The 41,735-nt window shown below is 74.5% G+C and carries 24 protein-coding genes and 1 pseudogene (1 of these 25 only partly in view); 17 read left to right on the forward strand and 8 right to left on the reverse strand.

Annotation, left to right across the window (positions count from 1 at the left end):
• The 8 genes from ACH4LD_RS12095 to rfbB all read left to right on the forward strand — a co-directional run.
• Positions 1-14,732, forward strand: partial view of a non-ribosomal peptide synthase/polyketide synthase gene (locus ACH4LD_RS12095; RefSeq protein WP_398054088.1) — the 3' portion only. Its footprint begins 5,209 nt before the window's first position; only the last 14,732 of its 19,941 coding nucleotides appear in the window; the start codon falls outside the window, past its left edge; the stop codon is at positions 14,730-14,732.
• Positions 14,733-14,860: 128 nt separating this feature from the next.
• Positions 14,861-15,064 carry an MbtH family NRPS accessory protein gene (locus ACH4LD_RS12100; protein ID WP_014676677.1) on the forward strand — a complete coding sequence of 68 codons (204 nt, stop codon included), beginning with the start codon at positions 14,861-14,863 and terminating at the stop codon, positions 15,062-15,064.
• Positions 15,065-15,181: 117 nt separating this feature from the next.
• Positions 15,182-15,760 carry a GNAT family N-acetyltransferase gene (locus ACH4LD_RS12105; protein ID WP_398054089.1) on the forward strand — a complete coding sequence of 193 codons (579 nt, stop codon included), beginning with the start codon at positions 15,182-15,184 and terminating at the stop codon, positions 15,758-15,760.
• A gap of 495 nt (positions 15,761-16,255) precedes the next feature.
• Positions 16,256-18,703, forward strand: a complete 2,448-nt coding sequence (locus ACH4LD_RS12110; RefSeq protein WP_398054091.1) for a SpoIIE family protein phosphatase — start codon at positions 16,256-16,258, stop codon at positions 18,701-18,703.
• Between the two features lie 81 nt (positions 18,704-18,784).
• The gene (locus tag ACH4LD_RS12115; RefSeq protein WP_030639470.1) at positions 18,785-19,057 is read left to right on the forward strand and encodes a hypothetical protein; all 273 of its coding nucleotides are present in this window, start codon (positions 18,785-18,787) and stop codon (positions 19,055-19,057) included.
• 191 nt (positions 19,058-19,248) lie between these two features.
• Entirely contained in the window at positions 19,249-19,617 is a 369-nt protein-coding gene (locus tag ACH4LD_RS12120) for a DUF6479 family protein (RefSeq protein WP_398054092.1), read from the forward strand.
• A gap of 146 nt (positions 19,618-19,763) precedes the next feature.
• Positions 19,764-19,949, forward strand: a complete 186-nt coding sequence (locus ACH4LD_RS12125; protein WP_398054093.1) for a hypothetical protein — start codon at positions 19,764-19,766, stop codon at positions 19,947-19,949.
• 452 nt (positions 19,950-20,401) lie between these two features.
• Complete coding sequence (rfbB, locus tag ACH4LD_RS12130; RefSeq protein WP_398054094.1) at positions 20,402-21,373, forward strand: dTDP-glucose 4,6-dehydratase; 972 nt, start codon at positions 20,402-20,404, stop codon at positions 21,371-21,373.
• 78 nt (positions 21,374-21,451) lie between these two features.
• Here the strand turns inward: rfbB and ACH4LD_RS12135 are convergent, their stop codons facing one another.
• From ACH4LD_RS12135 to ACH4LD_RS12145, 3 genes are read right to left on the reverse strand one after another with little or no spacing between them, the layout of a single operon-like run.
• Complete coding sequence (locus ACH4LD_RS12135) at positions 21,452-22,036, reverse strand: isochorismatase family protein (RefSeq protein WP_398054095.1); 585 nt, start codon at positions 22,034-22,036, stop codon at positions 21,452-21,454.
• Between the two features lie 7 nt (positions 22,037-22,043).
• Positions 22,044-23,438, reverse strand: a complete 1,395-nt coding sequence (locus ACH4LD_RS12140; protein ID WP_398054096.1) for an MFS transporter — start codon at positions 23,436-23,438, stop codon at positions 22,044-22,046.
• On the reverse strand, positions 23,435-23,872 hold the full coding sequence (locus ACH4LD_RS12145; RefSeq protein WP_398054097.1) for a MarR family winged helix-turn-helix transcriptional regulator: 438 nt from the start codon (positions 23,870-23,872) through the stop codon (positions 23,435-23,437). The genes ACH4LD_RS12140 and ACH4LD_RS12145 overlap by 4 nt, the downstream gene beginning before the upstream one ends.
• A 148-nt stretch (positions 23,873-24,020) precedes the next feature.
• Between ACH4LD_RS12145 and ACH4LD_RS12150 the strand changes: the two genes are divergently transcribed.
• The 5 genes from ACH4LD_RS12150 (at position 24,021) to ACH4LD_RS12170 (ending at position 30,587) form a co-directional block, all read left to right on the forward strand.
• Positions 24,021-27,056, forward strand: coding sequence for an FAD-binding and (Fe-S)-binding domain-containing protein (locus tag ACH4LD_RS12150; RefSeq protein WP_398054098.1), 3,036 nt, complete (start codon positions 24,021-24,023; stop codon positions 27,054-27,056).
• 2 nt (positions 27,057-27,058) lie between these two features.
• The gene (locus ACH4LD_RS12155) at positions 27,059-28,168 is read left to right on the forward strand and encodes an enolase C-terminal domain-like protein (RefSeq protein WP_398054099.1); all 1,110 of its coding nucleotides are present in this window, start codon (positions 27,059-27,061) and stop codon (positions 28,166-28,168) included.
• A gap of 30 nt (positions 28,169-28,198) precedes the next feature.
• Positions 28,199-29,209: an SDR family oxidoreductase gene (locus ACH4LD_RS12160; protein WP_398054101.1), complete on the forward strand. Its 1,011-nt coding sequence runs from the start codon at positions 28,199-28,201 to the stop codon at positions 29,207-29,209.
• 9 nt (positions 29,210-29,218) lie between these two features.
• Positions 29,219-29,719, forward strand: coding sequence for a metallophosphoesterase family protein (locus tag ACH4LD_RS12165; RefSeq protein ID WP_398054102.1), 501 nt, complete (start codon positions 29,219-29,221; stop codon positions 29,717-29,719).
• 271 nt (positions 29,720-29,990) lie between these two features.
• Positions 29,991-30,587, forward strand: coding sequence for a GNAT family N-acetyltransferase (locus ACH4LD_RS12170; RefSeq protein WP_398054104.1), 597 nt, complete (start codon positions 29,991-29,993; stop codon positions 30,585-30,587).
• Positions 30,588-30,782: 195 nt separating this feature from the next.
• Here the strand turns inward: ACH4LD_RS12170 and ACH4LD_RS12175 are convergent, their stop codons facing one another.
• Complete coding sequence (locus ACH4LD_RS12175; RefSeq protein ID WP_398054105.1) at positions 30,783-31,889, reverse strand: XdhC family protein; 1,107 nt, start codon at positions 31,887-31,889, stop codon at positions 30,783-30,785.
• A 182-nt stretch (positions 31,890-32,071) separates the two neighbouring features.
• Between ACH4LD_RS12175 and ACH4LD_RS12180 the strand changes: the two genes are divergently transcribed.
• Entirely contained in the window at positions 32,072-34,156 is a 2,085-nt protein-coding gene (locus ACH4LD_RS12180; RefSeq protein WP_398054106.1) for a GTP-binding protein, read from the forward strand.
• Positions 34,157-34,245: 89 nt separating this feature from the next.
• Complete coding sequence (locus ACH4LD_RS12185; RefSeq protein ID WP_398054107.1) at positions 34,246-36,102, forward strand: endoglycosylceramidase; 1,857 nt, start codon at positions 34,246-34,248, stop codon at positions 36,100-36,102.
• Between the two features lie 62 nt (positions 36,103-36,164).
• Here the strand turns inward: ACH4LD_RS12185 and ACH4LD_RS12190 are convergent, their stop codons facing one another.
• Positions 36,165-37,418 (reverse strand): YncE family protein, encoded by a 1,254-nt coding sequence (locus ACH4LD_RS12190; RefSeq protein WP_398054108.1) that lies wholly within the window; start codon positions 37,416-37,418, stop codon positions 36,165-36,167.
• 140 nt (positions 37,419-37,558) lie between these two features.
• Here ACH4LD_RS12190 and ACH4LD_RS12195 point away from each other — a divergent pair, with 140 nt between their 5' ends.
• Together ACH4LD_RS12195 and ACH4LD_RS12200 are read left to right on the forward strand one after the other, a co-directional pair.
• Complete coding sequence (locus ACH4LD_RS12195) at positions 37,559-38,221, forward strand: TetR family transcriptional regulator (protein ID WP_132785715.1); 663 nt, start codon at positions 37,559-37,561, stop codon at positions 38,219-38,221.
• 124 nt (positions 38,222-38,345) lie between these two features.
• Positions 38,346-39,368 (forward strand): alcohol dehydrogenase, encoded by a 1,023-nt coding sequence (locus tag ACH4LD_RS12200; protein WP_398054109.1) that lies wholly within the window; start codon positions 38,346-38,348, stop codon positions 39,366-39,368.
• A gap of 29 nt (positions 39,369-39,397) precedes the next feature.
• Here ACH4LD_RS12200 and ACH4LD_RS12205 read toward each other — a convergent pair.
• The 3 genes and pseudogenes from ACH4LD_RS12205 to ACH4LD_RS12215 form a co-directional block, all read right to left on the reverse strand.
• Positions 39,398-40,619, reverse strand: a pseudogene (locus ACH4LD_RS12205) (glycosyltransferase); the annotation flags it as partial.
• Between the two features lie 87 nt (positions 40,620-40,706).
• Positions 40,707-41,045 carry a hypothetical protein gene (locus ACH4LD_RS12210; protein WP_398054110.1) on the reverse strand — a complete coding sequence of 113 codons (339 nt, stop codon included), beginning with the start codon at positions 41,043-41,045 and terminating at the stop codon, positions 40,707-40,709.
• The coding region (locus ACH4LD_RS12215; RefSeq protein ID WP_398106173.1) for a cbb3-type cytochrome c oxidase subunit I at positions 41,042-41,735 on the reverse strand (694 nt) is incomplete at its 5' end. The genes ACH4LD_RS12215 and ACH4LD_RS12210, both read right to left, overlap by 4 nt.

Below are 41,735 nucleotides of genomic sequence, written 5' to 3' on the forward strand. Positions count from 1 at the left end.
ACGCCCACTGGCGGACCGTCCTCACCGGGTTCGCCACCCCCACCCCGCTGCCCGTCGACCGCGTCCGCCGCCCCGGCCACGAGACCCGTTCCGCCGGTGTGCACATGGCCGGGCTCCCCGAGGAGGTCTCGGCCCGGCTGGCACGCACCGCCCGCGCGGCCGGTCTCACCCTCGGCACGGTGGTGCAGGGCGCCTGGGCGCTGCTGCTGTCCCGCCACAGCGCCGAGCGGGACGTGCTGTTCGGGACCACCGTCTCCGGACGCCCCGACGACCTGCCCGGCGTCGAGTCGATGGTCGGCATGTTCATCAACACCCTGCCCACCCGCGTCCGCGTGGACGGCGGCCGGACCGCCGCCGCCTGGCTGCGGGAGCTGCAGGAGGCGCAGGCCGAGGCACGGCGGTACGCGGCGGTGTCCCTCGCCGAGCTGACCTCGCTGAGCGACGTGCCCGCCGGCAGCCCGCTGTTCGACAGCATGGTGGCGTTCGAGAACTACCCCTTCGACCAGGCCCGTTCGGCCGGCTCCGGGATACGCCTGGCGGACGTCTCCGCCCGCGACGCCACCAACTACGCCCTCGTGCTGCGCGCCTACCAGGGCGAGCGGTTCGGCTTCGACCTCGCCTACGACCCCGAGCTGTTCGACGCCACGACCGTGCGCGCCCTCGCCGACCGGCTGTGCCTGCTGCTCACCGAGCTGGCCGACGACCCGGACCGGCCCGTGCGCGCGCTCGTCTGGACGACCGCCGAGGAGCGGCGCCGGATGCTGGTCGAGTGGAACGGCACCGAGGAGGGCCGGCCCACCGACACCCTGGACGCCCTCTTCGCCGCCCAGGCCGCCCGCACCCCCCACGCCGAGGCCGTCGCCTGCGGTGACGACCGGCTCGACTACGCCACCCTGGACGACCGCTCCGGCCGGCTCGCCCACCGGCTCGCCGGACTCGGCGCCGGACCGGAGACGTTCGTGGCGCTCGCGCTGCCCCGCTCCACCGACCTCGTCGTGGCCGTCCTCGCCGTCCTCAAGACCGGCGCCGCCTACCTGCCCATCGATCCCGCGCTGCCCGCCGAACGCGTCCGGGACCTGCTCGCCGACGCCGACCCGGTGACGCTGGTGACCACCACCGGGGCCGCCGTCGACACGGCCGTGCCGGTCCTGCGGCTGGACGACCCCGGCGTCCGGGCCGACCTGGCCCGCCGCCCGGCCACCGGCCCGGTCCGCCGCGCGCTGCCCGAGAGCCCCGCGTACGCCATCTACACCTCCGGCTCCACCGGCCGGCCCAAGGGCGTCGTCGTCCCGCACGCCAACGTGGTCCGGCTGTTCACCCGCACCCGCCCCTGGTTCGGCTTCGGCCCCGACGACGTGTGGACCCTGTTCCACTCCTACGCCTTCGACTTCTCGGTGTGGGAGCTGTGGGGCCCGCTGCTGCACGGCGGACGGCTCGTCATCGTCCCCGAGGACACCGCCCGCTCCCCGGAGGACTTCCTGCGCCTGCTCGCCGACGAACAGGTCACCGTGCTCAACCAGACCCCGTCCGCCTTCTACCCGCTGATCCGCGCCGACGCCGAACTGCCCGACGTCGGCGCCCGGCTGGCGCTGCGCACGGTGGTCTTCGGCGGCGAGGCCCTGGACGTGGCCCGGCTCGCCGACTGGTACGCCCGCCACCCGGACACCGCGCCCCGGCTGGTGAACATGTACGGCATCACCGAGACCACCGTGCACGTCACCCACGCCGCGCTGGACCACCGGGCGGCCCAAGCCGGCACCGCGAGCCCCATCGGCACCGGCATCCCCGACCTGCGGCTGTACGTCCTCGACGACGCGCTGCGGCCGGTGCCGCCCGGCGCCGTCGGTGAGCTGTTCGTCGCCGGCGAGGGTCTGGCCCGCGGCTACCTCAACCGGCCCGGCCTCACCGCGACCCGCTTCCCCGCCGACCCGTTCGGCCGGCCCGGCACCCGCATGTACCGCACCGGCGACCGGGCCCGCTGGCGGGCCGACGGCACCCTGGAGTACCTGGGCCGCGCCGACCAGCAGGTGAAGATCCGCGGCTACCGCATCGAGCCCGGGGAGATCGAGGCCGCCCTGCACCGCCATCCCGGCGTGGGCGCGGCCACCGTAGGCGTGTACGAGGACTCCGCCGGGACCCGCCGGCTCGTCGCCCACGTCGTCGGCACCGGCAGCGGCGACCGCGCCGTACCGCCGCCGCCCGCCGCCGAACTCCGCGCACATCTGGAGGCGTTGCTGCCGGCCCACATGGTTCCGGCCGCGTACGTGCCGATGGCCGCGCTCCCGCTCACCGTCAACGGCAAGCTCGACCGGCGCGCCCTGCCCGCGCCCGGCCCCGACGGCTTCGCCGCCGACGGCACCCGGACCCCGCCGCGCACCCCGGCCGAGCGGCTGGTCGCCGCCGCGTGGGCGGACGTCCTGGACGCCGGGGAGGTCGGCGCCGACGACGACTTCTTCGCCCTCGGCGGCGACTCCATCCTGGCCGTCCGCGTGACCTCCCGGCTGCGCGCGGCCTTCGGCACGGACGTCTCGCCCCGGCTGCTGTTCAGCCACTCCACGCTGTCCGCCCTCGCGGCGGCGCTGGGCGAGCCCCGCCACGGCAGCACCGCGGACACCATCCCGGCCACCGACCCGGACACCCCGGCTCCCCTGTCGTACGCCCAGCAACGCCTGTGGTTCCTCGACCGGTTCGAGCCGGGCAGCACCGAGTACACGACCCTGTCCGTGCTGCGGCTGCGCGGCACGCTCGACAGCGCCGCGCTGCGCACCGCCCTGGACGGGCTGGTCGCCCGGCACGAGTCGCTGCGCACCACGTTCACCGAACAGGACGGCCAAGCCCGGCAGTCGGTCCGCCCGGCGCACCCCGTGGACCTGCGGGTCGACGACCTCGCGGAGACCGCCGGCGCGGACAGCGCCCTGGACGCCCTCCTGGAGCGCGAGGCCGCCACCCCCTTCGACCTGGCCACCGGGCCGCTGTTCCGGGCCCGCCTGGTCCGGTGCGCCGCCGACGAGCACGTCCTCGTCCTCGCCCTGCACCACATTGTCACGGACGGCTGGTCCGCCGGTGTGCTGGCCCGGGACCTGGGCGAACTGTACGCGGCGGCCCTGGAGGACCGCCGTCCCGGCCTGCCGGCCCTGCCGGTCCGCTACGCCGACTACGCCTCCTGGCAGCGCGCCCGCGCCGAGCGGACCGAGGCCGAACTGGACTTCTGGCGCACCGCACTGGACGGTGTGACCCCGCTGGAACTGCCCACGGACCGGCCGCGCCCGGCCGTCCGCACCCGCGACGGCGCCCTGGTGACCTTCACCCTGCCCGCCGCGCTGACCGAGCGGCTGCGCGAGCGGGGCCGGGAGGCCGACGCCACCCTCTACATGACACTCGTGGCCGCCTGCCAGGTCCTGCTCGCCCGCTGGGCCGGCCAGGAGGACGTCACCGTCGGCACGGTCACCGCCGGCCGGGAACGGCCCGAACTGCACGACGTGGTCGGCATGTTCGTCAACACGCTCGTGCTGCGCGCCCGGGTCCGCCCCGACCTGCCCTTCCGGCAGCTGCTGACCGAGGTCCGCGACACCGTCCTGGAGGCGTTCGCCCACCAGGAGGTGCCCTTCGAACGCGTGGTGGACGCCCTCCAGCCCGAGCGGGACACCAGCCGCACCCCGCTGTTCCAGGTCATGGTCGCCCTGCACAACCTCGGCGCCGAGCCGCCCCGGCTGCCCGGCCTGGCGGTGGAGCCGGTGCTGCCGCCGGTCCGCAACGCCACCTTCGACCTCGCCTTCGACTTCACGGAGACCGACGGCGGACTCACCGGCTACCTGGAGTACAACACCGGGCTCTTCGACGCCGACACCGCCGAACGCCTGGCCGCCCGGCTGCGCGTCCTGCTGGAGGCCGCCGCCGGGGACCCCGAGCCGGCCGTGGGCCGGCTGCCGCTGATGACCGACGACGAACGGCACCAGGTGCTGCGGTACGGGCAGGGCGCCCGGCTGCCCGAGCCGGACACCACCTTCCCCGCCCTCTTCGAGGACCGGGCCGCCCGCACCCCGCACCACACCGCCCTGGTGGCCCGCGACACCACACTGGACTTCGCCGCGCTGAACGAGCGCGCCAACCGGCTGGCCCACCACCTCATCGCCCGGGGCGCGGGCCCCGAAGACGTCGTCGCCGTACGGCTCCCGCGCACCTCCGACCTGGTGGTGGCGGTGCTCGCGGTCCTCAAGGCGGGCGCGACCCTGCTCTGCCTGGACCCCCGACTCCCCGGGGAACGAGTGGACTTCCTCCTCTCCGACGCCCGGCCGCACACCCTGCTGAGCGACCTCGGCGAGGTGCCCTGGGACCGGCTCCCCGCCCATGACCCGGCCGACGCCGAACGTGTCAGGCCCCTGCTGCCCGGGCACACCGCGTACATCGTCTACACCTCCGGCTCCACCGGCCGCCCCAAGGGCGTCGCCGTCGAGCACCGGCAGCTCGTCAACCTGTGCCACGACCACCGGGCCGGCCTGCTCGCCCCGCACACCGACGGCGGGCGGCGGCTGCGGGCCGCGCTCAGCGCCTCCTTCTCCTTCGACACCTCCTGGGAAGGACCGCTGCTCCTCGCCCTCGGCCACGAGGTCCACCTCGTCGACGAGGACGTACGTCTGGACCCGCAGGCCTTCTGCGCCCATGTCGCCGGACACCGCCTCGACCTGGTGAACGTCACCCCGTCCTTCCTGCGCGAACTGACCGCCGCCGGCCTGCTCGCCCCCGGCCGCCACCACCCCCGCCTGCTGCTCATCGGCGGCGAGGCCGTCACCCCGGCCGACTGGCGCGAACTCGTCCGGGCCGAACGACGGTCGGGCGTGACCGTGTACAACATGTACGGCCCCACCGAGTGCACCGTCGACGCCGTCTACGGCCGTATCGCCGACCGGCCCGACCGCCCGGTCATCGGACGCCCCGGCGGCAACCTGCGCGCCCACGTCCTCGACGGCGCCCTGCGCCCGGTGCCGCCCGGAGTGCCCGGCGAGCTGTACCTGGCCGGGGCCCAGATCGCCCGCGGCTATCTGAACCGGCCCGGCCTCACCGCCGCCCGCTTCCTCGCCGACCCTTTCGGGGCGCCGGGGGAGCGGATGTACCGCACCGGGGACCGGGTCCGCTGGGACCGGGACGGGCTGCTGGAGTTCCTGGGCCGGGTGGACGAACAGGTCAAGATCCGCGGGTTCCGCATCGAGCCCGGCGAGGTGGAGGCCGCCCTCCTGGACCACCCGGACATCGCCGACGCCGCCGTCGCCGCGCGCGAACACGCCGGCCGCACCGTGCTCGTCGGCTATGTGGTGCCCTCCGCCGGCCGGGTGCCGTCCGCCGACGACCTGCGCCTCGCCCTGCGCCGTACCCTGCCCGACCACATGGTGCCCGCCGCGTTCGTCCCGCTGGCCCGCATCCCCCGCACCACCAGCGGCAAGACCGACCGGCGCGCCCTGCCCGCCCCGCCCGCTCAGCCCGACAGCACCACCCCGTACGTCACGCCCCGGCCCGGCACGGAGGAGCGCCTGGCCGCGATCTGGGCGGACGTGCTCGGCGTCGAACGGGTCGGCGCCCGCGACAACTTCTTCACGCTCGGCGGTGACTCCATCCTGAGCATCCAGATCGTCTCCCGCGCCCGGCAGGCCGGCCTCGCCCTCACCACCAAGGACGTCTTCCGTCATCAGACGGTCGCCGAACTCGCCCTGCGCGTCAGGGAGTCGGTGCCGAGCCATGGGGTCGCCGAGGAGACGGGCGAGGCACCGCTGACCCCGATCCAGCACTGGTACCTCGACGGACGCGACCCCGGGCAGCGGCTCCGGTTCACCATGACCCAGCGCCTGGAACTCGCCGCCGGCGCGGACGGGCAAGCGCTGCGCACCGCTGCCGACGCCCTCGTCCGCCACCACGCCGCCCTGCGTACCCGCTTCCGCCGCACGGCCGACGGCTGGCGCCAGGAGGTGCTGCCCGAGGCCCCGGACGCCGTCTTCACCCGGCACGACGTCGCCGGGCTGGACGACACGGCACTGGAGAGCGAGGTCCAGCGGCTCACGGAGGAGGCGCAGGCCGCGCTCGACCCCGTCGAGGGCCGGGTCGTCCGCGTCCTCTTCTTCGACCGGGGTCCCCGGCGGCAGGGCCAACTCGTGATCACCGCACACCACTTGGTGATCGACGGGGTGTCCTGGCGCATCCTGCTCGCCGACCTGGAGACGGCCCACGCTGCGGCCGCGGCCGGCCGGCCCTTCGAACTGCCCGCCACGGGCACCTCCTACGGCGCCTGGGCCGCCCGGCTCGACCGGCACACCCGCTCCGGCGCCCTGGACGCGGACCTGCCGTACTGGACGGGCACCGCCGCGGCACCGGCCGAACTGCCCGCCGGACGGCCCGGCCGCAACACCCACCGCACCGCCGGCACCCTCACCGTCACGCTGGACGCGGAGACGACCGACGCCCTGCTGCGGCAGGTCCCGGAGGTCTACCGCACCCAGGTCAACGACGTCCTGCTCAGCGCCCTGGGCCGCACCCTGGCCCGCTGGTGCGGGCGCGACACCGTCCTGCTCGGCGTGGAGGGACACGGCCGGGAGGACCTGTTCGCGGACGTCGACCTGGCGCGGACCGTCGGCTGGTTCACCGCCGAGTTCCCGCTCGCCCTGCGCGTCGACCCGGACGCCGGCTGGCACGACACCCTCCGCTCGGTCAAGGAACAGCTCCGCGCGGTGCCGCTGCACGGCCTGAGCCACGGCGCCCTGCGCCACCTGCTGCCCGACAGCCCGCTCACCGGCACCCCCACCCCGCGCATCGGCTTCAACTACCACGGCCAGTGGGACGCGGACGGCACGGACGGGCTGCTGCGCGGCTCCCTGCCCCCGGCCGGCCGGGACACCGACCCGGACGAACCCCGCCCCTACCTGCTGGACGTCACCGGAGTGGTCCAGCGGGGCCGCCTCGAACTCGGCTGGACCTACCCGGCGGAGATCTACGACGAGACCACGGTCCGCCGGCTCGCCGACGAGACGCTCGGAGCCCTGCGGGACATCGCGGCGCACTGCGCCCGTCCCGGAGCGGGCGGCCGTACCCCCTCCGACTTCCCGCTCGCCGGGCTCCGCCAGGACCAGCTGGACCGGCTCGTCGGCACCGGCCGGCAGGTCGAGGACGTCCTGCCGCTCACCCCGCTCCAGTCCGGCATGCTCTTCCACGGCCTCGTGGACACCGAGCACGCCTACTTCGACCGTACGGCCGTACGCCTGTCCGGGGTGGCCGACCCGCGCGCGTTCGCCGCCGCCTGGCAGCAGGTCGCCGACCGCACCCCGGCCCTGCGCAGCAGCGTGCACTGGCAGGGACTGCCCCACCCGGTCCAGGTGGTCCACCGGAGCGCCGAGCTGCCGGTCACCCACCTCGACTGGCGGGCGCTGACACCCGAGCGGCGCGCGGAGGCCACCGAGCGGCTGCTCACCGAGGACCGCGCGGCGGGCATGGACCTCACCACCGCACCGCTGACCCGCCTCACCCTGGCCGCCCTGCCCGGCGACGAGGTGCTGCTGCTCTGGTCGACCCACCACATCGTCCTGGACGGCTGGAGCACCGGGCAGCTCCTCACCGAGGTGTGCGAACGCTACGCCGCCCTCACCGGCGGCCCGGACCAGGCACCCCCGGTGCGGCGGCCCTTCGCGGACTTCCTGCACTGGCTGCGTGAGCAGGACGAGCAGGCGGCCGAGCGGTACTGGGCCGACGCCCTGGCCGGGTTCACCGCCCGCACCCCGCTGCCGTACGACCGCACGCCCGCCGAGGCCCACCGCGCCCGCTCCGCCGCCGCCGTCCACCAGGAACTGGACGCCCGGGTGTCGCGCCGGCTGCGGGAGACCGCCGCCCGCGCCGGGCTCACCGTCAACACCGTCGTGGAGGGCGCCTGGGCGCTGCTGCTGGCCCGCTCCAGCGGCCGGGACGACGTGGTGTTCGGCACCACGGTGTCCGGCCGCCCGGCCGAACTGCCCGGCGTCGAAGGCATGATCGGCATGTTCATCAACACCGTGCCCACCCGTGTCCGCGTCCCGGCCGGACCGGTCCTGCCGTGGCTGCGCGGGCTCCAGGACCAGCAGAGCGACGCCCGCCGTTTCGACTTCCTCGCCCTGCCCCGCATCCACGCCGTCAGTGAAGTCCCCTCCGGTGAGCCGCTGTTCGACAGCATGGTGGTGTTCGAGAACTACCCCGTGGACGAGTCGGCCACGGCCCGCACCGGCGTCCGTGTCGAGGAGGTGCGCGCCGACGACGCCACCACCTTCCCCTGGTGTCTCCGTGCCCACCTGGCCGAACGGCTCGCCTTCGACCTGGCCTACGACCCGGCCCTGTTCGACCCCGCGACCGCCGAGCGCGCCGCCGACCGGCTGGCCGCCCTGCTCACCGCCCTCGCCGACGGCTTCGACACCGACCTGGCCGGCCTGGACCTGCTCACCCCGGCCGACCGCGACCTGCTGGCCGCCTGGAACGCCACCGCCCGCCCGGCCGCCCCGCGCAGCCCCGTCGACCTGTTCGCCGAACAGGCCCGCCGCACCCCGGACGCGCTCGCGGTCCGCGACGGCGAGCGCGAGCTCACCTACCGGCAACTGGCCGGCTGGGCCGACGCGTTGGCGGCCCGGCTGGTGGCCGGCGGGCTGGCGGCCGAGGACCGGGTGGCGCTGCTGATGGACCGCTCCGCCGAACTCGTCGTCGCCCAGCTCGCCGTGCTCATGGCCGGCGGCGCCTACGTCCCCGTCGACACCCGGGCGCCCGAGGAGCGCCGCCGCACCCTGCTCGCCCAGGCGGGCGCGACCGTCCGGCTCACCGCGGCCGAGGTGACCGCCGCCTGCGCCGGCGCCGGGCACGGTGCCGCCGAGGTGACCGCCGCCCGCACCGGGCACGGGCGCACACCGGCCGCCGACCCCGACCGGCTGGCGTACGTGATGTTCACCTCCGGCTCCACCGGCCTGCCCAAGGCGGTCGCCGTACGGCACCGGGACGTGGCGGCGCTCGCCACCGACAGCCGGTTCGCCGACGGGGTGTGCGCGCGCGTGCTGCTGCACTCCCCGGTGGCGTTCGACGCCGCCACCTTCGAGGTGTGGGCGCCGCTGCTGAACGGCGGCTGCGTGGTCGTGGCCCCGGGCGCCGGCGTGGACGCGGCCCTGGTGCGCCGGCTGGCCGGCGACGGCGAGCTGACGGCGCTGTGGCTGACCGCCGGACTGTTCCGGCTGCTGGCACAGGACGCCCCCGACTGCTTCCGGGGCCTGGCGCAGGTGTGGACCGGGGGCGACGTCGTCCCCGCCCAGGCCGTGCGCCGGGTGCTGGCCGCCTGCCCCGGCCTGACCGTCGTGGACGGCTACGGCCCCACCGAGACGACCACCTTCGCGACCTCCTGCGCCCTCACCGACCCGGCGGCCGTGCCCGGCACCGTCCCCATCGGGCACCCGCTCGACGACATGCGGGTGCACGTCCTCGACGCCCGGCTGCGCCCCGTACCGCCCGGCTGCCCCGGCGAGCTGTACGTGGCCGGCGAGGGTGTCGCCCGCGGCTACCTGGGCCGCCCCGGCGACACCGCCGCCCGCTTCCTCGCCGACCCCTCCGGCCCGCCCGGCGCCCGGATGTACCGCACCGGCGACCTGGCCCGGCGGCGCCCGGACGGCACCGTCGAGTTCCTGGGCCGCGCCGACGACCAGGTGAAGATCCGGGGCTTCCGGGTGGAGCCCGGCGAGGTCGAGGCCGCCCTCGCCGCCCACCCGGGTGTCGTGGACGTGGCCGTCGTGGCCCGCGAGGACCGGCCCGGCGCCAAACGGCTCGTCGCGTACGTCGTCGGACCGGCCGGCCAGGACGCCGAGGACCTGCGGGACTTCGCCGCCCGCACCCTGCCCGACTACCTCGTCCCCGGTGCCGTCGTCCCGCTGGCCGCCCTCCCGCTCAGCCGCAACGGCAAGGTCGACCGGGCGGCCCTGCCCGCGCCGGAAGCCCTGCCGGGGCGCGCCCGGGTCGAGCCCCGCACCGAGGCCGAGCGCCGCACGGCGGCCGTCTTCGGCGAGGTGCTGGGCAGTGAACCGCCCGGCGTGGAGGACGACTTCTTCCAGCTCGGCGGCGACTCGATCCTCAGCATCCGGCTCGCCTCCCGCCTCGCCGAGACCTTCGACACCGACGTCACCCCGCGCGCGGTGTTCACCCACCCCACCCCGGCGGGACTGGCCCGGCTGCTCGACGCCCGGCAGGGCACCGGCCGGTCGGCGATCGTCCCGGCCGGCCGGGACGGGGCCGCTCCGATGTCGTACGCCCAGCAACGCCTGTGGTTCCTGGAGGAGTTCGCGCCGGGTGGCGCCGAGTACGTGACCGCGCTCGCCCTCCGGCTGCGCGGCGATCTGGACACCGGCGCCCTCCGCGCGGCCCTGACCGCCCTGGTGGCCCGGCACGAGTCGCTGCGCACCACCTTCGACAGCGTCGACGGGCACGGCGTCCAGCGCGTCCACCCGCCCCACGACGTGCCGCTGCCCGTGCGCGACCTGTCCCGGGCCGCCGACCCGGAGTCCGCCCTGCGCGGGCTGCTCGCCGAGGAGCGCTCCCGCCCCTTCGACCTGCGGGAGGGCCCGCTGCTGCGCACCGGCCTGATCCGGCTGGCCGCGCACGACCACGTCCTCACGATCACCCTGCACCACATCGTCACCGACGGCTGGTCCTCCTCCGTCCTGCTCGGCGACCTCGCCCACCTCTACCGCGCCGAACTCGGCGCTGCTCAAGGCGAGTTGCCGCCCCTTCCCGTGCAGTACGCCGACTACGCCCGCTGGCAGCGCGGCACCGGGGACACCGGCGCTGACGAGCACCTCGCCTACTGGAAACGGCAACTGGCCGGCACGGCACCGCTGGAACTGCCCACCGACCGGCCCCGGCCGCCGGTGCGGACCAGCGCCGGTGCGACCACCCGGCTGGTGGTGCCCGCCCGGACCGTCCGGCGGCTGACCCGGCTCGCCCGGGACCACGGCACCACCCTGTTCACCACGCTCGTCGCCGCCGCCCAGGCCTACCTCGCCCGGCTCTCCGGCGCCGAGGACATCGCCGTCGGCACCGTCACCTCCGGCCGCGACCGGCCCGAGACGCAAGGCCTCGTCGGATTCTTCGTGAACACCCTGGTGCTGCGCTCGCGGGCCGGGGGCGAGGAGCCCTTCACCGGGTTCCTCACCGCCGTACGGCAGACCGTCCTCGACGCCTTCGCCCACCAGGACGTGCCGTTCGAACGGGTCGTGGACGAGGTGGACCCGGTCCGCGACACCAGCCGCAGTCCCCTCTTCCAGGTCATGGTCGTCCTCCAGAACACCCCGGCCGCCGGTCTCGACCTGCCCGGCCTGGACGTCACCGACGTCGAACCGGAGTCCGAGCAGGCCGCGTTCGACCTCACCCTGGAGTTCGCCGAGACCGGCGACGGAGCCCTGCACGGCCTGCTCACCTACAACACCGACCTGTTCGACCCGGCCACCGCCGACCGGATGGCCGGACAGCTCGGCACCCTGTTGCACGCCGTCGCCGAGGACCCCGACCGTCCGCTCGGTGCCCTGCCGCTGACCTCCGACGACGAGCTGAAGACCCTGCTGGACCAGGGCCGCGGCACCTTCCGCCCGGTGCCCGAGGCGACCCTGCCCGCCCTGTTCGAGCGGCAGGCGGCCCGTACCCCGGACGCGGTCGCGCTGATCGACGGCGACCGCGAGCTGACCTACGCGCAGGTGGACCGGGCGGCCAACCGGCTGGCCCACCGGCTCGTGCGGGACGGCGTCGGACCGGAAAGCGTGGTCGCCCTGGCGCTGCCCCGCTCGGCGGCGACGGTCGTGGCCCAGCTCGCCGTCGCCAAGGCCGGCGGCGCCTTCCTGCCCGTGGACCCCGACTACCCGCCGCGGCGCCGGGAGTTCATGATCAGGGACGCCGGCGCCCACCTGCTCCTCGGCGACCCGGACGAGGTGTGGGCCGCCGACGGGCCGGACACGGCACCCACGGACACCGACCGCACCGCGCCCCTCGCCCCCGCCCACCCCGCCTACGTCATCTACACCTCCGGTTCCACCGGCACCCCCAAGGGCGTCGTGGTTACCCACCGCGGCCTCGCCTCCTTCGCCGCGGCGGCCGCCGAACAGTACGCGGCGGGCCCCGGCGACCGGATCCTGCAGTTCGCCTCGCCCAGCTTCGACGCCTCCGTGCTGGAGCTGTGCGTCTCCCTGCTCAGCGGGGCCGCGCTGGTCACCGGCGAGGAGGGGCCACTGGTCGGCGAGCGGCTGGCGGAGGTGCTCGCCGAACGGCGCGTCAGCCACACCCTGATCCCCCCGGCCGCGCTGGCCACCCTCCCGCCGGAGACCGCCGCCGCCCTGCCCCACCTGCGCACGCTCATCGTGGGCGCCGAGGCCTGCCCGGCCGACCTGGTCGACACCTGGGCCCCCGGCCGCCGGATGATCAACTCCTACGGGCCGACCGAGGCCACCGTCGTCGCCACCTGGACCGGCCCGCTCACCCCCGGCGCCGGCGCCCCGCCCATCGGCCGCCCCGCCGGCGGCATCCGCGTCCGCGTGCTGGACGCCGCCCTGCGTCCCGTACCGCCCGGCGTGACCGGGGAGCTGTACCTCGCCGGGCCCGGACTCGCCCGCGGCTACCTGGGCCGGCCGGGACTCACCGCCCAGCGGTTCGTCGCCGACCCGTTCGGCGCGCCGGGGGAGCGGATGTACCGCACCGGAGACCTGGTCCGCTGGACCGCCGACGGCCGGCTCCGGTTCGCCGGACGCGCCGACGACCAGGTCAAGCTGCGCGGCTTCCGCATCGAACCCGGCGAGATAGAGAGCGCGCTGCGGCGCAGCCCGCTGGTGCGGGACGCGGTCGTGGCCGTACGCGCGGGGGAGACACCGGACGCGCCGGCCCGGCTGGTCGCCTACGTGGTTCCGGCGGAGGGGGCTGCCACGGATCCGTCGGCCGCCGGTGCGCCAGTCGCTGAAGTACGGCTGCCCGTCGGTGAGTTGCGGCTGCACCTGGCCGGATCGCTGCCCCCGCACATGGTGCCGTCCGTCTTCGTACCGCTCGACCGGCTGCCGCTCACCCCGAACGGCAAGACGGACCGGCGTGCCCTGCCCGAACCCGGGCCCGCGCAGGCCGCGGACGGCCCACGGACCGCGCCACGCACCGACACCGAACGGCGGATCGCCCGCATCTGGGCCGATGTGCTGGGCATCGCGGAGGTCGGCGCCGACGACAACTTCTTCGCGCTCGGCGGCGACTCCATCCTGAGCATGCAGGTCGTCTCCCGGCTGCGCCGCGACGGCCTGCACGTGGCCACGCGCGACCTGTTCACGCACCAGACCGTGGCCGAACTCGCCACCGTGGTCCGCGCCGCGCCCCGGCGGTCCGGGGACGGCCCGGTCACCGGCGAGGTGCCGCTCACCCCGATCCAGGAGTGGTTCCTGACCACCCCGCGCGCCGCCCACCACCACTTCAACCAGTCGACGCTGCTGGAACTCGACGGCACCCCCGACCCGCGGGCGCTGCATGCCGCCCTGGACGCGCTGCTGGAGCACCACGACGCGCTGCGCATGCGGTTCACCCGGGACACGGACGGCTGGCACCAGTTCAACCCGCCGCCCGCCGCCGGCCCCGGCATCCTCGTCCGGTACGACCTGACCGGGCTGCCCGCCGAGGAGGCCGACGCGGCCATGGCGAAGGCCGCCGACGAACTGCACGCGAGCTTCGACCTCGCCCGGGGCCCGCAACTGCGCGCGGCCCTGTTCACCGGGGAGCCGGACCGGTCCGCCTTCCTCCTCCTCGTCGCCCACCACCTGGTCGTGGACGCCGTCTCCTGGCGCATCCTGCGCGACGACCTGGAGACCGCCTACCGGCAGGCGCTTGAGGGGGGACCGGTCACGCCGGGGGAGCGCGGCACCAGCTTCCGCGCGTGGTCGCGCGGACTCGCCGCGTACGTCGCCGAGGGCGGCCTCGACCACGAACTGCCGTACTGGGAACGGGCGGTGGACACCGAACCCGCGCCACCCGCGCCCCGCGTCGCCGGACCGGCCGCCACGGTGAGCGTGGAACTGGGCGAGGAGGACACCACGGCCCTGCTGCGCTCGGCACCCACCGCCTACCGCACCCGGGTCAACGACGTGCTGCTCGCCGCCCTCACCCTGGCGCTGGCCCGCTGGACCGGACGCGACCGGGTCCGCCTGGACCTGGAGGGCCACGGCCGCGAGGACCTGCTCGACGGCGTCGACCTGTCCCGCACCGTCGGCTGGTTCACCACCGTCTACCCGGTCGCCGTCCAGGTGCCCGACCCCGGCGACCTCGGGCCCGACCGCGACTGGCGGTCCCTGGTGAAGTCGGTGCGCCGCCAGCTGCGCGCCGTACCCGGCAACGGCATCGGCTTCGGCGCGCTGCGCACCTTCGGCCCGCCCGAGGTCCGCGAACGCCTCGGCGGCAGTGCGCACAGCCAGGTGGTGTTCAACTACCTCGGCCAGTGGGACGCCCGCCCCGAGACCGCGTCGGGCGGCCTGGTCCGCGCCGAACACGGCTCCCTCGGGCAGGACCACGACCCCCGGGACCCCGGCTCGCACCTGCTGGAGGTGGTGGGCGCGGTGCAGCACGGCCGGCTCGCCTTCACCTGGCACCACCGGCCCGGCGTCCACGACACCGCGACCGTGCGCCGGGTGGCCGAGGAGTTCGCCGAGGCCCTGCGCCAGCTCGCCCGGCACGCCAGGGGAGGCCGGTGACGAACGTCCGGCCCCGCGGGGCCCCGCGCCGGCGCGCCACCCGGTACGGGCCACGCGCACCCCGCGCCCCGACCGCCCGCCCCCGTCCCACCACAGCTCACCCGAACCGAACCCGCGAGGAGACCGACATGGACGAGAACACCCGCTACCAGGTGCTGCGCAACGACGAGGAGCAGTACTCCCTCTGGCCCGTCGACATCGAGGTGCCCGCCGGCTGGCAGCCCGTCGGCAAGGAGGGCACCGAGGCCGAGTGCTCCGCGTACGTCGACGAGGTCTGGACCGACATGCGGCCCAAGAGCCTCCGCGAGCGCATGGAGAACGCCGGCGCCTGACGCCCCGCGCGTCCACCGCGACCGACACGCCGGGCCGCCCCTAGCGGGCCGGCCCGGCGCCTCCCCCCACTCCTCCCCCCCACGCGCCACCGCCGTATCACTCCCGAGGAGTCCGCCATGACGTCCGTCCCGACCCCCGTCCTGCGCACCGAACGCCTGGAGTTCCTCCCCTACCGGCCCGAACACGAGGACGCCTTCGTCGCCCTGCTGCGCGACGAGGAGGTGTGCCGCTGGATGGGCCAGGAACGCGTGCCCGAACCGCAGATCCGTGAGCTGTTCCGGGCCATCCTCACCGACGTCTACCCTCAGTGCCGCTTCGACGTGTGGGGCCTGTGGCACGAGGGCGTCCACGTCGGCCACGCGGAGGTGAAGCCGACCGGCAACGTCGACGGGCACGAACTCGTCACCGCGCTCGCCCCCGCCCACTGGGGGCGCGGACTGGGCGGCGAGGCGGTACGCGGCCTGCTCCGCCACGCGGCCGACAACCTCGGACTCACGGAGGCGTACGGCATGGTCGGCGCCGACAACACCGCCAGCCTGGCCATGTGCCGACGCCTGGGGTTCCGCCACGTCCGGGACGTCGTGGCGGACGACGGCTCGGTGACCAAGCTGCTGGTCATCCCGACCAGGGAGCCGGGGAGGCCGGCAGCCGCCGAGGACACGGGCGCGGCGACGCCCGCCCAGGATCCGGTGTGAGCCGCGCAGCCACCTGACACAGCCGACGCCGCTCCACCTGACCGCCGCGGGCGCCGGCGCAGGCGGCTCGACGGCGAGGAGGTGGCGCGGCGTGGCGCGGCGTGGTGGTACGCCGCAGCCGGCGCCCGTCCGACATGCCGGCGTGGGGAGGCGATCCGCCTGGTCACCTGCCGTCACCGGTGCCACCTCCACCGGGCCGCCGGCGGGAGCGTTCCCTCATGGCTGTCTGCCCGAGTCGGCCATCCTTCCCGCGAACCGCCCGTGGGCGCCGGCGCCCCCAGCAGGCCGGCCGCAGGCGCCCCCGCCCGGCCCGTCGCGGCGCCCCCTCGCCCCGCCCGCCCCGCCCGTCGTGACGCCCGCCCCACCCCCGCGTCTCCGTTCCGCTCACCTCGGCACGTCGGTGGCCACCCGTGGTCAGGGCATCCGGACGGCGTCCGTTCGGCGGGCTGCACAGGGGCTGCGCAGGCGGCTCATACGCGCTGTAATGGCGACGTGGTGAGTGAGGGCGCTGCGATCAGCGGGACGCGAACGGCGCCGGAGCGTGCCGAAGCCGCCCTCGCGTCGCTGATGGCGTCCCCGGCCACCCCCGACCGGCTCCGCCGGGTGCTCGAACAGGCGCTCGTGTTCGCCGGCGCGTCCTTCGCCGGGGTGTACACGCCCGGCCACGACGCCACGGAGCTCTGCCTCGCCGAGTCGGCCGGTCTGCCCCGCACGCTGTACGGCCTGCGGGACTGCTACCCGGCCGCCGGCACCTCCCCGGTCGCCGAGGCGCACCGCACCGGACGCCCGCGCTGGCTCGGCCCCGCCGAACTGGCCGCCGGCCCGGACTCCCGCCGTACCCCGTCCCCGGACTTCTCCATGGCCGTCCTACCGCTCGGCCCCGCGGGCGGCGGCTGTCTGCTGGCCGTGGGCGAGCACCCGGGCGGCTTCGGGACCGACGACCGGACCAGCCTGGAGCTGATCGCCCGTGCCGTGGTGGTACCCGCCCCGGCCGTCACGGGAGACACCGGCGAGCTGCCCGAGGACGCCTTCAGCCTGACCATGGACACCGGCCGGGTGGAGGTCGGCGGGGCGATCCTGCGACTGTTCGGGATCGACCGGGCGAGCTTCGACGGTCGCGTGGAGACCCTGCTCGGCCGCGCGGTGCCGGAGGACCTGCCCGCGCTGATGTCCGTGGTCGAGGCCGACCACATGTCGATCGGCGACCGCGAGCTGGAGTTCCGCATCCTGCAGCCCGCCGGCCCGCCCAAGTGGCTGCGGCTGCGCGGCCGGCTGCTGCCCGGCGGCGAGGGCCGCTCCGCCCGGCTCGTCGGCACCGTCGCCGACGCCTCCTCGCTGCGCTCCGACGTCACGGACGTCGCCCGCGTGCAACGCCTGGCCGCCGCCCTCGCCACCGCCGGCACCGTCAAGGACGTCGGCCAGGCAGTCGTGGCCGCCCTGCGCAAGCCGCTGCGGGCCGACCGGATCGCCCTCGCCGAACTCGAAAACGACCGACTGGTCGTCACCGTCCTGGACCCGCCCGAACCCGAGGCCTGGCCCGAGGTGTGGCGCAGCGAGTGGCGTACCGAATGGCCCGACGCGCCGGTGCGCGCCATGCCCACCCTGGCCGCCGCGCTGCGCGAGGGCCGGGCCAAGATCTGGCCCGCCGGCTCGGCGCTGGAGCCCGCCCTCGCCGAGGTCGGCCCGGGCGGCCTCGCCGTGCTGCCGCTGCCCGCCGGCAGCCGTATGGCCGGTGCCTGCCTGGTCGGCTGGGACCGCCCGCACGACTTCGCCCCCGACGAGCGCGCCCTGCTCACCGCCTGCGCCGGCCTGACCGGCCAGGCCCTGCTGCGCGCCCACGCCTTCGATGCCGAGCACGAACTCGTCGGCATGCTCCAGCGCACCCTTCTGCCCCGCCGGCTGCCCCGGCTGCCCGGCGCGGTCGCCGTCGCCCGCTACCTGCCCACCACGGCCGGTCTGGAGGTCGGCGGCGACTGGTACGACGTGATACCGCTGGCCGACAACCACGTCGCCCTGGTGATCGGCGACGTCCAGGGCCACAACGCGGGCGCCGCCACCCTGATGGGCCAGATGCGCACCGCGCTGCGCGCCTACGCGGTCGAGGGCCACGCCCCGGACGTGGTCGTCGCGCACGCCAACCGGCTGCTGCTGGACATGGAGACCGACCTCTTCGCCACCTGCGCCTACGTCGACGTCGACGTGGAGCAGGGCACCGCCTGGTGCGTCCGCGCGGGGCACGTGCAACCGGTGCTGCGCCACCCGGACGGCACCGCCGAGATCGTGCGGGCGGAGGGCGGCCCACCGCTCGGCGTTCTCGCCCAGGCCGAGTTCCCCATGACCCCGCTCCGGCTCCAGGCCGGTACCGTGATCGCGCTGACCACCGACGGCCTGGTGGAGTCCCCGGACACCGACCTCGACGCCGGCATGGACCGGCTGGCCCGCGAACTGTCCGCCGCCGACCCCGCGCACCTCGGCCTGGTCGCCGACGCCCTGCTCACCGGCGCCCACCGCGGCGACGACGTGGCGCTGCTGCTGATGCGCTACGACGGACTGGCCGTACGCCCGCTCCGGGAGAGCTGGACGGTGTGGCGGGTGCCGGAGGCGGTCCGGCACGCCCGCCGCTTCACCCGGCGCACGCTGCGCGCCTGGGGCCTGTCCCGCGACACGATCGACGTGGCCCTGCTGGTCGTCTCCGAACTCGTCACCAACGCCCTGGTGCACACCGGCGGCCAGGTCCGGCTCGACCTCAGCCTGGTCAACCACCGGCTGCGGCTCGCCGTCGCCGACTCCTCCCCGCGCAGCCCCGTGAAGCCCACCAGCATCGGCTGGGAGGCCACCGGCGGCCGGGGCATCCTGCTGGTGGAGGCGGTGTCGGCGGCCTGGGGCACGGTTCCGGTCAGCGGCGGCAAACAGGTCTGGGCGGACGTCGTACCCGACCGCTGACCCGCCACTCGGGTACGGGTGGCGGCGGTCCCGGCAGGTCGCGGCGGGGCCGCGTCCCGGAGCTGCCTAGGGTCGGTTGGCGTGTCGCACACCTTCGAAGAACTGGTCGCCAAGCAGCGCGCGGCCGCCGCCGCCCACGCCCAGGTACAGGAACTGCGGGACGCCTACGGCCCGCCGGCCGAGCGGCGGATGACCGGAGCCCAGTCGGGCACCTACGAGACCGCCCTGCGCGCCTGGCGGGACCTCGCCCGCGATGTGCAGACGGCGGTGAGCGAGTACGCCCGGCAGACCGGCCGGCCCCGGGCCGAGGTCGAGGCGGAGGTGGAACGCGCGGCGGCGGAGGAGACGGACTGATCCACGGCCGGGCCCAGATCCACCGCCGCACCTGCCGAAGGCCTCACCGGCGGCACCGGGAGCACCGGCTGCATCGGCGGCACCCGGCGCACCGGCGGACCGGCCTCCTGCCGGACGGGGCCGTAGGGCCGCGGCCTGCCCGTTCGCGCTCGCCCACGCATCCGTCGCGCCGCGCCGGGTACCCGGCGGTCATGAACACTGCCATGTACGAAGCGGCCACGGGCGCCCAGGTCTTCGGCTACGCCCTGATCCTGATCGCCGGTGTGGCCTGCGTCGCGGGACTCATCTGGGCCTTCCGGCTGGGCTTCAAGGTGCGCGAGCGGGAACCGGCACCGCCGCGGCCCGACGAACAGCCGAAGATGCCGCCGTCGGGGCCGGTGCACGAGACCCGCGAGGTCCGCGAGCCCGACGAGGTGCCCCGGGCCACCGACGAGAGCGAGCGCCTCACCCCCCACCAGCTCGGCAACGTCGGCACCAAGCGCGCCGACGACCAGCGCCGCCCCCGTTGGTCGCCGGGCTCCAGTGGGTCCTTCGGCGGTGGCGGCGGCGGTCGTACCTGACCCGGTGGGGCGGACGTACCTGCCCCGGCGGCGCACCGCCGCGTTTGCGGGCCGCCCGGCCCGGGGACCCGGTCACGCACACAGCGCACCCCGGGCCCGGGTGGCCCGGCGAACGGAGCCCGCGGCGAGCGGGACGCAGAAGGAAGATGAACGACGTGACCGCGCATGCGAGCGAGAAACCGGCCATACCGGACGCGGAGACGGGCTGGGCCCAGGCCCACCGTCGGCGGAACCGGGGAGTGCGCACCTGCGTGCCCGCCGTCCTGGACCGCACCTCCGCGAAGAGGCAGGGCCCGGACCTTGAGGACAACATCGTGCGCGGCGAGGACTGAACGCCCGGGGTGAGCCGGACGGCGTCACGCCCCGCAGGATCGAACGCCCCGGGCGGGCCGGACGCCGTCCCCACAGGACCGAACACCCGGGGCGAGCCCCGCGGCGACGCCCCGCAGGACTGAACACCCGGGGTGAGCCCGGGTCGGCGTCGCGCCCCGCAGGACTGAACGCCCGGGGCGAGCCCCGCGGCGACGCCCCACAGGACTGAACGCCCGGGGTGAGCCGGACGGCGTCACGCCCCGCAGGATCGAACGCCCCGGGCGGGCCGGACGCCGTCCCCACAGGACCGAACACCCGGGGCGAGCCCCGCGGCGACGCCCCGCAGGACTGAACGCCCGGGGTGAGCCGGACGGCGTCACGCCCCGCAGGACTGAACAGGGTGGGCCCGGACGCCGTCATACCCCGTCGGGCCGAGCTCGTACGCCGTCACGCCCCCGGTCATACTCCGGTCATGAACCTGCTCGTCACCGGCGCCGCCGGCTTCATCGGCTCCCACTACGTCCGCGGGCTCCTCGCCGGCGACGCGCCGGACGCACCCCACGTGACCGTGCTGGACAAGCTGACCTACGCCGGCACGCTCACCAACCTCCCCGTCGGCCATCCCCGGCTGGACTTCGTGCACGGGGACGTCTGTGACGCCGGTCTGGTCGACGAACTGATGGCGGACGCCGACCAGGTGGTGCACTTCGCCGCCGAGTCGCACGTCGACCGGTCGATCGAGGGGGCCGGGGAGTTCGTCCGCACCAACGTGCTGGGCACCCAGACCCTGCTGGACGCGGCCCTCCGGCACGGCACCGGCCCGTTCGTGCACGTCTCCACCGACGAGGTCTACGGCTCCGTCCGGACCGGCTCCTGGTCCGAGACGCATCCGCTCGCGCCCAACTCGCCGTACGCCGCGTCGAAGGCAGCCGCCGACCTCATGGCCCTCGCCCACCACCGCACCCACGGCCTGGACGTCCGGATCACCCGCTGCTCCAACAACTACGGCCCGCGCCAGTTCCCCGAGAAGGTGATCCCGCTCTTCGTGACCAACCTCCTCGACGGTCTGCCCGTCCCGCTGTACGGCGACGGGCGCCACGTCCGCGACTGGCTGCACGTCGACGACCACTGCCACGGCATCGACCTGGTCCGCACCCGGGGCCGCCCCGGCGAGGTGTACCACCTCGGCGGCGGCACGGAGCTGACCAACAAGGAGCTGACCGGGCTGCTGCTGGAGGCGTGCGGCGCGGGCTGGGAGCACGTGGTGCACGTGCCCGACCGCAAGGGCCACGACCTGCGCTACTCGCTCGACTGGAGCAAGGCCCGCGACGAACTCGGCTACCGGCCGCGCCGCGACTTCACCACCGGTCTCGCCGAGACGGTCGACTGGTACCGCGCCCACCGGTCCTGGTGGGAGCCGCTCAAGCCGCACACCGCACGCTGAGCCGGCAGCCCGCCGCGGCCCTCACCCCCGGTTCCGTCCTGGCCCGGCGGGCGGTCAGGCGTGGCCGGCAGGTCCCGGTCAGGCGTGGGTCTTGGCCAGCAGCTCCAGGACCTCGGCCGTCGTGCCGGTCTCACCGAGCCGCGGGAAGATGCGCTCGACGCTGTTCGCGTGCGCCTCTGCGTCGGCGTCGGCCATGGCGTCCGTGGCGAGGGTGACGTGGTAGCCGTGCGCGTAGGCGTCGCGGGCGGTGGACTCGACGCCGATGCTGGTGGCGATGCCGGTCAGCACGATCTGCGTGATGCCGCGGCGGCGCAGCTGGACGTCCAGGTCGGTGCCGTGGAAGGCGCTCCAGTTGTGCTTGGTGACGCGGATGTCGCCGGGGTGTCCGGACAGGTCGTCGACGACGACGTCCCAGCCCTCCGGGAAGGTGAGCCCGCGCGGCTGGCGCTCGGTGCGGCCGGGGACGGCGTCCGCCCCGTCCGGCGCGAAGGAGACGCGGACCAGGACCACGGGCAGCCCGTGGGAGCGGAAGGCGTCGGCGAGCGCGGCCGTGCGGGAGACGACCTCGGTGCCCGGGCAGGGCTGGGTGGGCATGGCCACGATGCCGTTCTGCAGGTCGATCGCGACGAGGGCGGTTCGGGGGTCGAGCGTGGTGAGCGACATGGGTCGGTCAGGCCTTTCGGGCGTCTCGGGGGGTCAGCCGGCCGAGGGATCGGTCGGGCAGGATCGTCGCCAGCAGCAGTGCGGAGCCGGCGAGCATGAACAGGGCCAGGCCGTGCAGCCCGGCCGTGTCGGCGCGGTGCGGGTAGAACGCCGCGGTGGCGGCGGAGGCGCCCAGCGCGCCGAGGTACATGAAGGTCCGCAGCAGCCCGGCCGCGGAGGCGATCCGCTCCGGGTCGGCCTGCCGGTACAGCGCGGTCTGCGTGGCCAGGCCGATCAGCCCCTGCGGGACGCCGAGCAGCACTCCGACCCCGAGCAGCAGCCAGAACGGGCTGCGGTCGCCGATCAGGAGCAGCACCGCGCCGCCCGCGAGCTGGAGGACGGAACCGGTGATCAGCTTGGCGCGCACCGCCTCGCGGCGCCCGGTCAGCGCGGAGGCGGTGAGCGCCGCCGCCGACAGCGGCAGCAGCGCCAGCCCGGCCGTGGACGCGCCGAGCCCGCGGCCCTGCTCCAGCCACTGTGTGTAGCCGTACATGAAGGCGTAGGCGGTGGTGTAGCCGAGCAACTGGCGCAGGTAGGTGGCGAGCAGTGGGCCGTTGCCGCCGAGGACGCGCAGGTCGACGAACGGGTCCGGCACCCTCAGCTCGCGCAGTGCGAAGCCGGCGGCGGCCGCGGCGGACAGCACGGGCAGGTACCAGCGGCCGGCCCGCGGATCCATCAGGAACAGCATCAGCGCGACCAGCAGCACGGCGAACAGCGCCATGCCGGGCACGTCGAGGCGGCGCCGCCGGGTCCCGGACCGGGGCAGCCGCAGCGCGCCGAGCACCAGACAGGCCGCCGACAGGGGGACGTTGACGGTGAACACGGCCCGCCAGCCGCCCAGTTGGATCAGCAGCCCGCCGAGCGCGGGCCCGACGACGGCCACCGTCTGGTTGGCGACGGCGAGCGCGGTCAGGACACCCGCCGGGCTGTCCTGCCCGGTGCGTTCGGCCTCGGCGCGGGTCAGCCGCATCGCCGCCGGGTACGCCGCCGACGTGCCGAGGCCCAGCAGCACCCGGGCCGCGATCAGCGCGCCGAGCGAGGGGGCGAGCGCGCCGAGCAGACCGGCGAGGCCGACCAGGGCCGTGCCGGAGAGGTAGAGCCGGCGCGGGCCGTACATGTCGACCAGGCGGCCGATGACGGGCTGGCCGACGGCGGTGGCCACGTAGAGCGCCGAGACCAGCCAGACCGTCTCGGCGGGCGGAGCGCCGAACGCCACGCCGATCGGCACGAGCGCCACGGCGATCATCGAGGAGTTGACCGGGTTCAGCACGGACCCGAGGACCATCGGCGGGATGAGCCGGCGGTCGAATCCGGCGGGGGAGGGGCCGGCGGGCCGGGCGCGCGCGGTGAGCCTCGGTGTCACGGCCGGGACAGCCGTTCCATCAGCTCCAGTGCCGCGAGGACGGTCTGCCGCTCCTCCTCGGTGTAGCGGTCCTGGAAGGCGCGGGCCAGCCATTCCTCGCGCGCCTGCCTGTTCCCCTCGACACGGGCCCGGCCGCCGTCGGTCAGGGTGACCAGCTGGCGGCGGCCGTCGTCGGGGTCCGGGGCGCGGCGGATCAGCCCGTGCTGCTCCAGGGCGGCCAGCGTGGTGGCCATGGACTGCGGGCGTACCCCCTCCGCGGCGGCGAGCGCGCTGGCCGTGGCCGCGCCGTGCTTGCCGACCAGGGTGAGCGCCGACTCCTGCGAGGGGCTGAGGTCGGCGTCCTGCGCGACTTCGCGGATGCGGCGCCGCAGCCTGCTGAACACCACGCGCAGATCGCGTGCGGCGCGGGCGGCGGAGTCGGAGATGTCGGCCATGCGGTCCAGGCTAGGACCGACAGCACAGACTGTCCAGTTGAGACTGCTCAGTTTTGACTGTCTATTTGCCGGGGTACTCGCCGGACCTCGGACAGCGCGGCACGCGCAGTACGTCGGTGCACCCACGGAGCGAGATCGAGGAGCGCAGATGACCCCTCCGGACAGGTCCGGCCTGGAGGCAGCCCTGAGCGCCGAGGTGGACGGCGAAGTCCGCTTCGACGCGGGCAGCCGCGGTGCCTACGCCACGGACGGTTCGAACTACCGGCAGGTCCCGCTGGGCGTCGTCGTACCCCGCACCGTCGAGGCGGGCGCCCGGGCGGTCTCGGTGTGCGCACGCTTCGGCGCCCCCGTCCTCTCCCGGGGCGGCGGCACCAGCCTGGCCGGACAGACCACCAACGCCGCCGTGGTGATCGACTGGAGCAAGTACTGCACCGGGGTGCTCTCCGTCGACCCGGAACGGCGCACCTGCGTGGTGGAGCCCGGCATCGTCCTGGACCAGCTCAACCGGCACCTGGCCCGCCACGAGCTCCAGTTCGGCCCCAAACCGTCGACCCACAGCCACTGCGCGCTCGGCGGCATGATCGGCAACAACTCCTGCGGCGCCTCCGCCCAGGCCTACGGCAAGACCGTCGACAACGTCCGGCGCCTGGAGATCCTCACCTACGACGGACAGCGCGCCTGGGTCGGCCCCACCCCGCCCGACGAGCGCGCCCGGATCATCGCCGGCGGCGGCCGGCTCGCCGAGATCTACGCCGGCCTCGACCGCATCGCCACCGAGTACCTGGCCGACATCCGCCGCGGCTACCCCAAGATCCCCCGCCGCGTCTCCGGCTACAACCTGGACTCCCTGCTGCCCGAGAACGGCTTCGACGTCGCCAAGGCGCTCGTCGGCAGCGAGGGCACCCTGGTGACCGTCCTGCGCGCCGAACTCGACCTCGTGCCCGTGCCGCCGTACCAGTCGCTGCTCGTCCTCGGCTACGACGACATCTGCGCCGCCGCCGACGACGTCCCCCACCTGCTGGAGCACTGCTCGCCCAGCCAGCTGGAGGCCCTGGACGGGCGCATGGCCCAGCTGATGCGCGAGGAGGGCGCCTACCTGGACTCCCTCGACAACCTGCCCGAGGGCGACAGCTGGCTGATGGTGCTGTACAGCGGCGACAGCCAGGAGGACGTCGACGCACAGGCGCACGCGCTGCTGCGGGCCGTCGGCCGCGGCGAGAAGGACGCGAACGTCGCCTTCTCCGACGACCCCGACCGCGAGCAGAAGATGCTCAGGGCCCGCGAGGCCGGCCTCGGGGTGACCGCCCGCCCGCCGGACGACCGGGAGACCTGGGAGGGCTGGGAGGACTCCGCCGTACCCCCCGAGCGGCTCGGCGACTACCTGCGCGACCTGAAGGACCTGTTCGCCGAGTTCGACTACGACCACCCGTCCCTGTACGGGCACTTCGGGCAGGGCTGCGTGCACACCCGCATCCCCTTCGGGCTGAAGACCGCCGAGGGGGTGGCCGGCTTCCGGCGGTTCGTGGAGCGGGCCGCCGACCTCGTCGCCTCCTACGGCGGCTCCCTCTCCGGCGAGCACGGCGACGGCCAGTCCCGGGGCGAACTGCTCACCCGGATGTTCGGGGAACGGCTCGTCACCGCGTTCGGTGAACTCAAGGCCCTCTTCGACCCCGGCAACCGGATGAACCCCGGCAAGGTCGTCCACCCCAACCCCGTCGACGGACAGCTGCGGCTCGGCCCGACCTGGCGGCCCGCCACCCCGGAGACCCACTTCGGCTATCCCGAGGACGACCACTCCTTCAATCGCGCGGTGATGCGCTGCGTCGGCATCGGCAACTGCCGCGGCCACTCCGGTGGCGTCATGTGCCCCTCCTACCGGGCCACCATGGAGGAGGAGCACTCCACCCGCGGCCGTGCCCGGCTGCTGTTCGAGATGCTCGACGGGCACGCCGACTCCGCCGTGAAGGACGGCTGGCGCTCCACCGCCGTACGCGACGCCCTCGACCTCTGCCTGGCCTGCAAGGGCTGCAAGTCCGACTGCCCGACCGGTGTCGACATGGCCACCCTCAAGGCCGAGTTCATGTCCCACCACTACGAGGGACGGCTGCGTCCCATGGCCCACTACTCCATGGGCTGGCTACCGGTCTGGGCCCGGCTGTCCCGGACCGCTCCGTCCCTGGTCAACTCGGCGCTGCACGCGCCCGGCCTCGCGTCCCTGGGCAAACGGCTCGCCGGGATCGACGAGGCCCGCCCGGCCCCGGTGTTCGCCGCGCAGTCCTTCCTCCAGTGGTGGCGGGCCCGCGACGGGGAGGAGCCCGACCCGGCCGACCCGCGCACCGTCGTGCTGTGGCCCGACACCTTCAGCACCTACTTCCACCCCTCCATCGCGATCTCGGCCGTACGGGTCCTGGAGGACGCCGGCTTCCGGATCGCCGTACCGTCCAGGCCGGTGTGCTGCGGCCTCACCTGGATCTCCACCGGACAGCTGCCCACCGCCAAGCGGGTGCTGCGCCACACCCTCGACGTGCTGCGCCCCCACCTGGAGGCCGGCACACCGGTGATCGGCCTGGAACCCTCCTGCACGGCCGTCTTCCGCGCCGACGCCCCCGAGCTGATGCCCGGCGACCAGGACGTGGCACGACTCGCCGCCCAGACACGCACCTTCGCCGAACAACTCGTCCACCACGCCCCCGACGGCTGGCGGCCCCCGCAACTCGCCCGGCAGGCGACCGTGCAGACCCACTGCCACCAGCACGCCATCATGAAGTTCGACGCCGACCGGGAACTGATGCGCCGCGCCCACCTCGACGCCGAGGTGCTCGACGAGGGCTGCTGCGGCCTGGCCGGCAACTTCGGCTTCGAACGCGGCCACCACGAGGTGTCCATGGCCGTCGCGGAACTGGGCGTCCTGCCCGCCGTGCGCGGGGCCGCCCCGGACAGCCTGGTCCTCGCCGACGGCTTCAGCTGCCGCACCCAGATCGAGCAGGGCGGCACCGGCCGTCGCGCCCTGCACCTCGCCGAGGTCCTGGCGCTCGCCCTCGACGGCAACCTGCCCAGTGACCACCCCGAGCGGCTCGCCGTCCGCCCCGCCGAACCGTCCCGCACGGCCCGCTGGGCGACGACCGCCTCCCTGGCCGCCCTCTCCCTGGGCGCCGTGGCCGGACTGCGCAAGCTCAGGAGGTGACCATGAGCGACCAGCCGGCCGTCGAGGCCGTGGACACCGCCGTCTACACCGTGCCCACCGACACCCCCGAGGCCGACGGCACCCTGGCCTGGGACAAGACCACCCTCGTCCTGGTCACCGCCCGATCGGGCGGCACCACCGGGCTCGGCTACACCTACGCGCCCGCCGCCACCGCCCACGTCGTCCGCGAACTCCTCGCCGGCACCGTCACCGGCCTGTCCGCGTACGACGTGCCGCGCGCCAACGAGCAGATGTGCCGGGCCGTCCGCAACGCCGGACTGCCCGGCGTGGCCGCCCAGGCCGTCGCCGCCGTCGACATCGCCCTGTGGGACCTCAAGGCACGCCTGCTCGGCCTGCCCCTCGTCCACCTCCTCGGTGCCGCCCACGACGACGTGCCCGTCTACGGCAGCGGCGGCTTCACCACCTACGACGCCGACCGGCTGGAGCGCCAGCTGCGCGGCTGGACCGAGGAACAGGGCATCCCCCGCGTCAAGATCAAGATCGGCGAGTCGTGGGGCACCCGGGAGCACCGCGACCTGGCACGCGTCGCCCGCGCGCGGGCCGTCATCGGTGACACGGCCGAGCTGTACGTCGACGCCAACGGCGGCTACCGCGCCGGCCAGGCCGTACGCCTCGCGGGCCCCCTCGCCGACGAGGGCGTCACCTGGTTCGAGGAACCCGTCTCCTCCGACCACCTCACCACCCTCGCCGACATCCGCGGCCGGACCCCGATCGACGTCACCGCCGGCGAGTACGGATACGCCCTCCCGTACTTCCAGCACATGCTGGACGCCGGAGCCGTCGACTGCCTCCAGGCCGACATCACCCGGTGCGGCGGCATCACCGTCTGGCTGCGCGCCGCCGCGCTCGCCCACGCGCGCGGGCTCGACATCTCCGGGCACTGCGCGCCCCACGCCCACGCCCACGCGGCCGCCGCCGTGCCCAACCTGCGCCACCTGGAGTGGTTCCACGACCACGTCCGCATCGAACGGCTGCTGTTCGACGGCGTCCTCGACCCGGGCGGCGGCAGCGTCACCCCGGGCGCCGACGGGACACCCGGCCTCGGCCTGACCCTCGTGGAGGAGCGGGCGGCGCCCTACCGGGTGGAGTGACACAGACCGCGTACGCAGGAGGAGAGGAACATGCCCCCCACCGTCGTCATCACCGGCGCCAGCGCCGGCATCGGCCGCGCCACCGCCCGCCTGTACGGCCGGCGCGGCGCCGACGTCGTCCTGGTCGCGCGCGGCGAGGGCGGCCTGGAGGCGGCGGCCGACGAGGTCGCCGCGCTCGGCGGACGGCCCCTGGTACGGCCCGCCGACGTCGCCGACCCCGCCCAGACGGAGGCCGTCGCCGAGGCCGCGGAGAAGGAGTTCGGCCCCATCGACACCTGGATCAACTGCGCCTTCGCCAGCGTGTTCGCGCCGTTCGAGGAGATCACCCCCGAGGAGTACCGGCGGATCACCGAGGTGACCTACCTCGGCTTCGTCAACGGCACCCGATCCGCCCTGAAGCGCATGCTCCCGCGCGACCGGGGCACGATCGTGCAGGTCGGCTCCGCGCTCGGGGAACGGTCGATCCCCCTCCAGTCGGCCTACTGCGGAGCCAAGCACGCCATCAACGGATTCACCTCCTCCCTGCGCACGGAACTGCTCCACCGGGGCAGCAGCGTCCGCGTCACCGTCGCCCAGATGCCCGCCGTCAACACCCCCCAGTTCGAATGGGTCCGCTCCCGCCTCGCCAAGCACCCCATGCCGGTCCCGCCGATCTACCAGCCCGAGGTGGCCGCGCGGGGCGTGCTGTACGCCGCCGACCATCCCGGCCGCAAGCAGTACTACGTCGGCGCGTCCACCGTCGCCACCATCTGGGCCAACCGGTTCGTCCCGGCGCTGCTCGACCGCTACCTGGCCCGCACCGGCTTCGACGCCCAGCAGACCGACCGCATCCCGCCCGCCGGCCTGGACAACCTCTTCGAACCGGTGGACCGCGACCCCGCCGACGACCAGGGCGCCCACGGCTCCTTCGACGACACGGCCCACGCCCGCTCCTGGCAGGAGACCCTGGTCCGGCACCCCGCCGCCACCGCCCTCGGCGCGGGCGCCGCGCTGCTGGGCACCGTACGCGGCATCCGCCGCCTGACCTCCTCCACCGCATAGGCTGGCGAGGTGCGCCTCCTGCTCATGTCCGACACGCACCTGCCCAAGCGCGCCAAGGCGCTCCCGGAGCAGCTGCTCGCCGAACTCCCGCGCGCGGACGTCGTGTTCCACGCCGGGGACTGGGTCGACACCGCCACCCTCGACCTGCTGGAGAACCGCAGCCGCCGGCTGATCGGCGTGTACGGCAACAACGACGGCCCCGAGCTGCGCGCCCGGCTCCCCGAGGTGGCCCACGCCGAACTGGGCGGCCTGCGCTTCGGGGTCGTCCACGAGACCGGCCCCGCCCAGGGCCGCGAGGCCCGCTGCGCCGCCCGCTTCCCCGACCTGGACGTCCTGGTCTTCGGGCACAGCCACATCCCCTGGGACACCATCGCCCCCGGCGGTCTGCGCCTGCTCAACCCCGGCTCCCCGACGGACCGCCGCCGCCAGCCCCACTGCACGTACCTCACGGCCACGCTCGCCGACGGAGCCCTCACCGAGGTGACCCTGCACCGACTCCCGCGCCGGTAACCACCGGGGGCCGGTGTGCCGGTGGTCTGCGCGGGTGGCCTGCGGGGGTGGTGCAGACGGGTCAGTGGTTCGTGCGGGTGGTGCAGGTGCGCCGGTGGTCTGCGCGAGTGGCAGGCGCGCCCATGGTCGGCTGTCGTGGCAGTGCGCCGGCGTGCCCCTATGGCCGGCCGCTGTGGCGGTACGCCGGTGGTCTCCCGCTGTGGCCCGTGCGCCGGTGATCACCAGCTGTGGCACGTGCACCGATGATCACCAGCTGTGGCAGGATGCGCCGGTGATCTCCAGCTCCGGCATACCCGCCGTCGTGCCCCCGGGCCGCCTCGCCGAGCCCGACCAACCCGTGCTGCCGCTGGCCGACGGCCTGGAACTGCGGCCCTGGCAGCTGACCGACGCCGACGCGGACGCCCTGCTCAGCGCCGGGCGGGACCCGGACATCAGCAGGTGGAACCTCTTCTCCGTCGCCGACCGCGCGGAGGCCAGGGCGCGGATCGAGCGCCTGCACGCCCGCCGACGGGCCGAGACCGGTGTCATCTGGGCCATCGCCCCCCACGGCGGCGCGGCCGTGGGCCTCGCCGGGCTCAACGACGTGGACCTCGCGGCCGGCACCGCCGAGGTCCTCTACTGGGTGCTGCCCCCGGCGCGCGGTACGGGCCTCGCCGTACGGGCGGCGCGGCGGCTGAGCCGGTGGGCCCTGGACGACCTCGGTCTGCACCGCCTGGTCCTGTGCCACTCCGTCGCCAATCCGGCGTCCTGCCAGGTCGCCGAGAAGGCCGGATTCAGCTACGAGGGCACCCAGCGCAGCGCCCTGCTGCACGCCGACGGCTGGCACGACCAGCACCTGCACGCGCGCGTGGCAGGGGACCCCGACTAGCACGCCCCGAGCACACGGCGGGGATTGTCGGTGCGGCAGGGCGGGCATTCCCGTCGCAGGCTCCCGTCCCGCACCTCCGTCCCAGCCCCGGCAGGGCATCGCCACCGGCACCACCGCCGGGTGCCGATCGGCAGCACCGGCGGCCCCGCGAGGGCGACCCCGTGGCATCCCACCCGGCGCCCCCGAGAGGAACGGTCACCCCACCCCCCGGGGATGGATCGCACCCCTCGTCCCGCTCAGCGGTGAGCCGGTGCCGCCCCACCTCAGGGCCACGATCTCCGCCGCCACCGACACCGCCACCTCCTCCGGCGTGCGGGCGCCGAGGTCGAGGCCGAGCGGGGAGCGCAGGCGGGACAGTTCCCGGTCGGTGAGGCCGGACTCGATCAGGCGGCGGAGCCGGTCGTGGTGGGTGCGCCGGCTGCCCATCGCCCCGATGTACGCCGCCGGCCGCCGCAGCGCCTCCAGCAGCACCGGCACGTCGAACTTCGGGTCGTGGGTCAGGACGCAGATCACCGTCCGCTCGTCGGTGCGCGTGCCACGCAGGTACCGGTGCGGCCAGTCCACGACGACCTCCGCCCCTTCCGGGAACCGGCGGGGCGTGGCGAACACCGGCCGGGCGTCGCACACGGTGACCCGGTAACCGAGGAAGTCCCCGATCCGGGCCACGGCGGCGGCGTAGTCGATGGCCCCGAACACCAGCATGCGCGGTGGCGGCGCGAAGGACTGGAGGAACACCGTGACGGTGTCCTCGCGGCGCTCCCCGTGCGGGCCGTAGTGCCGCAGGCCGGTCACGCCGAGGGCGAGTTCGCCGCGCGCGTCGGCGGCGACGGCCGCGTCGAGCCCCCCGGTCCCCAGGCTGCCGGCGGCGGTGTGCGGCCACACCGCGAGGGTGGCCCCGCGCGGCGCCGGCCCGTCGACCACGGTGGCCACGGTGACCGGCTCGCCGCCCGCGACAGACGCGGCGACCGCGCCGAACGCCGGGTCCCGGGCCGGGGTCACCGGCCGTACCAGGACGGTGATCTCACCACCGCAGGTGAGCCCGACCGCGAAGGCGTCCTCGTCGCTGTAGCCGAACGTCTCCAGCCGTGCCGCTCCGCTCTCGACGGCCTCCTGGGCCAGCTCGAACACCGCGCCCTCCACACAGCCGCCGGACACACTGCCGACCACCTCGCCGTCCGGGCCGACCGCCATCGCGGCGCCGGGCCCGCGGGGCGCGCTGCGGCTGACCGCGACGACCGTGGCCAGCCCGAACGGCACCCGGGCGGCGTACCACCGGTCCAGCACCGCGAGAATCTCACGCATCGTCGGCTCCTCGCCTCACAGCCGGCACGACATCTGGTTGAACGTTAATCCGTTGGCGGTGCGGCGGCCGTTCTGCTGCACTGCACCGGTCGAGTTCCCGAGAGAACCAGGAGCGATCATGCGCGCACCGTTCATGTCCGGCCCGGAAGGAATCGCCCACTCTCTCAAGGACATGACGCTTCGTGCCATTGCTCAATCTGGGAATTCTCGCCCACGTCGACGCGGGTAAGACGAGCCTGACCGAACGGCTCCTGCACACCGCCGGAGTGATCGACGAGATCGGCAGTGTCGACGCCGGCAGCACCACCACCGACACCCTCGCGCTGGAACGGCGCCGCGGCATCACCATCAAGTCCGCCGTCGTCTCCTTCCCGCTCGACGCGGTCACCGTCAACCTCATCGACACCCCGGGTCACCCGGACTTCATCGCCGAGGTGGAACGGGTGCTCGGCGTGCTGGACGGAGCCGTCCTGGTCGTCTCCGCCGTCGAAGGCGTCCAGGCGCAGACCCGCGTGCTGATGCGCACCCTGCGCCGGCTGCGCATCCCGACCCTGGTCTTCGTCAACAAGATCGACCGGCGCGGCGCCCGGGACACAGCGGTGCTCCGCCAGATGGCCCAACGGCTCGCCGTACCGCTCGTCCCCATGGGCACCGCCGCCGGACTCGGCACGCGCGCCGCCCGCTTCCTGCCCGGCCTCGGCCCGGCCGCGCTGGAGGCACTGGCGGACCGGGACGACGGGCTGCTCGGCGCCTACCTCGACGGCGGCGTCCCGGAGGCCCGGCTGCGCCACGCCCTCGTGGCACACACCCGGCGTGCCTCCGTCCACCCGGTGTACTTCGGCTCCGCGATCACCGGCGCCGGCGTCGCCGAGCTGACCGACGGCATCCAGCGCCTCCTGCCCACCGCCGCCGGCGACCCGGACGGCCCTCTCTCGGGCACCGTCTTCAAGGTCGAGCGGGGCCCGGCGGGGGAGAAGGTGGCCTATGCCCGCCTCTTCTCCGGCACCCTCCGCGTCCGCGACCGCGTCCCGTTCGGCGACGGCCGCGACGGCCGCGACGGCCGCGACGGCCGCGACGGCCGCGAGGACACCGGCACCGACCGCCGGGCACGTGTCACCGGAGGCCGTGTCACGGAAGGCCGTATGACCGAAGGCCGTGTCACGGAAGGCCGTGTCACCGCCCTCGCCGTCTTCGACCACGGCACGGACACCCACGCGGACCGCGCGGAGGCGGGCCGCATCGTGAAGGTGTGGGGCCTCGACGGCATCCGGATCGGTGACGCCCTGGGTACGCCGGGACGGTCGTACGAGCACCACTTCGCACCGCCCACCCTGGAGACGGTCGTCGTACCCGGCCCCGGCACGGACCGCCGCTCCCTGCACCTCGCGCTCACCCAGCTCGCCGAACAGGACCCGCTCATCGGCGTCCGCCACGACGAGCTGCGGGGGGAGACCTCCGTGTCCCTCTACGGCGAGGTGCAGAAGGAGGTCGTCCAGGCCACCCTCGCCGACGAGTACGGCCTGGACGTCACCTTCCGCGAGACGACGACCCTGTGCGTCGAACGGCCGGTCGGCACCGGGCACGCCGTCGAGTTCAACAAGAAGGACGCCAACCCCTTCCTCGCCACGGTCGGTCTGCGCGTCGACCCCGCCCCGCCCGGCACCGGCGTGGCGTTCCGGCTGGAGGTGGAGCTGGGCTCGATGCCGTACGCCTTCTTCAAGGCGGTCGAGGACACCGTCCGGGAGACGCTCGGCCAGGGGCTGCACGGCTGGCAGGTCACCGACTGCACGGTCGCCATGACCCACTCGGGCTACTCGCCCCGGCAGAGCCACGCGCACCAGGGCTTCGACAAGAGCATGTCGAGCACGGGCCACGACTTCCGTGGCCTGACCCCGCTGGTGCTGACCGAGGCGCTGCGCCGGGCCGGCACCCTGGTGCACGAGCCGGTGCACCGCTTCCGCCTGGAGGCGCCGGCCGACACCCTCGGTGCGCTGCTGCCGGTGCTGGCCCGGCTCGGCGCCGTACCCGAGACCGCCGGCACGCACGGGACCGCCTGTGTCCTGGAGGGAACCGTGCCGGCCGCCCAGGTGCACGCGCTGGAGCGGCGGCTGCCGGGGCTGACCCGGGGTGAGGGCGAGCTGGAGACGGCCTTCGACCACTACGCGCCGGTCACCCGCGGCACGGTTCCCGAACGTCCGCGCACCGACCACAATCCGCTGAACCGGAAGGAGTACCTGCTGAACGTGACGCGCCGGGTCGGCGAGTGAGCCGACCGGCCGGCAGCTGACCCACAGTCAACTTACCTGTGGGTCAGAAACTCTTGACGCACTCCGGACCCCGTCGGACTGTGGTGGACATGCCGAACATCCGGGTGCGTCTGCTGGCCGTCCTGGTCGTCCTCTGCGGATCCCTGACGGTGGCGGGAGCCCCGCCCGCCACCGCCGCCACCCCCGCCGACTCCCTCTGGTTCGACGGTGCCCCGCTGACCGTGCGGGACGGCCGGTTCGCCGACGGCCAGGGCCGCGAGATCGTGCTGCGGGGCTACAACGTCTCCGGCGAGACCAAACTGGAGGAGAACGGCGGCCTGCCCTTCGCCTCGGTCGCCGACGCCCGCACGTCCGCGACCGCGCTGCGCGCCCTCGGCGGCGGCAACGCGGTCCGCTTCCTGCTCTCCTGGGCGCACGCCGAACCCGTGCGCGGCCAGGTGGACACCGCCTATCTGGCCGCCGTCACCGAGCAGATGCGCGCGTTCCTCGACGCGGGCATCCGGGTCCACCCCGACTTCCACCAGGACCTGTACTCCCGGTACCTGTTCGACACGGGAAGCTGGTACGCCGGCGACGGCGCGCCCAAGTGGGCGGTCGATGCGGGGGGTTACCCGAAGGAGTTCTGCGGGATCTGTCTGTTCTGGGGGCAGAACATCACCCAGAACGCGGCCGTGCAGAAGGCCCAGTACGACTTCTGGCACAACGCCCACGGCCTCCAGGACGCCTTCCTCGCCGCCGCCCGGACCACCATGGCCTACCTGAAACAGCATCTGGACGGCGGGGAGTTCGCGGGCATCACCGGCTTCGACCCGTACAACGAGCCGTACGCGGGCAGCTACGACCCCGGGCAGAACTCCCGCGCCTGGGAACGCGATCTGCTCTGGCCGTTCTACGTCAGGTTCCGCGCCCGCATGGACGCCGCCGGCTGGCAGGACAAGCCCGCCTTGGTCGAGCCCCAACTGTTCTGGAACGCCAACATCTCCACGCAGAGGCAGGAGGGCGGCCTGCTGGACGCGGGGACGCTCGGCCCGGGCTATGTCCTCAACAGCCACTTCTACGACCAGAAGGCCATCTCCGGCATCCTGATGTGGGGCAAGGCCGCCGACGGCCAGTACGCCGCCGACTTCGCCACCGTCCGCGACCGCGCCTCGGCCGCCGGTACCGCGGCCGTGGTCAGCGAGTTCGGCCACCCCCTGTCCGGCGCGGTGTCCGACAAGGCGCCGACCGTCCTGAAGGCCATGTACCAGGCCCTGGACTCCCGTCTGAAGGGGGCGAGTTGGTGGACCGCCCCGGCCTCCTCCGGCCCGGTGCTGTCCGGCACCCAGTGGCAGTGGGACCTCTACAACGGCCGGCACCACGAACCCATGAACGGCAACCCCGAGAAGGTGCTCACCGCGGGGGACGCCTGGAACGACGAGGACCTCTCGGCCGTACGGCTCGACGACTCCGGGAACGCGGTCCTGCGCCAGGACGCCCGCCTCCTGGACCGCGTCTACCCGAGCGCCACGGCCGGCTCCGCCCTCGCCTTCACCTACGAGGACCGCTCACGCGACGGCTCCACCACCCTCACCTGGAACCCGGTGCCGAGCTCCCTGCCGAACGTGGCGGAACTCGTCGGCTCCGGCCAGTACGGGCTGCTCGTATGGCGCTCCGGCGGCGGCACCGCACCCACCGAACTGCACCTGCCGGCGTCCTTCCCGACCGTCGCCACCACGGTCGTCTCGGACCTCGGCACGGTGCACGCCCCGCCCGCGTACACGTCCGCCACCCCGGTCGCCGTGGCCCCGGAGCCGGGTGGCACGGGCAGCCGCCGGCTGCTGCTGACCGACACGGACTCCGGTGTGCCGCACTACGCGCTGGTCACCAACGGCGCGACGGCACCGTCCGCCGGCCTGCTGAGCGCGGCGAAGGCCGAACTGGCCGCGTGGGCGGCGGCGCGCTTCTGACGGCAGGGGTGTGGCCTCCGGAGTGAGTGGGGACACCCCGGAGGCCACGGCTCGGTGACGGGTCAACTACCTCTGGGACCCGTCCAGTCCGCCTGGACGTGCCCCAGCCGGACGCGCTGCGGGTGGTCGCCGACCGGGACCGACGTCACCTTCTTGCCGGTGGCGAAGTCGATCGCCGTCACCTGGTCCGCGCCGCTCTCGGAGACGATGCAGTCCTTGCCGTCCCCGCTGACCGTCGCCCAGTACGGCTTGGACGTCGTGACGAGCGGGCCCTCCTGGAGCGAGGCGCGGTCGACCACGGTCGCGTAGTCGTCCATGGTGCCCGCGACGCACAGTTTGGTGCCCTCGGGGTTCATCGAGATGCCGTGGTGACGCGAGTCGTTGACCCAGGTGGTGCGGTCCTCGCTGGTCGCCGGGTTCTTCGGCAGCGTCTTCATCCGGGTGATCTTGTCGGTGGCGACGTCGTACTCCAGGAAGCCGTTGAAGAACGACACCTGGAAGTACAGCTTGGACTCGTCGGCGGAGAACACGGCCGGGCGGACCGCGTCGGAGAAGTCCTTCAGTCCGAACGCGTCCAGCCGCTGCCGCATGTCGATGACCTTGACCTGCTTGTACGTCGTCGCGTCCACGACGGTGATGTGCCGGTCGCCCTTGGTCCAGTCCCAGCCCGGGCTGTCCAGGTCGGTGTTGACGTCACCGATGGACATGTTCCAGATGTACTTGCCGTCCTTGGTGAAGATGTTCTCGTGCGGCTTGTCGCCGGTGGCGAACGAGCCGAGCTGTTTGCCGGTGTTGATGTCCAGGACGTGCACGGTGTTCGCGGTCGAGGCGGAGACCGCGACCCGGGTGCCGTCCGGGGAGACCGCCATGTGGTCGGCGCGGTAACCGGACACCGGGAAGCGCCAGTTGACCTTCCCGGTGGCGAGGTCCAGGGAGACGACGTCCGCGAAACTCGGCCGGGAGACCACCACCGATCTGCCGTCGGGCGTGGAGTACATGTCGTCGGCGAACTGGTCGTGGCCCTCGCCGACGCTGTTGCGGATCGCCTGGAAGTAGATCCACTTGATCGGGTCCGCGTTGATCTCGGCCATCCGCGCGTCCTTGTCCGGGATGACGTTGATCCGGCCGATCTTCGCGAAGTCGCCTGAGGAGCGGATGACATCGGCGGTGCCGTCCCAGTTGTTGCCGACGAACAGCACCTCGCGCAGCCCGGCGGGGGCGGCGGAGCGTGCGGAGGCGGCGGTCGCCGGGGCGGCGACGGTCAGGACGAGGGCGGCGGCCACGGAGCACAGGTGCCTGGTTCTGGAGGCAGCCATGACGGCTCTCTTTCCTCGGGGGAATCTGAACACGGGTGCTTTCACAGTGAACTTACTGAAAAGTAAGGAAGGGGTGGCCTTCTCGACAAGATGTGTGCACGACAAGATTGGGGGAGTGGCCGGATGACGGAGGGGGACGCGTGGAGGGCAGGCTCAGGGCGCCGACGGGACGCTACGGCGGACGGTCCGCCGAGGAACGGCAGGCCGAGCGCCGCCGCCGCTTCCTGGACGCGGCACTCGGCCTGTTCGGCGACACCCCCGGCTACCGGGGCACCACGGTCGCCGCGCTGAGCCAGGCCGCGGGCCTGTCCACGCGCCAGTTCTACGAGGAGTTCCGCACCCTGGAGGACGTCCTCGCCGCGCTCCACCTCCAGGTCAACGGCTGGGCCGAGCAGGCCGTCCTGGACGCCCTCGCCGACGCGGACGGGCTGGAGCTGGCCGAGCGCGCCACCGTGCTCTTCCGGGCCTACGCCCACGGCGTCACCCGTGACCCGCGCCGCATCCGCATCGCCTTCGTGGAGATCATCGGCGTCAGCCCCCGACTGGAGGAGCAGCGCCTCGCCCGCCGCGCCCGCTGGATCGACCTCATCCGCGCCGAGGCGGACGCGGCCGTCGCCCGTGGGGAAGCGGCGCCGCGCGACTACCGCCTCGCCGCCACGGCCTTCATCGGCAGCGTCAACGGCCTGCTGCACGACTGGAGCGCCGGCTGGGTGGACGCCACACTGGACGAGGTGGTGGACGAACTGGTCCGGCTGCTGCTGGGCATGCTCCGGCCGCAGGGCTGGCGCCCCGGGAACCCCTGAGGCACAGGCGCGCGGAGCCGGGTGGCGCGGCTCGGCGGGGGCACGGTCCTTCGGCGCGCGGGATCGGGCCGAAGCTGCTCTGCTGGGTCTGTGGGGGCCGTCGTACCCGTTCCCGGAGAGAGCCATGAGTACGTATCGAGCCGCGCAGGTCACCGCTCCGAACGGCACCTTCGAGCTGGTCGAACGCGAGGTCCGGCAGCCCGGGCCCGGCCATGTGAGGATCGCCGTGGAGGCGTGCGGGGTCTGCCACAGCGACGCTCTCTTCGTGAGCGGCGGACTACCGGGCGTGTCGTTCCCGGAGGTGCCCGGACACGAGATCGCCGGGCGCCTGGAGGAACTGGGCGAGGGCGTGCGCGAGCGGGGCTGGCAGGAGGGCGACCGGGTGGCCGTCGGCTGGTTCGGCGGCAGCTGCGGCCACTGCAGGCCGTGCCGCGAGGGCGACTTCATCGTGTGCCAGAACCTGAAGGTTCCCGGATGGACCTACGACGGCGGCTTCGCCGAGCAGGTGATCGCACCCGTCGACGCCCTGGCCCGGATCCCCGACGCCCTCTCCCCGAACGACGCCGGGCCGATGGCCTGCGCGGGCGTGACCACGTACAACGGACTGCGCCGCAGCTCCGCCCGGCCGGGAGACCTGGTCGCGGTGCTCGGCCTCGGCGGCCTCGGCCACCTCGGCGTGCAGTACGCGGTGGCCATGGGCTTCGAGACCGTGGCGATCGCCCGGGGCTCCGCGAAGGCCGACTTCGCCGAGCAACTGGGCGCCCACCACTACGTCGACAGCACTTCCGGCACCCCGGTCGCCGAGGCGCTGCAGTCCCTCGGCGGCGCCAGGGTGGTCCTGGCCACCGCCGGGAACTCCGAGGCCATCACGGCCACCGTGGACGGCCTGGCCCACCGCGGCGAACTCGTGGTGATCGGCGCGGACACCGCTCCCCTCGGCATCAGCCCGGCGCAGTTGCTCATGGCCGCCCGCGTCGTGCGCGGACACCCGGCCGGCACCTCGCAGGACGTGGAGGACACCATGGCCTTCAGCGCCCTGCACGACATCCGCCCCATGACCGAGAACGTGCCACTGGACGACGCGGACGAGGCGTACCAGAAGATGCTGGCCGGCAAAGCCCGCTTCCGGATGGTGCTCACCGGCTGACCGGACGACATCGCGTCAGCCGGTGAACCGGTCAGCCGGTCCAGCGCGGCCGGCACCGGCGCGGCGCCGTCCTCGCCCCGGACCCGCGCGCCCAGGGCGGCGGCGCACCGCCGGTACGCCGGGTCCCGGGTGGCCCGTAGCAGCGCCGCGTACAGCGCGTCCACGGTCAGGCGGCGCAGCGGTACGACGCCGGGGGCGACACCCAGGGAGACCAGCCGGGCGGACCAGAAACCCGCGTCGAACCGGACCGGTACCGGCACCGCCGGGACCCCGGCACGCAGCCCCGCCGCCGCGGTGCCCGCGTCCGCGTGATGGACCACCGCGGCCATGCGGGGGGAGCGCAGCGCGTGCGGTACCTCGCCGACGGTCAGCATGTCGTCCCCGTCGGCCACGAGCCCGCCCCAGCCGCGCTGGACCACCCCGCGCAGCCCGGCGCGCCGCAGCGCCGCCACCACCTGCGCGCTGAGCCGCCCGGCGTCCGGCACGGTGGCGCTGCCCAGCCCGACGAACACCGGCGGTGGCCCGGTGTCGATGAACTCCAGTACCGCATCCGGAAGGTGCGCCTGGTCGTCGTACGGCCACCAGTGACCGGCCGCCTCCAGACCCGCCCGCCAGTCACCGGGCCGGGGCACCACCAGGGGGCTGAAGCCGTGGTGCACCGGCCAGAGCCGCCGCTCCCGCGCCCGCCGCGCGGCACCGGTCCGCAGCGGGGGCAACCCCAGCCGCTTCCGCAGGGCCGGCACCGCGCCTGAGAACACGTGCTCCACGGCCAGGCCGACCCCGTGCCCGGCGAGCAGGTTGACCGGCCCGCCCCGGTTGCCGCCGCCGAGTACCGGTGGGGCGAACTCGCGCGTCGCGGCGACCGGTTGCAGAGAGACACCGAGGCTCGGCACGCGCAGCCCTTCTGCGATCGTGTGCCCGAGCGGGGCCAGGGAGGAGGACAGCAGCAGGACGTCGCTCTCCCGCGCCGCGCCGAGCAGATCCTCGGCGAGCCGGCCGACCAGGCGCCGCGCCAGGTCCCCCACTCGCAGCAGCTTTCCCGGGCCGCTGGCGCTGCGGTGCAGACCCCACCCGCGCGGGGACTCCGGTTCCGCCCGGGGATCCACCGGCAGCGCGTGGAACCGCACCCCGGAGCCGGCCACCAGCGGGGCGAAGCGGCCGCGTGACCAGGGTGACCTCGTGCCCGGCCGGCACGAGCCGGTGCCCGAGCCCGGTGTACGGGGCGGCATCGCCCCGGGATCCCGCCGTCATGATGGCAACGCGCACGGGGGCCAGTATGGCCGGTCCGCACGGTCCACGGGCTCGACGCCGCGCCCCCGCGACCGGTTCGGGCCGGCCCTACACGGCGGCGGACACCACCAGCAGGGCCGTCGCCGCGAGCGCCGCGCAGCCCAGCACACAGCAGGCCAGAAGACGGCGGCGGAGCGCGAGGTAGCGTGCCTCGTACGCCTGCCGCAGCTCCTGCGCCCGCTCGGCCGTGCGGTGCCACGAGAGCCGGGCCAGCGCGAGGTACTCGGCCTCGAACTGCTCCTCCACGTGCTCCCGTTGGCTGTCCGTGAGCCAGCCCAGCCGGGAGCTGAGGCGTACGGCGGCGCTACGGCCCTCCTCCCGTGCGGCGACCAGCAGCAGATGGCCCTCGATCTGCCGGACCAGGTCCCGCTCGTCGTGGGCCGTCACCGCGCGGTCAACTCCCGTTCCTGGGACGGGACGCCGGGGTGGTGCAGGTCGAACGCCGGGGATTCGCTGCGGATCCGCGGCAGGGTGAGGAAGTTGTGCCGCGGCGGCGGGCAGGAAGTCGCCCACTCCAGCGAGCGGCCGTAGCCCCACGGGTCGTCCACGCCGACCGGCTTGCCGTACCTGGCCGTCTTCCAGACGTTGTAGAAGAACGGCAGCAGGGAAGAGCCGAGCAGGAACGAGAAGACCGAGGACACCGTGTTGAGCGTGGTGAGCCCCTCGGCCGCGAGGTAGTCCGGAATCCGCCGCTGCATGCCCTCGGCGCCCAGCCAGTGCTGGACCAGGAAGGTGCCGTGGAAGCCGATGAACAGCGTCCAGAAGGTGATCTTGCCGAGACGCTCGTCGAGCATCTTGCCGGTCCACTTCGGCCACCAGAAGTGGAAGCCGGAGAACATCGCGAAGACGACCGTGCCGAAGACCACGTAGTGGAAGTGGGCCACCACGAAGTACGAGTCGGAGACGTGCAAGTCGATCGGCGGGGAGGCGAGCATGACGCCGGTGAGCCCGCCGAAGACGAAGGTGATGAGGAATCCCATCACCCAGAGCATCGGTGTCTCGAAGGACAGACTCCCCTTCCACATCGTGCCGATCCAGTTGAAGAACTTCACACCGGTCGGTACGGCGATCAGGAAG

It is taken from the genome of Streptomyces sp. NPDC017676, assembly GCF_044329325.1.
GTDB lineage: Bacteria > Actinomycetota > Actinomycetes > Streptomycetales > Streptomycetaceae > Streptomyces.

Bases quoted from the DNA above. Each gene is read 5' to 3' on its own strand.
- ACH4LD_RS12100 (WP_014676677.1), top strand. From the start codon at position 14,861: ATGGACGAGAACACCCGCTACCAGGTGCTGCGCAACGACGAGGAGCAG.
- ACH4LD_RS12105 (WP_398054089.1), top strand. From the start codon at position 15,182: ATGACGTCCGTCCCGACCCCCGTCCTGCGCACCGAACGCCTGGAGTTC.
- ACH4LD_RS12120 (WP_398054092.1), top strand. From the start codon at position 19,249: ATGAACACTGCCATGTACGAAGCGGCCACGGGCGCCCAGGTCTTCGGC.
- ACH4LD_RS12125 (WP_398054093.1), top strand. From the start codon at position 19,764: ATGAACGACGTGACCGCGCATGCGAGCGAGAAACCGGCCATACCGGAC.
- rfbB (WP_398054094.1), top strand. From the start codon at position 20,402: ATGAACCTGCTCGTCACCGGCGCCGCCGGCTTCATCGGCTCCCACTAC.
- ACH4LD_RS12135 (WP_398054095.1), bottom strand. From the start codon at position 22,036: ATGTCGCTCACCACGCTCGACCCCCGAACCGCCCTCGTCGCGATCGAC.
- ACH4LD_RS12145 (WP_398054097.1), bottom strand. From the start codon at position 23,872: ATGGCCGACATCTCCGACTCCGCCGCCCGCGCCGCACGCGATCTGCGC.
- ACH4LD_RS12150 (WP_398054098.1), top strand. From the start codon at position 24,021: ATGACCCCTCCGGACAGGTCCGGCCTGGAGGCAGCCCTGAGCGCCGAG.
- ACH4LD_RS12155 (WP_398054099.1), top strand. From the start codon at position 27,059: ATGAGCGACCAGCCGGCCGTCGAGGCCGTGGACACCGCCGTCTACACC.
- ACH4LD_RS12160 (WP_398054101.1), top strand. From the start codon at position 28,199: ATGCCCCCCACCGTCGTCATCACCGGCGCCAGCGCCGGCATCGGCCGC.
- ACH4LD_RS12175 (WP_398054105.1), bottom strand. From the start codon at position 31,889: ATGCGTGAGATTCTCGCGGTGCTGGACCGGTGGTACGCCGCCCGGGTG.
- ACH4LD_RS12185 (WP_398054107.1), top strand. From the start codon at position 34,246: ATGCCGAACATCCGGGTGCGTCTGCTGGCCGTCCTGGTCGTCCTCTGC.
- ACH4LD_RS12190 (WP_398054108.1), bottom strand. From the start codon at position 37,418: ATGGCTGCCTCCAGAACCAGGCACCTGTGCTCCGTGGCCGCCGCCCTC.
- ACH4LD_RS12200 (WP_398054109.1), top strand. From the start codon at position 38,346: ATGAGTACGTATCGAGCCGCGCAGGTCACCGCTCCGAACGGCACCTTC.